The following is a 55,990-nucleotide window of genomic DNA, read 5'->3' as shown; positions in this document are numbered from 1 at the left end:
GATCCGGAGGGCAACGAGTTCTGCATCTCCTGAGCCGCCGCGGCATGCCCGGCCGGTTGCGCGCCGTTAGACTCGGTTGGTGACATCCGATCTTCCCGTCCAGGTCTCCGACATCTTCGACCCGCAGCAGTGGCGCACCGTCTCGGGGTTCGACGACCTGACCGACCTGACCTACCACCGCCAGGTCCAGCGGGCCGTCGACGGCAGCGTGCTCAGGGACCTGCCCGCGGTGCGCATCGCCTTCAACCGACCCGAGGTCCGCAACGCCTTCCGCCCGGGGACCGTCGACGAGTTGTACCGCGCCCTCGACCACGCCCGCATGAGCCCTGACGTCGCCACGGTGCTGCTCACCGGCAACGGACCCTCGCCCAAGGACGGCGGCCACTCGTTCTGTTCCGGCGGCGACCAGCGCATCCGCGGCCGGGACGGGTACCGGTACGCGGAGGGCGAAACGAAGGAAAGCATCGACCCGGCCCGTGCCGGCCGGCTCCACATCCTCGAGGTCCAGCGGCTCATCCGCACCATGCCCAAGGTGGTGATCGCCGTCGTCAACGGGTGGGCGGCCGGCGGCGGCCACAGTCTGCACGTGGTGGCCGACCTGACCCTTGCCTCCCGCGAGCACGCCCGCTTCAAGCAGACCGACGCCACCGTGGGCAGCTTCGACGCCGGCTACGGTTCGGCCCTGCTTGCACGCCAGATCGGGCAGAAGAAGGCCCGCGAGATTTTCTTCCTGGCCCGGGAGTACTCGGCCGAGGACATGGTGGCCATGGGTGCGGTCAACGAGGCCGTCGACCACGCCGACCTGGAGCGCACGGCATTGGAGTACGCCGCCGACATCGCCCGGCAGAGCCCCCAGGCCATCCGGATGCTGAAGTTCGCCTTCAACCTCGCCGATGACGGCCTGGCCGGCCAGCAGGTCTTCGCCGGCGAGGCCACCCGGCTGGCCTACATGACCGACGAGGCGGTGGAGGGCAAGGAGGCTTTCCTCGCCAAACGCGACCCGGACTGGTCCGCCTTCCCCTACTACTTCTAGGACGCGCATGGAACTCCTGCCGATCTACACCCCTCCCGCGTTCGACCCGAAGGCACTGCTGAAGCCCCTGGCGGCCTCCCTTGCCGGCGAAGGACCGGCCGTGGCACCGCATGCCGCCCTCGGCCAGCAGTTCACCGGCGAGCTGCCCAATGACGAGATCGCCGCCGTGCTCAGCACCTCCGGCTCCACCGGAGCGCCGAAGAAGACGATGCTCAGCGTCGATGCGCTCGCCGCGTCCTCAATGGCGACGGCAATCGCGCTGGGCGCCGAGGGCCAGTGGCTGCTGACCCTGCCCGTACATCATGTCGCAGGCTTCCAGGTGCTCGTCCGGTCCCTGTACGCCGGGACGGAGCCCTGGGCCATGGACCCCGCCACTGCCTTCACTGCGGACGCGTTCACCTCCGCCGCGGGCGAGCTGACCGACCGCGTGCGGTTCACCTCCCTCGTGCCGACCCAGCTTCACCGGCTCCTTCAGGACCCCGCACCGCAGACTCTGGAGGCGCTCAAGCGGTTCAACGCGATCCTGCTGGGCGGCGCCCCGATCGGATCGGGCCTGCGCAGCGAAGCCCGCCGGCACGGCCTGAACATCGTGGAGACATACGGGATGAGCGAGACCTCGGGCGGATGCGTCTACGACGGGCAGCCCCTTGACGGCGTGGAGGTCCGCGAGGACGCCGGCCGGCTGTGGATCAGCGGCCCGGTGCTGGCGGAGGGCTACCTGGGCGACCCGGAGCTGACCGGCGAGCGGTTTGTCTTCAACTCGGGCCGGCGCTGGTTCCGGACGGACGACGCCGGAGCGCTCACGGCCGACGGCACCGTCGAGGTGCACGGGCGCCTCGACGACGTCATCGTGACCGGCGGCCTCAAGGTCTCCGCCGCCGTCGTCGCTGAGGTCATCGAAGGAATTACCGGGGTGAACCAGGCCCTCGTCCTGGGCATCACGAGTTCCGAGTGGGGCACCTCGGTGGCCGCCGCGGTGGTTGGCACCGTAGAGGCCGAGGTGGTGCGCCGGCACGTCGCCGAGGAACTCGGAGCCCACGCCGCACCCAAGACCGTCCTGACCCTCGAGGCGATGCCGCTGCTGCCGGGGGGCAAGCCGGACCGGCAGTCCGTCCGCGCGCTCCTCGAACAGCGGAACTCCTAGCGCCGGACACCGCGCAACCGTTTCGGGCCACCGGCCCGCCAGCACAACCAGTGAAGGAACACACCGTGGCGACTGCCGCTCAGTGGCTTGAAGGAGCCCGCCCCCGCACCCTGCCCATGGCCCTGGCGCCGGTGATTGCCGGCAGTGCCGCCGCGTTCGGGCTCGGCGGATTCCGGCCGCTCAACGCGGTGCTCGCCGCGGCAGTGGCGGTGCTGCTGCAGGTGGGCGTCAACTACGCCAACGACTACTCCGACGGCATCCGCGGCACCGACGACGCCCGGGTGGGTCCGCTGCGGCTCACCGGCTCCGGCGCCGCCCGGGCCCGTGACGTGAAGTACGCGGCGTTCGCCTGCTTCGCCCTCGCCATGGTGGCGGGCGCGGCCCTGATCATCCTGTCGCAGGCCTGGTTCCTCCTGCTGGTGGGCGTCGGCTGCATCGCGGCGGCCTGGGGCTACACGGGAGGCAAGAACCCCTACGGGTACCTGGGCCTCGGGGACGTGTTCGTCTTCGTCTTCTTCGGCCTCGTCGCAACCCTCGGCACCACCTACACGCAGGCAGGCCAGCTGAGCGGCCCGGCCTGGGTGGGGGCCATCAGCACCGGCCTGATCGCCATGGCACTGCTGATGGCGAACAATGTCCGCGATATTCCGACCGACCGCGAGGCCGGCAAGCTCACCCTGGCCGTGCGCCTGGGCGACACCCCGGCCCGGGTGAGCTACGTGATGATGCTGGCCGCGGCCGTCCTGCTGCCGCTGTTCCTCATCGACAACCACCCGTGGGTGCTCCTGGTGCTCCTGCTGGTCCCGGCAGGCCTGATGCCCAGCTGGCTGATGCTCAAGGGCAAGAAGCGGCGCAGCCTCATCCCGGTGCTCAAGCAGACGAGCCTGATCAACCTCGGCTTCAGCCTGCTGTTCGGCCTGGGCATCGTGCTCACCGAGGTCCTCGCCTAGGAGCGGGGAAACCTTCGGTCAGAGGTCGCGCGGCCTGCGGTCGGCGTTCACCGGGGCGTTGGGGTCGATGTGGTCCTCCGCGGCGGCGTCGTCCTTTTCCATGAAGTTGCTCGCCCGCGGGGCGCCGTCCTTGAAGCGGCGCTGCAGTGAGGCGCCCGCGGCGTCGCGCAGCGGGCGGAAGAACAGGTAGGTCACACACCAGGCGAGGATGGCGGCAACGACGGCGGAGAGAACCGCACCGAGCCCGAGAACCACGCAGATCACAAAGAAGACGACGACGAGCAGCAGGCGCAGGGCAGTGAATTTGAGGAAGGGCACCCTCCAAGTTTACTCGCCTACAATTGGGGTATGCCCCGCCTGTTGCTGTTCCTGGTGCTCCTTGGAGTCGCCGTCATCGTCTACGCGCTGATCGAATGCGCCATGACCCGATCCAGCGAGGTACGCAGTATCTCGAAACCCGCCTGGCTGATCACGATCCTGGTGGTGCCCCTCATCGGAGCCGGCCTGTGGTTCCTGTTCGGCAGGCCGCGGCCGACGCGCGGCACCCGCCCTCCCCGCCCGGCCCCGCGGCAGCCGACCGCACCCGATGACGATCCCCAGTTCCTGCAGAACCTTGAGACCCGGCGCCGGCAGCAGGCCCGCGAGCAGGAACTGAAGCGCAAGGAAGAGGAGCTCAAGGCCCGCGAAGCCCAATCAAAGGGCGGCGGGAAGATCGGCGGAACCACGACTCCCGCAGCGGGAACCCCCGCGGGCGGTGCCCCCGCCGGCGGCACCCCCTCGAACGGTACGGGTGATCCGGCTCCGGCCACCGATCCCGACGACGACGCCGATGAGACGGGCAGCACGGGCGCGCACCGGCCCAACAACCCGTAGCCCGCCTACTTCCTGGCCCGCGTCCTCCGGCCGCAGCCCCACACCGAAAAAGCCGCAGACAAAAAGCCGCACCCGCCCCTCGTGGTCAAACGAGCGGGCAGGTGCGGCTTTCTGTTGCGGTACCGTCTTGGCCTTCGGCGGCTTAGACGCCAGAGTAGCTGTGAAGCCCCGAGAAGTAGATGTTCACGATGGTGAAGTTGAAAACGATGCAGAGGTATCCGACGATCGAGAGCCAGGCCGCGCGGGTGCCCGTCCATCCCTTGGTGGCGCGGGCGTGCAGGTAGCCGGCGTACACGGTCCAGATCACGAAGGTCCAGACCTCCTTGGTGTCCCAGCCCCAGTACCGGCCCCAGGCCTCCTCGGCCCAGATGGCCCCGGCGATAAGGGTGAAGGTCCAGCCGACAAAGGCAATGGCGTTGAGGCGGTAGGAGAGGTTCTCCAGGCTGAGTGCCGGGGGGACCAACCGCATGAAGCCGGCCTTATCGGGCCCGCCGGCCGCGATGCGCGCCTCGCGGGAGGACTGGACCAGCTGCAGCACCGACATGGCGAAGGTGAGGGTGAACAGGGCCGAGGAGGCCACGGCGATGGAGACGTGCACGATGAGCCAGTAGCTCTGCAGCGCGGGAATGAGGTTGGCCACGGGGGTCGCGAACCCCACGGTTGCGGCGCAGAGCATGATGACCACGAGGCCCACCACGAAGGATCCGACGAACCGCAGGTCCTTGCGGGTCAGGGTGATCAGGAAGATCAGGGAGACGACGAGCGCACCGGTGGTGCAGAACTCGTACATGTTGCCCCACGGCACCCGGTCCGCGGCGATGCCGCGGGTGAGTACCGCGGCGGCATGGATGACGGTGGCGACCACGGTCAGCGCCACCGCGATCCGGGCCGAGGACCGGCGGGGGCCGGCGCTGTACTGCATGGAGGTGTCGGCCATGGCCGGGCCGGCGGATGCGGGCGCCGAGGCGCCGCCTCCGCGGGCGCCGGCGAGGACCGTTGCCCGCGCCGGGGCCTGGGCCTGGCCGGCGGCCAGGCGGGCCTCGACGGCACCGATGGTGCGGCTCGACTTCACCAGGTCGAGCACGAAGAAGATCAGCGCCACCACATAGGCGATGGAGGCCAGGAGCATGAAGAGCTCGCTGGTGGCGCCCAGTTCGGTATTAACGCTTTTCATTCGTTGTCCTTACCGTTGTCGCCGTCGGTCCCGGCGCCCGTTCCGGCGGCGGGAGCCCCGGCGGGCTGCAATTGATTTTCCCCTGCTTTGTCCTGGTGCGCCAGCCAGTGGCCGGCCAGCAGCTTCTCCACCGCGGCACCCTCCGCGGGGAGCCTCGGGTCCTCGCCGCGGGCCAGCAGCCCGTACTCAATGAGGACCCGCCCGTCCGGGTGCTCTCCGGTGCGCACCCAGACGCGCCGCCGGCCGATGAACAGTGAGGCGCTCAGGCCCGCGAGGGCGAGGACCGAAAAGACCAGCGCCCCGAGCTGGGCCGGGTCGTGGTGGATGTCCACGGCGATGTAGCGCTTCAGCCCGTCGAAGGTGATGGACCCCTTCCCCTCGGGCAGGTCGTAGGTCTCACCGAGGCCCAGGACGATGCCGCCGTTGTCGCTGTTGCGGCTGTTCAGCTCCGTCAGGTTCTCGGTGTCCAGGACGTAGACGTTCTTCGGTTCCCCGCCGTCGAGGCCGAGGTCCCCGGCGTAGGAGTTGAGGTTGAGCTGCGGGTTGAACGGGTCGGGGTCGCGGGAGAAGGAGACGCCCTGTTCGTCGACGAAGGCGGTCGGGAGGAAGAACCCGACGAATCCGAGCTGTTCCGGCCGGGCATCCGGAGCCTTGATCACTGCCAGGGAGGTGTAGAGCCCGTCGGAGGGGATGGTGACCACCGGTCCCTGCACGGCGATGTTCCCCTCGCCGTCGCGGACGGTGATCACGGGGGCGTAGCCGTTGCCGACCAGGTACACGCTCGTGCCGCCGATGTCGATGGGGGCATTGACCTTGAGGATCTGCTTTTTGGGCTCGGCGTCGGGTCCGTCCTGGGTGGTCAGGCTCGCGGTGAAGTCAAGGGGCTGGCCGTAGTGGCTCTCCTGCGCCCGGTCGAACTGCACGTCGAAGGCGTCGAGGCGGATCGAGTAGGGCTCGAGCTGGTCATCGGAGAAGTTCGTGCCGGGGGTGAACGCGTCGTAGCCGACCAGGGTGTTCACGAAGGTGTCCCCCTCGACGATCACCTTCTGGCCGTTGTAGCCGAACAGGCCTCCCACGGCGACGCTCACCAGCACGCCGATCAGGGAGCTGTGGAAGACGAGGTTGCCGAGTTCCTTGCTGAAGCCGCGCTCGGCCGCCACCGACGGCCGGTCGCCGTCCACGTCGCGCACGTCGACGCGGTAGCCGCGCTTTTTCAGGAGCGCGGCGGCGTCGGTCGCCGCGGAGGCAGGGGTGATGGCGGCACCGGACGTCCGCGCGGCGGGGATCTCCAGGGTGCCGTAGACCGGCATGCGCGAGAGCCGCCGCGGGGTGGCCGGCGGCTTGGCCCGGACGGCCCTGGCGTGGGCGATGGCGCGCGGAGTCACGCAGCCGATGAGGGAGATGAACAGCAGCAGGTAGATGGAGGAGAACCACACCGAGGAGTACACGTCGAACAGCTGGAACCAGTCGAGGATGGGTCCGCTGTCCGGGTGGTCCTGGAGGTAGGTGGTGACGACGGCCGGATTCGCCGACCGCTGGGGGAAGAGCGATCCGGGAACTGCGGCCACGGCCAGGAGCAGCAGCAGGAACAACGCGATGCGCATGCTGGTCAGCTGCTTCCACGCCCACCGCAGGGTTCCGGTGAATCCGAGCGCGGGCAGGGCGGCGTCGGGCTTGATGCCCTCGGTGCGTGCCGTGTCCTTGTTCAACGTGACCTGCTTCTCGTGGGGTTCGCTTTTCTGCATGCTGCTGTAGGCGGCTTAGATGGGAAGGACCACATTGCTGACCAGCAGATCCTGGATGCTGGTGATCCAGCTGTTCCAGATACCGGTGACCATCAACCCTCCCACAAGGATGAGCAGGCCGCCGCCGGAGCGCTGCAGGATCAGCCGGTTGCGCCGGAAGAACCGCAGTGCGCCCATCCCCCGCCGGATGCCCAGGGCAATGAAGAGGAAGGGCAGGCCCAGCCCCAGGCAGTACACGAAGGTGAGAACGGCGCCCCGGAGCGCGCTCGCGTCGTCGCCGGAGATCGCCAGGAGCTGGACGGCGCCGAGGGTCGGACCGATGCATGGGGCCCACCCCAGCCCGAAGGTCATCCCCAGCAGGGGCGCACCCCACAGGCCGGCAGGGACGCGGGCGTGGAGCCGGCTTTCCCGCTGGAACAGGGCGAAGCCGCCGAGGAAGACGATCCCCAGCAGGATCACCACAATGCCCAGCAGCTGGATCAGCCAGTCCTGCGAGACCTTCAGCCAGGCTCCCAGCTGGCCGAACAGCGTGCCGTAGGCCATGAAGACCGCGGAGAAGCCGAGGACGAACAGGGCAATGCCGGCGAACATGCGGCCGCGTTTCTGCTGCTCGAGGTCCACGCCGGTCAGCCCGGTCACGTAGCCCAGGTAACCCGGTACGAGGGGCAGCACGCAGGGCGAGGCGAAGGAGACGAGCCCGGCCAGCAGGGCGACCGGGAGGGCGAGGAGCATCGACCCGCTCAGCACGGCATCGGCAAAGGCGTTTCCGGAGGCCAGGGCGGGCCCCACAGTCGCGGCCAGTGCCGGGGTCATGGTGCCTTACTCCCCGAGCGCATCGCGGACGAGGGCCTTGAGCGTGCTCTTTTCGGCCAGTCCGAGGATCCGCGCGGACACCCGGCCCTCCTTGTCCAGAACCAGCGTGGTGGGCACCGCCTGCGGGGGGACGTAGCTCGTCATCGCCAGCAGGACGCCGCCGTCCTTGTCGTTGAAACTCGGGTAGGGAATCTCGAAGTTCCGCTCGAAGGCCTCCGCGGTCGCCCGCTCGTCGCGGATGTTGACGCCGTAGAACTGCGCCCCCTGCGGCCCGAATTCATCCGAGAGCGCGACGAGGTCCGGGGCCTCCTTGCGGCACGGGGCGCACGCGGCGTACCAGAAGTTCAGCACGGTCACCTTCCCCGCCCAGTCGGAGCTTGCCACCTGGGTGCCGTCGAAAAGCTTCCCGGAGAGGTCGACGGGTTTCCCCCGGTCGGAGGCTGCGTACTCGGTGACCGAGCCATCCCCGGCAATGTAGTTCTTGTTGTCCCCGGCGGCGGCCTGCTGGGCCAGCGGATCGTCCGCCGCGCAGCCGGCGAGGCCGAGCGCCATGGAGACGCCAAGGACCGCGGCGGCGCGGAACGCGGACCACGGGCGGCGGGCCAAGGCGGGGTTTGGAGGTTTCACGGCTTCTTCCAGATATTTCTACAGCGTGTAGTAATTCTACTACGCTCCCGGAATGTTCGCCGCTCCGGGCAGCAGGTCGGCGCACGGCTCCTCGTAACGGACGCGGGTGATGTCGCTGCCGGAGAAATCGAGCGAGGTGACCGAGGTCAGGGTGCATTCGCGCTGCCTGGGGTCATGCCAGAGGCGGCGGTGCTCGGCCGCCAGCCGTGTCACCCAGATGGGCAGCTGGTGGCTGACGAGGACCGCCTCGACCGGGCCGTCCACGCCGGCTCCCAGTTCCAGGGCTCGGGTACGGGCGAACTGGACGGCGGCCATGACGCGCTCGACCTGGCGGGAGTACGGCTCCCCCCAGGAGGGGCGGAAGGGGTTGGTCAGCAGGGGCCAGTACCGGGGATTCCGCAGCCTGCTCTTCACCCTCGACATTCCCTCGAACCGGTTTTCGGCCTCAAGGATGCGCTCCTCGGTATGCACGGGCAGGCCCAGGGCCGTCCCGAGCGGCTGCGCCGTCTCCTGGGCCCGGACCAGCGGGGAGGCCGCGAGGTAGACGATGTTCGCACCATCGCTGCGCCGCTTTTCGAAGTGGGCGGCCATCTGGTCGGCCATCCGGCGTCCCAGTTCGGACAGGTGAAACTCGGGGAGGCGTCCGTAGAGGACGCCCTCAGGGTTGTGGACCTCACCGTGGCGCACCAGGTGGACGGTTGCAAGGGGCATCTGCCTAGTTTCTCAGAGTTCGGCCACCGGACTAAATCCGGACATCCCGTCCCGGCACGGCAGACGCCGAAGCCTCGGAGGGCGCCCCGGGACCGGACCGGGACCCCCCGAGGAATAAAACATGCAAAAACATGTTTACATAGTCATAAGCTTTCCGCTTCCATCAAGGAGAAACATTCATGAGCATCCCCACAGGCCTCACCACCGGCACCTGGTCCTTCGACCCGGCTCACAGCGAGATCGGCTTCACCGTTCGCCACGCCGGCATCAGCAAGGTCCGCGGCAGCTTCGCAGACGTCGACGCCACCATGGTCGTCGGTTCTTCGCTCGAGGATTCAAAGGTCACCGCCACCATCAAGACCGTGTCCTTCCAGTCCGGTGACGAAAACCGCGACGCCCACGTGCGCAGCGCCGACTTCTTCGACGCCGAGGTTTTCCCGGAGATGACCTTCACTTCCACCTCCGTCGAGACCAAGGGTGAAACCTACAAGATCGCCGGGGATCTCACGATCCGCGGCATCACCCAGCCTGTGGTCCTTGACGCCGAGTTCAACGGCGTCGCTGTCGATCCCTTCGGCGCCACCCGCGCAGGCATTTCCGGCCAGACCACGATCTCCCGCAAGGACTTCGGCCTGACCTGGAACGCCGCCCTCGAAGCCGGCGGCGTACTTGTCGGTGACAAGGTCACCATCTCGGTTGACGCCGCCTTCGTGGCACCTTCGGCCAACTGATTCACTCCGACCGGGGCCATCCACCCGGCTGACACTGCGCCGCCGGCGGGCCTTCGGGAACGCCGGCGGCGCACTGCGTTCGGCTCCGTTCGCGCCGCGGCCGGAACGGCGGTGCCGAAGCGCCGGGCGCGCCCGGATCAAACCCTCGATTCTGCCGGTCAGCGCGGTAGTGTGAACGCAAGATCCGGCGCGCCGCGAAACGGCAGGTGCCGGCTTGTCCTACCCTGCACGCCTGACGAACGGATGCGGCAATGAGCACACCTGACGAGAACCCGGACGCGCCACGGTACGGCCAGAACGAGGGCCAACCGCGGTACGGGCAGAACCCGACGCCGTCCCCCGGGCAGAACCCCCCTCCTGCCTACGGGCAGAACTCCCCGCCCGCTTACGGGCAGAATGCTCCGCAGTCCTACGGTCAGAATTCTCCGGCCTCCCCCGGACAGCAGGGCTATGGGCAGCAGCCGTACGGCTACCAGTCGGCCCAGCCCTCCGGCTACGCGTACCCGGGCTCCGCCTCGATGCCCGCCACCGCCAAGGGCCCCGCACCCCAGCGGGTCGTCCTGGCCTTCTGGCTCATCATCGCGGCGGCCGCCCTCGGGCTCATCAGCACGATCGTCAGCTCGCTCGATCCCCTGGCCACCCTGACCCCGGAACAGCTTGAGCAGTTCGAAGGCTCAGGGGTCTCCCCCGAGTCCGTCAGCGGGATCGCCACCACTGTCGGAATCGTCGTCGGGCTCCTGTTCGCCGCCCTCTATGTTCTGCTCGCGTTCATGATCCGCAAGGGAAAGAACTGGGCTCGCATCACGCTGACCGTCCTGGCCGCCCTGTCCGTCCTCGGGTTCCTCTTCGGCCTCGCAGGCGGCACCCCGGTCGGCATCCTGTCGACCCTCGTGCTGATCCTCGTCGTCGCCGGCGTCGTCCTGTGCTACCTGAAGCCCGCGGCCGAGTACTTCAAGCGCGCCGCTCCGCGCTACTGAAAGCCGCCGCTTACTGCGCCGAGCGGGCGTCGGTGATCGACTCGATCACCGCGTCCTGCGCCCGCTGGGCGTGGTAGGCAAGAATCTGCAGCTCCGTTGACATGTCGACCTTCCGCAGCTGGACGTGCGGAGGCACCTGGAGCACCACGGGGGCAAAGCTGAGGATGCTGGTGATCCCGCTCGCCACCAGGCGGTCGCAAAGCTGTTGCGCGACCGGCGCCGGCACGGCGAGGACCGCCATGTTCGCCCGGGTCCGTTCCAGGACCGCCTCAAGGTCGTCGATGGCGCTCACCCGCAGCCAGCCGACCTCCGATCCGACAACTATCTTGTCGGCGTCGAACAACGCGACGATCTCAAACCCGCGCGAGGCAAATCCGGAATAGCCCGCCAGCGCCCGGCCCAGGTTGCCGACGCCGATGATGGCCACCCGCCAGTCGAGGGTGAGACCCAGTGCGGTGGAAATCTGGCGGTTCAGGTACTGCACGTCGTAGCCGACACCCCGGGTGCCGTAGGAACCGAGGTAGGAAAGATCCTTGCGCAAAATCGCCGAATTGACTCCGGCGGCGTCCGCGAGGACCTCGGAGGAGACCCGTTCGATCCCGTCGGCCAGGAGCGAGTTCAGTGCCCTCAGGTAGATGGTGAGGCGGGTCAGGGACGCCGGCGGAATGCGGCGCCCGCCATCGGCGCTCACCGAATGAAGCTCTGGCGTCTCTGGCGTCGTCACTGTAATCTGCTCCGTTGCATCAGGTGGCCCACCGAAGCGGCGCCCGTTCCGGCCGGCGCCCCCAAAGCCCCGACTCGAAATCTCTTCAACTCTATGCCGCAGCGGCCGGGCCCACCAAGTGCGGGCTTCGCCGGGTGGAAGGGGCCTCAGAGCGGGAGCGGGTGCTCGAGCACTCCCGCGGGCGTCCCCCGGCCGGAGAGGATCCGGCAGCAGTCAATGGCATCGATTTCCAGGGGTGCGCTCCCGTCGTCGGCCCGGACGAAGGTACCGCCGGCCGGACCGGTCAGTCGAAGGTGGAACGGGTCGGCGTGGAGGGTTGCCCATTCCGCAATGATGTCTTCGACGATGCGCCCGTCGTGTTCCCGCGTCGGGTTGAGCGGCCGGTCGGTCGCCCGGGCAATGTCGATGCGGTGCATCCAGACGTCGCGGGTGAACCCGATGTCGAAGAGGTAGCTCAGCGGCTGCCAGCCGAAGTCGACGCCGGCCATGCTGCCCAGGGGCAGCAGCCGAAGCCTTCCAATGGCGCCGGGCAGCCGCCTCCGGGACCTGAGCGCGGCGTCGGCCGCACTGGCCCACCGCGCTGGGATGTCGGGGGCGTGAAGGTCCCGCCGAGCCTGAAGCTGGGCCTCATTCAGTCCGTCCACCCAGTGCTGGCCGCCGATCTGCGCGGTGAGCCTGCGGCCCCGCACCGCCTGGCGCAGGAACTCGCGGGGTGAGGCCTGTGCCTCGGCGGTGGCTATGACATGCACGGCCACATCCCGCACCGTCCAGCGGGCGCAGTCGGTCCCCCGATTCCAGTCCCCGGCGCTGAGCTGCTGGAGGAGGGAATGGAACCGCTGATTTTCCTCAGCTGCCAGCCGCATAGCCTCGTGGTGCCCAATGCGGGCGATTTCGGCCACCGGGGTGGGAGGGCGATCCTCGGTCATGGCGCATCCCTGCCTTCGCTTCCGTCGGGTCCGGTGGGCTCCGGGGCTCGGTTGCGCCGAAGCCTGAACGCTGCAGCTTAAGCGTAGGACTGCCGGTCCCGGTGCAACAGGCTTCCCTGCCACACGCCAGGGGTTTCCTCCACCCCGGAAGGGCGGCGGAGCCCCTCCGCCGCCCTGGGTCTCCGGGGCGGCCAACCGGGCTGGATGCTCGCCGACCGGATCGGTTCAGGGCCGCAGCAGGCGCCGCAGGCGCTCTTCGTCGATCCTCCAGAAGTCACGCTGGATGCCATCGATCATCAGGACGGGCAGTTCCTCGGCGAACCTCTCAAGCAGTTCGGGCGCGTCCGTGACGGAACGTTCCCGCCAGCGCAGGCCGAGTGAGGCGGTGACCCGTTCCACCACAGCGCGCGCATCCTCGCACAGGTGGCACTGCGGTTTCGTCACGAGCACGACATCGGGCGGCGGGCCTTGGGGCTGGGTGTTCATCCCTTCAACCTACCCGCCGCGGCCCACGGACGCCGGGCACCGCATGTGGCTAGACTTTCACCATGCGCGGCACCACCGGGAAGGACCTTCCCTTCCCCCTGGATACGCCCGGCACCCCCGGGTCGGCGGCCTTTTTCGATGTGGACAACACGCTCATGCGCGGCGCCAGCCTGTTCCATGTGGCGCGGAAGATGTATCAGCGCCGTGCGTTCACCCTCCGCTTCGCCGCGGGCCTGGCGTGGAAGCAGATCCGGTTCGTGCTGCGCGGCGAGACCATGACCGACGTCAACTCGGTGCGCGACGCCGCGCTCGCCTTCGCCATCGGGATCGCCCATGCGGACATCCTTGCCCTCGGCGAGGAGGTCTACGACGAGATGATCGCCTCCAAGATCTGGCCCGGGGCCCGGGCCCTGACGGACCAGCACCTGGCCGCCGGGCGGAAGGTGTGGCTGGTGACCGGCACGCCGGTCGAGGTGGCCAGCGTCATCGCCAATCGGCTCGGGCTCACCGGCGCCCTCGGCACGGTCGGGGAGGTGGCCGACGGCCTGTACACGGGACGCCTGGTCGGGGAGTTCCTCCACGGCGCGGCCAAGGCCGCCGCGGTGAAGGAGCTGGCGGCACGGGACAACCTGGACCTTGACCGCTGCTGGGCCTACAGCGACTCCTTCAACGACGTCCCGCTGCTGAGCAGCGTGGGCCACCCGGTCGCGATCAACCCCGACTCCCGGCTGCGCCGGCACGCGCGGGCGAACAACTGGCCGGTGTTCGACTTCCGCAGCGGCCGCCGCGCCGCGACCATGGGCCTCAAGGCGGCGACTGGAGTGGGAGCCGTCTATGGAATGTGGCGGGGGTTCGTGAAACTGCGGGACCGCTGACACCGCCGCTCGCCGGGCTGCGCCGTGAGCCACGCCGCCGTTAACCACGTCCGGCCCACCGCTCCAACCTGGGGTTGGGGCTGCGGACCGGGAAAACTGGAAGGGGAGCCGCCGGACGGCGGCCCTCCAGCTGTGGAGCAGAAGGGCAGTGCCCTACTTCTTGTTGCGGCGCTGGTGGCGGGTCTTGCGAAGCAGTTTGCGGTGCTTCTTCTTGGCCATACGCTTGCGGCGCTTCTTGATTACTGAACCCACAGAGTCCTCACAAACTTAATAGGAATCCAGGCGGCTGTCTCCGCTGCGAAAACAGCGCAGGACCGCCCGGAGCTGACATGGGCTCGCCCGAACCGGCGGGCCCGGTAAAACCGGTAGTTGCGCGGCAGCTAACGACCGCGCAAAACGTTCCTTAACAGGGTACAGGCAATTGGTGCCGCCCCCGACCGGCGGTTAGGCGGTGGCCGGCTGCCCGTCGACCTGCGCGTGGCGGAGGTAATCGGCGACGGCCGATTCGGGAACCCGGTAGGAGCGCCCAAACTGGACGGCCGGCAGTTCCCCTGAATGAACGAGTCGGTAGACGGTCATTTTTGACACCCGCATGACGTCGGCGACTTCCGCCACCGTCAAGAACTGCACATCCGAGAAGTTCCCGTCTGCCATCTCACCACTATTCCTTTACTTGAAGGCTTCCCACCCTGAGACCGGCATTCGAACTGATGCCGGATGCGCGCGATCGATACGCCGCCTCGAAGCATGAGGATTTCTGCCTAGGACGGTACTCTAGTGGCAGCTGTGACAAAAGTGAAAGCCCCTGTGGTAGAGAGGCTCCTTAACCCCACGGGCGAAGGCCAGCCGGGTGCAGAAAGGCGGTCCATCGGCGGGCGCATCGGGCGCACGCTACCGCTCGTGGTCCTTCCGGCGCCGCAGCTGGGAGATCAGATCGGCCGCCCGTTCGGCCGCGCGGCCCATGGTCCTGCCGATCTGCTGCTGCCGGGTCGCCTCCGCCGCGGCCCGCGGTGATCCGGCAGGCGCGAGCGCCGCCGCCGCAAGGACACCCGTGGCCGGGACCTCGGCACCGGCCTGCACCTCCTCTGCGGGGACAGGAGCCGCCGGTTCGGTGGGGGCGGTACCGGGGACGGCGGAGGGAACCGGCGCCTCGGGGGCGGCCTCCGCCGGGCCCGCCGTGAAACCGGCGATCCAGTCCTGCACCGTAAGCAGGGGTGAGGATTCGAGCGAATAGAAGCGTTTCTGGCCCTGCGCCCGCATGGTGACCAGGCCGGCTTCGCGCAGTACCTTGAGGTGCTTTGACACTGTCGGCTGGCTCACGCCGAGCTCTCCAACCAGCTGCCCCACCGATTTCCCCTCGGCGCGCAGCAGCTCGAGGATGTCCCGCCGCGTGCGCTCGGCGATGACTGCAAACACGTCGTCGATACCCATTACTTCACCCTAGCGATATATGCCGCCGACGGCATCCCGACCCGCTGCAGTGCCTCAGTCGAACCACGGGTCGAGCCCGTGCAGCGGGAACACGGCCCTGCGGGTGGCCATGACCGTGCGGTCGAGGTCGTCGCCGGGATCGTAGCCCACTTCCCAGGACCGCCACCAGGTGTCGGCGCCGTCTCCCATCAGGGCCGGCGGGGTGGATCCGTAGCGTTCGCGCACATAGTCCCGCCACGCCGGTGGCACCGGGGTGGACGGCCCGACCGCGGCTCCCGCCGCCACTGCAATAAGCAGGCTCCAGGAGCGGGGCACCACGTTCGCGAGGTTGTATCCGCCGCCGCCGGTGGAGATCCACCGCCCGCCGCACAGGCGCTCCGCAAGGTCCCGGGCACCAAGCATCATCGCGTGCTGGGCGTCGACGCTGAGCCTCAAATTCGTTAGCGGATCGGCAAGGTGGGAATCGCATCCGTGCTGGCTGACGATAACCTCGGGCGCGAACACCTCGGCCAACTGGGGCACGACGGCGTGGAACGCCCGCAGGACGGCCGCGTCGCCGGCGGAGGTCGGAAGGGCAACGTTGACCGCGGTGCCCTCGGCGCCGGGGCCGCCGGTCTCATTCGCGAAGCCGGTTCCGGGAAACAGGCTCATCCCCGTCTCGTGCAGGGAGATGGTCATGACCCGCGGCTCGTTCCAGAAGATGCTCTGGGTGCCGTCCCCGTGATGGGCGTCAACATCGAGGTAGAGCACCCGCGCGACCCCTGAGTCGAGGAGCCGCTGGATGCACGCGGCGGCGTCGTTGTAGATACAGAAGCCGCTGGCCGCCGAGCGCGCCGCGTGGTGCATGCCGCCGCCGAAGTTCACGGCGTGGAGCGCGGTGCCGGCGACGACGGCGTCGGCCGCGGCCAGCGAGCCGCCGACCAGCCGGGCACTGGCCTCGTGCATCCCGGCGAAGCCCGGGGTGTCGGCGGTACCCAGGCCGAACTCGGGGCGCGCGGTGTCCGGGTCGGCGCTCACCGCGCGCACCCCGGCGATGTACGCGGGGCTGTGCACCGTCGCCAGTTCGGCGTCGGCGGCCACGAACGGGGGCACCACCGACACGGTGGGGAGGTCGAGCAGTCCGACCTCACGCGCCAGCCGGGCCGTCAGCGCGAGCCGGGCCGGATTCATCGGGTGATGCGGGCCGAAGTTGTAGGCGAGCATCTCATCGTCCCAGACGACGTGTGTCCGGGGCGCGGGCGCGGAGGAATTAGACATCGCCCTCAGGCTACGCGATGCCCCGAACTTCGGCCACGAAGCGGGGGTGAAAGTGATTTACTACTTCAAGGACAACATTCGGGCCGCTGCGGCGGCATCAACAGCAACGGGGCATGCGGCGTCAATGATTACTCAGCAGCCTCCGTGGCTGAGGGAAGATCGGAGCGGGCTCGCGCGCATCCTGGCGCGCCTGCGGGACTTCCTTGACGGGTTCGCCAACAGCTCGCCAGCCCGCCTGGCCCTGACCATCTTCGTCGCCGTCATCCTCCTGTTCACGGGGCTCCTGAGCATGCCGGTGGCCTCCTCGGACAGGACCGCCACCCCGCTTCATGACGCGCTGTTCACGGCGGTCTCCGCGGTGTGCGTGACCGGGCTGACGGTCGTCTCGACGGCCACCCACTGGTCCTTTCTGGGGCAGCTGATCATCCTGCTCGGCATCTTCATCGGCGGTCTGGGCACCCTTACCCTGGCCTCCCTGCTGGCCCTGGTGGTGAGTAAACGCCTGGGCGTGCGCGGGAAGCTCATCGCCCAGGAGGCGCTCAACAACGCCGGCCGGCTCGGGGAGATCGGCACTCTGCTGCGCATCGTCATCACCACCTCCGTGGTGATCGAACTCGTGCTCGCCCTGGCCATGATCCCCCGGTTCATCATCCTCGGGGAACCACTGGGCCAGGCCGTGTGGCACGGTATTTTCTACTCCATCTCGGCCTTCAACAACGCCGGGTTCACCCCGCACTCCGACGGGCTGGTGCCCTACCAGACCGACCTGTGGATTCTGGTCCCGCTGATGGTGGGGGTGTTCCTCGGCAGCCTCGGCTTCCCCGTCATGATGGTTCTGCTCCAGACCCGCTGGCGGTACCGGAAGTGGAACCTCCACACCAAGCTGACCATCGTGGTGTCGCTGATCCTGCTGGGAGTGGGCACGCTGGCCTGGGGCGCCCTCGAGTGGTCCAACGCCGACACGATCGGCGGCCTCAGCGCCAGCGACAAGCTCATCCATGCGGCGTTCGCCTCAGTCATGACCCGTTCGGGCGGATTCAACCTCGTCGACCAGGCGGAAATGGACTCCACCACGATGCTCCTGACCGACGCGCTCATGTTCGCCGGCGGCGGATCCGCCTCCACCGGCGGCGGGATCCGCGTGACGACCATCGCCGTCCTGTTCCTGGCCATCGTCGCCGAGGCACGGGGCGACAGCGATGTGCGGGCCTGGGGGCGGACCATCCCGCAGGGCACCCTCCGGGTGGCGATTTCGGTGGTCTTCATGGGCGCTACGGTGGTGCTGCTCGGCACCGGGGTCATCCTCGCCATCTCGGGCGAAGGCTTGAACCGGGTCCTGTTCGAGGTCATCTCGGCCTTCGCCACCTGCGGGCTGAGCACCAACCTCAGCGCGGAGCTCCCGCCCGCGGGCAAGTACGTGCTCGCGGCTTTGATGTTCGCGGGCCGGATGGGCACAATTACCCTTGCCTCCGCCCTGGCCCTGCGCCAGCGCAGCACTTTGTACCACTACCCCGAAGAAAGGCCGATCATTGGCTGACAGACCAGCACACAACGCCCCGGTCCTGGTGATCGGTCTTGGCCGGTTTGGCGCCGCAACGGCCGAGCAGCTTGTCAAGCAGGGGCGCGAAGTCCTGGCCATCGAGCGGGACGGGCAGCTGGTGCAGAAGTTCGCCGGAACCCTCACCCACGTCGTCGAGGCGGACGCCACCAACCTCGATGCGCTGCGCCAGCTGGGAGCGCAGGAGTTCACCGCCGCCGTCGTCGGCGTGGGCACCTCCATCGAGTCCAGCGTGCTGATCACCGCCAACCTCGTGGACCTGGGCATCGACCACCTGTGGGTGAAGGCGATCACCCCGTCGCACGGGAAGATCCTCAAGCGCATCGGCGCCAACCACGTCATTTACCCCGAGGCCGACGCCGGGCAGCGCGCTGCCCACCTGGTGGGCGGCCGGATGCTCGACTTCATCGAGTTCGACGACGGCTTCGCGATCGTGAAGATGTACCCGCCCAAGGAGACCCAGGGGTTCACCCTCGCCGAGTCCTCGGTGCGCTCCAAGTACGGGGTCACCATCGTCGGGGTGAAGTCCCCGGGCGAGGACTTCACGTACGCGCAGGCCAACACCAAGGTCTCGGGGCGGGACATGCTGATCGTCTCGGGCCACGTGGACCTGCTCGAACGCTTCGCCGCCCGCCCCTAGGCGCTGCAGCCCCGTAGCATCCGCCCGCGGGGGCGCGCCTCAACTGCCGCCGAGTTCCCGGGTGATTTCGGCGGCGCGCTCGGTGGCGGCACGGGCGCCGCGCGCCACGATCTCGGCCAGGCCCTCCCGGTCGAAGGTCTCGACGGCGCTCTGCGTGGTTCCGTTCGGGCTGGTCACGGCGCGGCGCAGGGCTGCGGCGTCGGCGCCGTCCTCGGCGAGCATGAAGCCCGCCCCGGCGACGGTTTGATTGGCGATCAGCCGTGCCAGGTCCGGTTCGAGGCCCAGCCGCTCCCCCGCCGCGGCCATCGCCTCGGCCAGGTAGAAGGCATACGCCGGCCCGGAGCCGCTGACCGCCGAGAGCGCGTCCACCTGCTCCTCCGGGATCTCCACCACGGTTCCGGCCGCGGAAAGGAGGTCCCTGGCCGTCCGCAGGTACTCCGGGCCCGCGGACGCGCCGGCGGAGATGGACAGGACGCCCCGGCCCAGCCGGGAGGGCGTGTTGGGCATGGTGCGGATGACAGGCTGCCCGGCCGGCAGCACCGATTCGATCATTGCCGTGGTCACGGCCGCGGCCACGCTGAGGACCAGGGTGTCCGGCCGCAGGGACGGGCCGATCTCCCGGGCCAGGGGCAGCACGCCGGCGGGCTTGACCCCGACGACGACGACGTCCGCCGCGGCGGACGCCTCCTGGTTGGCCTCGGGGTTGTCCTCCGCGGCAAGGACCTCAATGCCGTACCGGTCCCGGAGCTCCTGGGCCCGGTCGGGACGCCGCACGGTCGCCGTGACGCTTGAGGGGTCGCGGCCCGCGGAGAGCAGCCCGCCGAGGATCGCCTCGTTCATCGATCCGGTGCCAAGGAAGGAAAGGTGAAGGGAAGTTTCGCTCATGGATCAATCCTGCCACGGGCGACTCACAGCGTTCTCCCAGCATTTTCGCCGGGGAGTCACATGATGCGCCGGTAACGTTCTATTCACCTCATGAAGGTGCGAGTGATGAGGGCCGGATTCTCCTGATCCGGTCCGGCGCCGCTGGCAGGCCACGTGTTCCCCCAGTACCTGGCCACGCCGGCGGCGTCACTGCGTTAACGGCCGGATCGCCCGCTTGTTCTCCCCGCGGCCGGAGGTTTTTGCACGGCGGCCGCCGTGCCTCCCGGCGGCCCGGGTGCTTCCGCGGTCAGTGGCCCAGGTTCTCCCGCGCGAAGGAGAGCGTCTCGGCGAGCCACTCCTCGCGCTCGCCCGCCCCGCGGGCCCTGCGCGTACTGACCTCGACCGCCACGACGCCGTCCCAGTCCGAGTCCCTCAGGTGCTGCAGCGCCTCGGCGCAGCGCTGCTCCCCCTGGCCGGGGACGAGGTGTTCGTCCTTGCCGTTGGCCGTGCCGTCGGTGAGGTGGACATGGGAGAGCCGCTCCCCCAGGCCCCGGATCTCCTCGAAGGAATCCATTCCCGCGATCGCCGCGTGGGAGAAGTCCCAGGTGACCGCGTCGTAGGGCTCCGGGATCGGGTTCCAGTGCGGGAGGTACGCCTTCGCCTCCCTCCCCCGGACCTTCCACGGGTACATGTTCTCCACGGCGATCTTGATTCCGTATTCGTCCGTCACCCGGCGGATCCCCTCCGCGAAGTTTTCGGCATAGCCGCTCTGCCAGCGGAACGGCGGATGCACGACAACGGTCTTCGCGCCCACCTCGGCGGCCATCGCCGCTGACATCTCGATCTTCGTCCATGCCCGTCCCCACACCTGCTGGGTCAGCAGGAGTGTCGGGGCGTGGATGGCGAGGATCGGCTGGTCGTAGCGGGCGCTCAGGCCGCGCAGCAGGTCCGGGTTCTGGCTGGTGGAGTTGTTGGTCACCATGACCTCCACGCCGTCGTACCCGAGATCCTGCGCCATGGCGAAGGCGTCGTGCACCGACAGCGGGTACACCGAGGCGCTGGAGAGCGCTACGGGGATCGGGGACGGGGATGCCTCGGGGAGCGTCATCTAGACCGCCCCGCCCGACGGGTGCGCCGCGCCAGTGTCCAGCCCGCCTGTCCGCATTCTTCCGCCATCCGTCGAGCCACTCATCCTGTTCATCGGGGCACCCCGCGGCACACCCGTGCCGCGACAGGCTACTTCCCCGCCGCTACCTTGCGCTTGGCCGGGGCGCGCCGGGTCGTCTTCTTGGGAGCCGGCCCCTTGGCCCGCTTCTCCGCCAGCATGTCGATCGCCTGTTCCCGGCTGAGCTCCTCGAGAGCCATCGAGCCCGGGACGGTGATGTTCGTGATGCCGTCGGTGATGTACGGACCGAAGCGGCCGTCCTTCACCACGATCGCCTTGCCGCTCTCCGGGTCGTCGCCGAACTCGGCCAGCGGCGGGGTCGCGGTGCGTCCGCCGCGCTGCTTGGGCTGGGCGTAGATCTCAAGGGCCTGCTCGAGGGTGATCGTGAAGATCTCCTCTTCGGACCCGATGGAGCGCGAGTCGCTGCCCTTCTTCAGGTACGGCCCGAAGCGTCCGTTCTGGACGGTGATCTCCTTGCCTTCGGCGTCCTCGCCCAGGACCCGGGGCAGGTTCATCAGCTTGAGCGCCTCGTCGAGCGTCACGGTTTCCACCGACATCGACTTGAACAGCGACCCGGTGCGCGGCTTGACCTTGGCGGGCTTCTTGGGCGGCTTGGGCTTGCCGTTCTTGTAGTACTCCACCGGCTGGGCCGCGAGCTCGGCCTCGGTCGGCTCGGGGATCAGTTCGATGACGTAGGGACCGTAGCGTCCGTCCCGGGCCACGATGGTCCGGCCCGTTTCGGGGTCAACGCCGAGCACCCGCTCCTCGGAGACCGGGGACTCCATCAGCTCAATCGCCTTTTCGGCGGTCAGCTCGTCGGGGGCGAGGTCCTCGGGCACATTGGCGCGCTGCGGCTCGGCGCCCTCGGGTGCGTCGGCCGGCAGCGGCTTCTCAAGGTAGGGCCCGAACTTGCCCACGCGCAGGGTGATGCCGTCGGCGATCTCCACGGAATTGATGCGGCGGGCGTCGATTTCGCCGAGGTCGTTCACGATGGTGTGGAGCCCGGTGTCCTTGCGGTCGCCGTAGTAGAACCGGTCGAGCCATTCGACCCGGCCGGCCTCGCCGCGGGCGATCCGGTCCAGGTCCTCCTCGAGTTCGGCGGTGAAGTCGTAGTCGACGTAGTCGTTGAAGTGCTCCTCGAGCAGGCGCACCACCGAGAACGCGATCCAGCTGGGCACCAGGGCCTGGCCGCGGACGCGGACGTAACCGCGGTCGACGATCGTTGACATGGTGGCGGCGTAGGTCGAGGGACGGCCGATGCCGCGCTCTTCGAGGACCTTCACCAGGGACGCCTCGGTGTAGCGCGGCGGCGGCGAGGTCTCGTGGCCGAGCGCCTCGATGGCCTCGGCGCCCAGCGCGTCGCCCTTGGCCACGTTCGGCAGGCGGGTGCCCTGGCCGGCGTCGTCGTCGCCGTCCTGGTTGCGGTCCGCGTCGCGGCCCTCCTCGTAGGCGGCCATAAAGCCGCGGAAGGTGATGACGGTGCCCGAGGCCGAGAACTCGGCGTCGCGCCCGTCGGCGCTGACGGCGCCGAGCCGCAGCGAGGCGGTTGAGCCCTTGGCGTCGGCCATCTGGGAGGCGACGGTGCGCTTCCAGATCAGTTCGTACAGCCGGAACTCGTCGCCGCGCAGGGACTTGGCGACCTGGGCGGGGGTGCGGAAGGAATCCCCGGCAGGACGGATGGCCTCGTGGGCCTCCTGCGCGTTCTTGGACTTGCCCTTGTAGATCCGCCGGGCCTCGGGCACGTATTCCGCGCCGTACAGCTCAGAGGCCTGGCGGCGGGCGGCGTTGACGGCCTGGTCCGACAGCGCCGGGGAGTCCGTACGCATATAGGTGATGTAGCCGTTTTCGTAGAGCCGCTGGGCCACCTGCATGGTGGTTTTGGAGGAGAAGCGCAGCTTGCGGGCGGCCTCCTGCTGCAGGGTCGACGTCGTGAACGGCGCGGCCGGGCGGCGGGTGTAGGGCTTGGTCTCCACCGAGCGCACGGTGAACGCGGCGGCCTCGAGGCCCGCGGCCAGGGACCGGGCGGCCTGCTCGTCGAGGCGCACCACCCCGGAGGCCTTGAGCTCGCCGCGGTCGGTGAAGTCCTTGCCGGAGGCGATGCGGCTGCCGTCGACGGAGACAAGCTTCGCGGGGAACGCCCCGCCCTTGGCGGCCTCGGCGGGGGTGAAGGACCCGGTGAGGTCCCAGTAGGAGGCGGCACGGAAGGCCATGCGTTCGCGTTCGCGCTCCACGACGAGCCGGGTGGCGACGGACTGCACACGCCCGGCGGACAGGCCGCGGGCGACCTTGCGCCAGAGCACCGGGGAGATCTCGTAGCCGTAGAGGCGGTCGAGGATCCTTCGGGTCTCCTGTGCGTCGACCATCGGAATATCGAGGTCGCGCATTTCGAGCAGGGCGCGCTGGACCGCTTCCTTCGTGATTTCGGGGAAGGTGAGCCGGTGGACGGGAACCTTGGGTTTGAGCACCTCGAGCAGGTGCCAGGCGATGGCCTCGCCTTCGCGGTCACCGTCGGTTGCGAGATACAGTTCGTCGGCGTCCTTGAGGGCGGCCTTGAGTTCGGCCACCTTCTTCTTCTTGTCCGAGGAAACGACGTAGTACGGCTCGAAGTCCTTCTCGATATCCACGGCAAACTTGCCCACCGAGCTCTTCTTCATCTCGGCCGGCAGGTCGGAGGGCTGGGGCAGGTCACGGATATGGCCCATCGAGGCGGCGACCTCGAAGCCCTCCCCGAGGTAGCCGGCGATGGTCTTGATCTTGCCGGGTGACTCGACGATGACGAGCTTTTTTCCGTGCTTTTTGTCCGATGCCTTAGTGGGCACTTCTCTCCTCGATACGGGGGTGCTGAGCCAGTCCGTCAATGGCGCGCGGCGGGGGTTCCGCTGCTGGCTCTACCCCTCCCAGTATGCGGTATGCATTCCTGCATTAGGGTAGCGGCAGAATTCAGGGGGCCGGAATCAGGAATCCTTCGAGCACGAGCCGGCCCGCCATGGCGAGCAGGTCCGGCACGAAATCCGGACCGTCCTCACCGAGCAGGACGGCGAGCGCTCCGGCGATCTGGCCGGCGGTCAGGTCGCCGTCGCAGGCGGAGGCGAACCCGGCGAGTTCGGTGCTCAGCAGGGTGGTGCGCCGCAGGCCGGCGCCCTGCCGGAGCAGGATCACCCCGGGGTGCTCGGCCCCGGGCCGCTGGTGGCGCTCCTCGGTGACGTCCCCGGCCACCAGCAGGTACTCCCAGTTCAGGTCCCGGCCCCGCGCTTGCCGGTCCGGCCCGTCGTGGTTCGGCGCGGTCCCGGCGCCGCCGGGGGCGGCCGCCGCCAGCCAGTCGCCGCGCTCGATGGCGGCACCCAGGTGGGGGCCCAGGGGTTGTTCCACCTCGTGGGTGATCTCCTCGCACCGCACCCAGGCGGGGGCGCCACCCGGGGTGCGGCGCAGCCAGATGTAACCGAAGCCGACCGAGTCCACGGCGCGGGAGGCGAAGTCGCCGAGGTAGTCCGCGTACCGCTTGACGTAGGCCGCGCGGTCCCGGTTCTCGGCGGCGTCGCGCAGCCAGGTCTCGGCGTACTGCAGCGGGGACTGGACCTCGCGCTGGATGATCCAGGCGTCGGTGCCCTCCGGCAGCCACTCCCGGAGCCGCTCATCCCACTCCCGGCCGGCAGGGATCTCCCAGTTGCCCAGCAGCTGTGCCGTGCCGCCCTCGGCGAGGACCCCGGGCAGGTTGGCCAGGAGCCCCGAGACGATGTCGTCCCCGGGCAGGCCGCCGTCGCGGTAAGTGAACTGGTCCTCGGGGGACTCCTCGGTGGACCGCGGGGTGATGACGAACGGCGGGTTCGACACCACGAGGTCGAACCGCTGCCCGGCCACCGGTTCCAGCAGGCTGCCCAGGCGCAGCGACACCCGCGCATCGAGGGCGCCCGGATCGATCCCCAGCGGCCCGGCGTTGAGCAGCAGGTTGAACCGGGTGAACGCCAGGGCCCGCGGCGAGATATCTGTGGCGGTGACATGGTCGGCGTGGGAGAGCAGATGGAAGGTCTGGATGCCGCACCCGGTGCCCAGGTCCAGGGCCGTGCGGACGCGGGGCCGCACGGTGATCTGCGCCAGGGTCAGGGACGCCCCGCCGATGCCGAGCACGTGGTCGTGGCGCAGGACGCCGGGGCGCTGGAGGGCGCCCAGGTCGCTGGCCACCCACAGGTCGCCGTCGGCGTCCGAGGAGTAGGGGCGGAGTTCGACCGCGGCGCGCCGGAGCGTGTCCGGTGCCGGGGCGTCCACCGGGTCGATCAGCCGCAGGGCCTGAAGCCCGTCCGTGCCGGTGATCGGGAAGGCGAGGTTCAACTGGTCCTGGGTGAGGGTGCCGCCGACGAGCCACAGCAGGATAGGCACCACCAGCGGCGAGGGGGCCGGGGCGCGCAGTTCCTCCTCGCAGGCCAGGAGCACCGGCACCAGCTGGTCGCGGTTCAGGGCCGCGTAGGCCTCCTCGCCGACGAAGTCCGCCACCCCGCCGACCGTGTAGTCCAGGGCGGAAAGGTCGGCGGCCAGCGACTCGAGCAGGTCCGGGTGCAGCACCGGGGGCGCATCCGCCACGTCCTCGTCGAAGCCGCCCACTTATGCCGCCCCGGCCGCGGTCGCCTCCGCCTCGTCCGTCTCGCAGCCCTGCGGGCAGCGGAGCGTCTCGGGGCGGGCGGCGCAGTCCGCGCAGTACAGGGTGAGGTTGCGGCAGGCGGAGTTGGAGCAGTTCTCGAACTTGTTCGTCGGGGCCGCGCAGCGCGCGCACTTGCCGACGGTTACAGCGTCGCTGCTGAATTCCAGGTGCATGCGTTTGTCGAACACGTAGAGCGATCCCTCCCACAGGCCCCTGTCGCCGTAGGTCTCTCCGTAGCGCACGATGCCGCCCTGGAGCTGGTAGACCTCGCTGAAGCCGCGGTTGACCATCAGGCTGGAGAGCACCTCGCAGCGGATCCCGCCGGTGCAGTAGGTGACGATCGGCTTGTCCTTCAGGTCGTCGTACTTGCCCGAGTCGAGCTCCGCGACGAAGTCATGGGTGGTCGACACGTCGGGGACAATGGCGCCCTTGAACCGGCCGATCTGCGCCTCGAGGGCGTTGCGGCCGTCGAAGAAGACGACGTCCTGGCCCTGGCTGCGCTTGGCGTCGATGAGGTCGTGGAGTTCCTCCGGGCGCAGGTGGGTGCCGCCGCCGATCACGCCGTCCGGGCCGACCTTCAGTTCGCCGGGCGCGCCGAAGGAGACAATCTCGTCGCGCACCTTCACGCTCAGCCGGGGGAAGTCCTCGGCCCCGCCCTCGGACCACTTAATATCCATCGTCTTGAACGCCGGGTACTCGCGGGTGGCCTTCACATACCGTTTGACGGCGTTCAGGCTCCCGCCGACCGTGCCGTTGATGCCGTCCTTGGAGATCAGGATGCGCCCGCGCAGCCCCAGGCTCTCGCAGAGGGTCCGCTGCCACAGCCGGACCGCTTCCGGATCCGGCAGGGGCGTGAAGGCGTAGTACAGGACGATCCGGTTCAAAGGCACGGGTTAAAGCGTACGTTGTGTCTCAAAATCGTCACTGTCCGCCGGGACTGTGTTTTTTGGCCCCTCCGCCATCTATCGTCAGTGCATGGGAACACAAGGAAGCAACGATCTCCTCTCCACCTGGATCACGGGGTGGGCCACCTGCCGGGGCTACGACCGGCAGGATGACGGGCGCACCACCTCTGTGGTGCTCACGGACCAGGGCGGGCGGGACGAGCATTTTCTCTACGAGCCGTCGGAGGAGCTCCTGCTTCAGGTGGCAGCGGAGACCAAGGCCGACCCCAACCGGGTGCTGACCGTCGCCACCAACCGCATGGAGGACCTGCTCGCCGTCACCCGGCCGCTCGCGCTGCAGGTGGTGGACAGGCAGTCCCTCATGAGCGCCGATATGGCCGACCAGGACGTCGAGGACCCCACGACCCCCGACGGTTTCGTGCTGAAGCGCCACGACGAGCCGGGCTGCCGCCGCGTCGAGGTCACCTTCGAAGGCCAACCCGCTGCCCGCGGCGCCGTCTCCGTCGTCGGCGACTTCGCGGTGTACGACGGGATTGAGACGGAAGAGGAATTCCGCCGCCGCGGCCTGGCAAGCTTCGTCATGCGCGCCCTGACCGCGGCAGTGCTCGAGGAAGACGTGCGCATCGGCCTGCTCATGGCCACCACGGACGGGCGCGAACTGTATTCGTTCCTCGGCTGGCAACAGCTCGCCGACGTGTTCATCCTGAGGGGATAACCGCCGTCCGTGTGCCGCCCGGCGCGGGCGGGTGGAAGAATTGTGGGGTGGCACTGCACGATTCCCTCATCCCGCTGCTCGGCGGAGGAGCACATCCGGAGCAGCTGCTGCATGTCCGGGAGATTCCCGCGCGCCGGGCCGAGCACGAGCCGTGGCCGGCCTGGGCCCACCCCGACGTGGTGGACGCCTATGCCTCCCTCGGGGTCCACGAGCCGTGGCGCCACCAAGTCCGCGGGGCCGACCTTGCGCACTCCGGGGCGCACACCATCATCTCCACGGGCACCGCCTCCGGAAAGTCGCTCGCCTACCAGCTTCCGGTGCTGGACGAGATCCACCGCAGCGAACTTGCCGACCAGTCGACCCTCGCGCCGGCCGGATCGGTCGCCCTGTATCTGGCGCCAACCAAGGCGCTCGCGGCCGACCAGCTCTCCGCCATCGAGGCCCTGAAGCTGCCCACCGTCCGCGCCGCAACGTACGACGGTGACACCGACCCGGGTGCCCGCCGCTGGATCCGCGACCATGCCAACCTCGTGCTGGCCAACCCCGACATGCTCCACTACGGCGTCCTGCCCAACCATCCAGCCTGGGCACGGTTCTTCCGCCGGCTTCGGTACGTCATCATCGACGAGGCCCACAGCTACCGCGGGGTCTTCGGCTCGCACGTGGCGAACCTGCTGCGCCGCCTGCGGCGGATCTGCGCCAGCTACGGGTCCTCCCCCGTATTCATCGGCGCCTCGGCGACCTCGGCGGAACCCGCGGCGTCATTCAGCAGGCTCATCGGCGCGCCGGCGCAGGCGGTCACCGAGGACTCCTCCCCGCACGGCTCCACCACCGTCGCCTTCTGGGAGCCGCAGCTCACCGACCTCCGCGGCGAGAACGGCGCCCGCTCCCGCCGCACGGTCATTGCGGAAACCTCGGACCTGCTGGCGAACCTCGTCTCGGCCCAGGTGCGCACCATCGCGTTCATCAAGTCCCGCCGGGGCGCCGAGAGCATTGCGGCGACCTCGCGGCGGCTGCTCGAGGAGGTCCACCCGAGCCTGCCGGGCCGGGTCGCTGCCTACCGGTCCGGGTACCTCCCCGAGGAGCGCCGGGCGCTTGAGGCCTCACTGCGCAGCGGCGAGCTTCTGGGTGTGGCCAGCACATCGGCCCTGGAGCTGGGCATCGACATTTCCGGGCTGGACGCGGTGCTCGTGGCCGGCTGGCCCGGTACGAGGGCGTCGCTGATGCAGCAGATCGGCCGCGCCGGCCGCTCCGGGCAGGACGCCCTGGCTGCGTTCGTGGCCAGTGACGACCCGCTCGACACCTATCTGGTGCACCACCCCGAGGCGGTGTTCGACGTCGCCGTCGAGGCCACGGTGTTCGACCCGTCCAATCCCTATGTGCTGGGTCCTCACCTGTGCGCGGCGGCTGCCGAACTGCCGCTGACCGATACCGACCTCGGGCTGTTCGGCCCCTCCTCCCCCGGCCTGCTCGGCCAACTGACGGACCAGGGGTACCTGCGCCGCCGGCCCGCCGGCTGGTTCTGGACGCACCCGCAGAGCGCCGCGGCGATGGTCAACCTCCGCGCCGACGGCGGCGGGCCGATCAGCATTGTCGAGGCCGGGACGGGGTCCCTGCTCGGCACCATGGATTCCCCGCAGAGCCACTACCAGGCCCATCCGGGCGCGGTGTACGTGCACCAGGGCCGCACCTACGTCGTGGAGAGCCTCAACGAACAGGACCACTGCGCGGTGGTGTCCCGGGCCAGCCCCGACTACTACACCCAGGCCAGGGACGTCACCCAGATCGAGGTGATCGACCGCGGCGAGGCCGAGCAGTGGGGCGAGGTGCTGGTCAACTTCGGCGACGTCAAGGTGACAACCCAGGTGGTGTCCTTCCAGCGCAAAGCGTTCGCCTCCAACGAGATTCTCGGCGAAGAACCGCTGGAACTCGGCGCCCGCGACCTCTTCACCAAGAGCGTGTGGTTCGAGATCGACAACGAGCTGCTGCAGAAGGGCGGCATTTCCGCCGAGGAGCTTCCGGGGGCCCTGCACGCCGCCGAACATGCAGCCATCGGACTGCTGCCCCTGGTTGCCTCAAGCGACCGCTGGGACATCGGCGGGGTGTCAACGGCCCTCCACGCCGACACCGGGCTTCCGACAATCTTCGTCTACGACGGCCACCCGGGCGGGGCGGGGTTCTCCGAGCGGGGATTCCAGGCCGCGCGGGTATGGCTGGCTGCCACCCGCGACGCCATTGCCGCCTGTGAATGCTCCGACGGCTGCCCCTCCTGCGTGCAGTCCCCCAAGTGCGGCAACCGCAACAATCCGCTGAGCAAGGCCGGGGCGGTTCGGCTGCTGTCCCTGATCCTGTCAGGGTCAGAGGGGGCACCGGTGGAGGCAGGGGCGGCGGCCCGTCCGGGGGCCGACTAGCGCCGCGGGTGAACCCGCGGCGGTGGGCGGGCCCGCTGCTGGGGCGGGCCGGCCCTCGCGGCCCCGGTGGCCTCGGGCAGGACTCCCGGGACCGGCACCGAGGTCCGTACAGTGACAATCACCCCTCCCGGCCCCGAACGGAAACAGCCGACCAGTTCCGCCCGGTGCCGGCGGGCGGTGACGCGGGCGACGTCGCAGGGATCTCCGTTCCTCAGGCCCCGCGCGGCGTCCGCGCCCGCCAGCGCGGCGAGGTCTGCGGCGGCCGCCGCCCGCGCCCCGCCGACCGCACCCTGCACCAGCAGAACGAGCGCCGCGAGCAGCAGGATGAGGGCCGCGGCAAGGCCAGCCATGAGCACCGTGCCGCTCCCACGCTCCACCTGAGGGTGATTAGCGGGCATGTTCGGACCAGCCGGAGGCCGTGGCCGAGAGCCGGACCTTCAAAAGGTCGAGGAACGGCCCCTGGACCCGGGTGGTTACGGTGACCGAGGTCCAGTCCCCGTCGCCGGCCACCTCCAGCCCCGCGCCGGGCCCGGCCAGGCGCCTCACCGTCGCCTCGACCGATTCTCCGGCCTCCCCGCGCGCGATCTCCCGCGCCCCGGCCCGGGCCGCCTCCTCCAGGCGAAGCTGGGTGACACCGACGGTTGCTGCTCCGAGGATCACGCCGAGCAGAAGGACGAGCGCCGGCAGGGCCACCGCCAGCTCGGCGGTGACCGACCCGCGTTCGGGCCCTCGCCCCCTCTGCAGGTGCCGGCTCATGCCCTCACCCGAAGCTGAGGGCGTTGGTGATCAGGGACATCAGCATCCCGCGGATCTCACTGCTGGAGAGCACAGCCACCAGCAGCGCGGCGAACCCTACGGCCGCCAGTGTCACGATCGCGTACTCGGCCGTCGCCAGCCCCGCTTCGCGCATGCCGACGGAGACCCGGCCCGGCAGTGGACGTCCGGTGTGTCCGCTGCCGGACGTTCCGGCCGTTCTCAGGGAGGGCGGTGCGGCCGGGGCGTGAGCGCCCACCGCGGCCAACCCCGGCAGGGAGGGCCCCGGCACGATGGACGTGGACGCGGCCGGGTCCGTACCGCATGCGGCGTCGCCGGAAGAGGCCTGCGGGGTGCGGGAGGCTGTGGAACAGCGGCAGAGCCGGCCGGACATCGGGACGGCCCGTCCCGGCAGCCGGACCGCGGGGGACAGAATGGTCTTCGCCATGGGTGCTCCTCAGGGTTTCGTCCCGCCGATACCCGACGGGACCTTGTGGTGGCCGCCGCGGCTGCGGCGTCCTTCGACTCTGCCTCCCGCTGCGGCCCCGCGGGCGCGGGTCCGGCCCTAAGTGGATAACCCGGGCGGCCGGGTCTACCCGGTGGGAAGGAGCGCCAGGACGACCGGGACGACGCCCAGGCAGGCGAAGGCCGGCAGCGCGCACACACCGAGGGGCACGACGAGGCGAACGCCCAGAGCGGCCGCCCGCCGCTCCAGGGCGCGGTTCTGCCGGCGCCGCAGCTGGGCGGCCCGGGCGTGGACGATCGCAGCGGACGGCGCGCCGGTCACGGCTGCAAACCCCAGGGCCGAGCGCAGTTCATCAACGGCCGTCCGGCCGGCCCGTCCGCGGGGAGCGGGCCCGGAGTCCCAGGCGCTGTTCCATTCCGCGCCCACTTCAAGGGCTCCCCGAACGCCCCGGAGCTTCAGTGCGACGGGTTCTGCGCAGGAGTCGGCCAACACCCCCAGCGCGTGCGTCACCGGCGCACCTGCGGTGAGCATCGCGCCGATCAGGTCGAGCATCAGGGGGACATCGATGATGCCGTCGCGCGGCCCGGGTTCCGGGGCCCTGCCGCGTACCTCCGGCACTCCGCGGGAGGCGCCCAGCACCATAGAGGCTGCGAGCAGAAGCAACCCCACGCTGGCTCCGGTGGACATCACGGACCCCGTACCGCGGCGGCCACCAGACGCTTGGACCACAGCCGCCCCGCGAGCATCAGCCCGAGACCGAGCAGGAGCGTTAGCAGCCCGAGCGGGGACCCCAGAAACACCCCCACGGGATTGACCCCCATGAGGTAGCCGAGCAGCACTCCGACGACCGGAAGCCAGCCGAGCAGCGTCACGGTGGCCCGCGGCCCCGCCAGCGCAGTCTCCCGGGCGGCCTGCGCATCCACCGCCGCATCAAGCTGCACGGCGTACCGCGTCAGGACCTCCGCCAGCGGCGCCCCGCTGCGCTCGGCGACCGAAAAGCACGAGGCCAGGTCCACCCACAGGGTCGGCGCCGGATCACCCGGCCCCGCTCGCGCCCCTGCCCCCTCCGCCCTGCCCGGGTCGCGCAGCACCGCGGTGACGCTCAGACCCAGGGATGCGCTGCGCCCGGCCGCCCCGAGGACCGGGAGTGCCTGCGCCGCGAAGACCGAACCAGTTCCGGCTGCCTCGGCGTAGAGAAGCTCAAGATCCTTCCACAACACCAGCGGTGATCGTCCGGCCCGGAGCAGGCCCGTGATCTGGTGCACCAGGAGGGCCGGCTCGTGCGCCTCCACGGCGGGCTGCCGCCGGAAGCGCCGCGCAAAGCCGGTCTGGCCGGCCCGGGCTACTCGGGCGCCGGACGGCGGTGCCGGCCCGGCGGGGATGCTGCTGGGCAGCGGAGGATCGGCCCGGAGGACCAGGACCGCGAAGGCGAGCAGCAGCCCCACCAGCAGGCCGGTCACCGCGGGCCCTCCCCTGCGAGGCGGGCCGTGAGCGCCGTCCAGGCCTCGCCGCGGGTGCACGCCGAGCCGCTGGAGGTCAATGCGGGCCGCACGACGAGCCGCCCGCCGGACAGCCCGATCAGGGCGATCCGCTCCACCCGCCGCCCCTCGGCGCCGCGGACCAGGTGGATGACAACATCAAGGGCGCTTGAGGCCTGCACCGCGAGCGCCTGGGGGGTCATACCCGCCAGGGCTCCCAGCGCCGTCAGCCGGGCAGGGACGCTGGCGGCGGAGTTCGCGTGCACCGTACCTCCGGCGCCGTCGTGCCCGGTGTTCATGGCCGCGAGCAGTTCGCGCACCTCCGCGCCCCGGCACTCCCCGACGATCAGGCGGTCCGGGCGCATCCTCAGGGCCTGCCGCACCAGTTCCGCCAGGTCGACCGCGCCGGCGCCCTCGACGTTCCCGTGGCGGGATTGAAGTCCGACGGTGTGGGGGTGGAGCGGGTTGAGCTCGGCGGCGTCCTCCACCAGAACGAGGCGTTCGGCCGGGCTGCTCAGGCCCAGCAGCGTCGAAAGCAGTGTGGTCTTCCCCGTCCCGGTTGCCCCGCTGATGAGGAAGTTCAGCCGCCTGCGCACGACCTGCGCCAGGATGGCGGCCAGGTCCGCCGGAACGGCACCCGAGGCGCAGAGCTCGGTCAGCGTGAAGACCCGCTCCCGGCGGATGCGGATGGACAGCAGGGTTCCCGCCGTCGAAACCGGCGGGAGTACCGCGTGGATCCGGAAGCCCCTGAGCCGCACGTCGACGCACGGATTCGCGTCGTCGAGCCTGCGCCCTCCGGCCGCCACCAGCCGGGAGGCGAGGGCACGGACGTCGTCGTCGCCGGCGAAGGCCAGCGGCACGCGGCGCAGCCCGCCGGCACCATCCACCCAGACGTCCCCGGGCCCGTTCACCAGGATGTCGGTGACGGAGTCGTCCTGGGCGAGCCGGTGCAGCGGCCCGAGGCCCTGGAGTTCGGCCCGGATACCGTCGACGGCGGTGAGGGTCCCTTCCGAGCCCAGGAGCCTGCCCGTGGACCGGACGGCCTCCGCGAGCCCGGCACCGGTCACCGGCGCCGAACCGGCGACCACACTGCGGCGGACGAGGTCGACCATATCCGGGTCGGTTCCACCGGCCCGGATTCCGGCCGGCACCGGCTCGCCCCGGCGGGGTCGGGCGCCGGGAAGCCCCCCGGTCATGCCGCGTCCCGGCCGTCGAGGGCGGTCTCGAGGATGCCCCGGCAAACCCTGCGGATGGAGCGCTGGCGGCCACGGTCGAGGAGCCGGCCCTGCGCCTCGGCCGCGGGCACGCCTGACAGATGCGGCAGGAAGGCAGGCTCGGGCACCTCCAGCACCTCCGCCACCCGGTGCGGCAGGAGTCCTCCCCGGACGGGTCCGCGCAGCACCAGGTGCACCGGCGTGGGCGAGAACCGGGGGAGCAGGGCGGCCGCCGCTGCCACCGGACGCAGCCGGGCCGGCACCAGCAGCACCACGCTGCCGCAGCAGGCCAGGAGCGCATCGTCAAGGCCCCCTGCGGTCCCGAGATCGACGACGGTCAGCTGGAACGCCTGCCGCGCGGCGTCCAGAACCGGACCGGCAGCGGAGGAAGCCCCGACGGGCGCCGACCGAAAGGGACCATGGGAAAGCAAAGAGAAACCGGCGGGCCGCGGCAGTGCGGCCGCGAACTGCGCGGGGTTCAGCGCCCCGCGCACACGGTCCAGATCCCGCCACCGCAGCCCGGCGGCGGCGTCACCCAAAGCCAGTTCGATGCCCCCGCCCAGCGGGTCCCCGTCGACCAGGAGGGTCGCGGCACCGGTCGAGGCGGCGCCGTCGGCGAGCCAGCAGCTGAGCGTGCTCGCCCCGGCTCCTCCTGCCGCCCCGAGGACCCCGAGCACCGGGCCCGCGGCGGCCGACCGCGCCCGGCCCAGGTGTTCGGCGAGCCACCCGGCGGCCTGCGGCAGGATCGCCACCCTGCCGGCACCCCGCGCGGCCGCCGCGGACCAGACGGCGTCCTCCTCCTCGCGCAGGCCGACCAGGATCACCGGACACCCGTGCGGGAGGCCGCCCCCGCCGGCATCCGGGGCAAGCAGAAGCACCGAGGGAGAATGCCGAAGCGCCTCCGGCACTGAGGACGCCACGATCAGTGCCACCCCGGCCGCCGCCGCAACCCTCGCAGCCTCATCCCGGAGGGCCTGCGCCGCGCCCACAAGCACCACCCGCTGGTCCTCCGAGCCTGCGGGAGTCCAGGAACGCCGTTCCGTCATCCTTCAAGGGTGTGCGGCCGCGGTTCTCTCCGGCGGCGACGGCCGCGTATGTGGACAACGCTGCCGATCCGCGGGCCGTCCCGGCGGCCCTGCTGCCCATGGTCCCGCCCGGGGACGGGCAGAATGAAGACATGTATGTCGTCGTGGCGCACCCGCCCAGCACCGACCGGGACACCGCCGCCGTCTTCCAACCCCTCGACACCGCCGGCGCGCCGTCGGGACCTGCGGTGAATGCCGCCGCCGAAGACCTGCACCGCACCTTCGCCCGGTTCGAGGCCGGCTCGCCCCGCTGGGTCTGGGAGAGCACGCGCGCCTGGTATCCGGGGCTGCTCGCGGCGGGCATCAGCGTGGAACGCTGCCACGACCTTGCGCTCACCCGCGCCGTCCTGGCCTTCTCCCCCTACTGCTCCTCCTCGGCCTACGCGGAGGAGCTGCGCTCGCGCCTGGTGGACGGAGAAGAACCGTCCCTGCCCCGGCAGATCCTGCCTCCCCCGCCTGCACCCAACCAGAGCAGCCTGTTCGATGACGTGCCCACGGCATCCGGACCCGAGGCCGGGGCCGTCGCCGCGGAGTTCCGCTCCCAGCTGCAGGCCGTGACCGGCTCCACCCACCCCCGCCGGCTTTCCCTGCTCCTGGCGGCCGAGTCGGCCGGCGCGCTGCTGGCCGCCGAAATGGAATCGACGGGCCTTCCCTGGCGGCGTGACATCCACGAGGAACTGCTCGAGCGGCTGCTGGGCGCCCGCCCGCCCGAAGGCCAGCGCCCACCGGCCCTCGAACGTCTGGCCACCGAACTCCGGGAGGCCCTCGGCAGCCCGACGCTGAACCCGGATTCGCCCCAGGAGCTCATCCGGGCACTGCACCGGGCGGGCATCGAGGTGGCTACCACCCGCTCCTGGGAGCTTGAGCAGCAGAAGCACCGGGCGATCGGGCCCCTGCTCGCCTACAAGAAGCTCTCCCGGCTGCTTACGGCGAACGGCTGGACCTGGCTCGACACCTGGGTGGACAACGGCCGCTTCCGCCCCGAGTACGTCGTCGGCGGGGTGGTCTCCGGGCGGTGGGCTTCCCGAGGCGGCGGGGCGCTCCAGATTCCGAGGATGGTGCGCGACGCCGTCCGCCCCGACCCGGGCCACGTGCTGATCGTCGCCGACGCGGCCCAACTCGAACCGCGGGTCCTGGCCGCGCTGGCTCAGGACTCGGCCCTGGCCACCGCCGCCCGCGGCAAGGACCTGTACCAGGGCATTGCCGAACAGGGCTTCGGCGGGGACCGCGCCAAGGCCAAGCTGGCGATGCTCGGTGCGATGTACGGAGCCACGACCGGCGAGTCCGGGCGCCTGATGCCCCAGCTCGCCCGCACCTACCCCCGGGCGATCGGCGTCGTCGAAGCGGCCGCGCGGGTCGGCGAATCCGGTGGCACGGTCGGAAGTTTCCTCGGGAGGGGCTGCCCGCCGGCCTCCGAACGGTGGCGGGCCGCGCAGCGGACCACGAGCGCCGAAGAGCAGCGCCGCGCCGACGCCGCGGCCCGGTCGCGGGGCCGCTTCACCCGGAACTTCGTGGTGCAGTCGACCGCAGCGGAATGGGCGCTGTGCTGGCTGGCGGAGGTCCGCCGGAGGCTCCGCGTGCTGGGCGGCCCGGCGGCCGTGACGGGAATCGTCTTCTTCCTGCACGACGAGGTCATGCTCCATGTGCCCGAGGAGCGCGCCGGCGAGGTCAGCCGGTTGATCGAGGAGTCGGCCGCAGCGGCCACGGAGTTGATGTTCGGCAGGATACCGATCGAATTCGCGGTCAACGTCCTCGTCGTCCACTCCTACGCCGACGCCAAGTAGCCTCCGCACGCCGTCCACCGTCAGCCGTGCACCGCACGCCGTCCACCGTCCACCCCCCGAACCGGGCTCCGTCTCGCCGAAACTGCACATCACCACGCTCTGCGCGCAGCGAAGGGTGGTGATGTGCACACTCGGCGGGGGCGGAAGCGGAGAGCGGGGCTGCGGAACGGCCGCCAGGCGGGCCACGGAATCAGGGCGGCGGGATGACCAGCGACTCGTCCCACGGCTCGGTCCAGCCCAGGGCATCGAACAGGGAACTGAGAAGCATCCCGGTGAATCCCCACACGGTGGCCTCGGGCAGGACGAAGCCGGGGCTGAGGCCGGTGGAACCGCCGCGCTGGAACGCGACCGTCCTGCGGTTGGCCGGATTCAGCAGGTCCCGGACGGGCGCGCGGAAGACCTGGGCCGACTCGCCCTCGTCCACGACGCCGACCGGGGTGGGCAGCAGCCACCAGCCAAGCACGGGCGTGACCAGGAAGTTGCTGTAGGGCAGTCCGACCTCGGGCAGTGCGCAGAGCACCTCGACTCCCGAGGGCTCCAGCCCGGTCTCCTCCTGTGCCTCCCGCAGGGCGGCCGCCCGCTCGTCGGCATCACCGGGGTCGATGGCACCACCGGGGAAGGCGACCTGCCCGGGATGGTTGTTGAGGGAATCCGCGCGCTGGACCAGCAGCAGGTCGAGGTCGGCCGGCGCGGTGGCCGGATGGCCGGGCGCCAGATGGTCATCGGCCGTCCCAAAGAGAATCAGCACCGCCGCCCGCCGTGCCTTCTTCGGGTTGAGGATCCGCAGGCGCCAGGCGGTCGGCAGGTCAAGCGAGTCGGCGTCCTTCATGGACTCCGCATAGTCGCGCAGGGACTGGTAGGCGCTCACGTTCCCAGGGTGTATCCGGCCGCACGGAGTTCGGTCCGGGTCTGCCCGCTGCGCATCAGCCCGAGCAGCTCCTCACGCCCCGGTGCCAGTTCGTACTTCAGCAGCTTCGCCGCCTTCACCGGGTCCACCTCCCCCTCGCCGTAGGAGGGGCAGAGCGCCGCGACGGGACAGGCACCGCAGGCGGGTTTCTTGGCGTGGCAGATCCGGCGTCCGTGGAAGACGAGGCGGTGGGAAAGGTCCGTCCAGTCCCGCGGCTCGAACAGCGCACCGACCTCCGTCTCGACCTTGACCGGATCCTCGGATTCGGTCCAGCGGAAGCGCCGCGCCAGCCTGCCGAAGTGGGTGTCGACGGTGATCCCGGGAATCCCGAAGGCGTTGCCCAGCACCACATTGGCCGTCTTCCGGCCCACTCCGGGGAGCGTGACAAGATCCTCGAGCCGGCCCGGAACCACCCCGTCGTACTCGTCGACAAGGCGGTTCGCCAGGGCCAGCAGGCTGTTCGCCTTGGCCCGGAAGAACCCGGTCGGCCGGATCAGCTCCTGCAGTTCCTGGGGATCGGCCTCGGCGAGCGCCCGGGCGTCCGGGTACCGCTCGAAGAGGACGGGCGTGGTGAGGTTGACCCTCACATCGGTTGTCTGGGCCGAGAGCACCGTGGCCACGAGGAGCTCGAAGGCGTTCCGGAAGTCGAGCTCCGCATGGGCGTACGGGTACACCTCCCCGAGGACACGGTTGATCCGGCGGGCACGGCGCTTCAGGGCCGTGGCCGAGACGGCCTCATTGGTCTGCCCCTTCATGGTTCGGCCTCCCGTGCCTGGCGTGCTGTCGGAGGGCAGCGGGATTACTCCCGCGGTGCCCGTTCGATGTTGGTGAGGTTGCGCATGACGCCGATCTGCCCGGTCCTCTTGTCCTGCACGAGGAACTCGGTGCCGCGGTCCTCGATGCCCACTTCCCAGTCGCCGGGCTGCACGATGAAGAGCTGGCGGCCGGACTGTTCGTCGACGACGGGCCGGGGCGTGCCGACGGCGAACCAGAACGCCTCGACCACCTGCTCCTCCTCGGCGCTCCGGGTTGCCGAGATGGTTTCCTGCTGGCGGGGGCCGGCCTCGGTCACCGGGTGGACGCGGGTCTGCGCGTCCGACGACGCACCGGCACCTGCGGTGGCGGGATCCGGGGTTCCCGAGTCCGGAGTCTGAGGCCGCCGGGTACCGGCTGCCGGATCTCCGGCCTCGGCCGGGCTCCACCCCGAGGGCTGGCCCGCTGCCCCGGCGGAGGGCGAACCGGCAGCGGCGGCCGCCGCACCCCCGGCGCCGGCCGCGGCCTGGAGCCCGCCCTGCGCCTCCGGCGCGGTCGGCGAACCCGCCGCGCCGGAGGCAGGAACCTGCCGAGCCGTACCCGAAACGGGAACCTCGACCGAATGCTGGTTGACCTTCTCCTCCTTGGCCGGCTTCGGCGCCTTGGGTGCCTTGGGTGCCTTGGGCGCCTTTGGCTGCGTGGGCAGGACGGCGCGGGCCACGGGATGCGCCGGCACCTCGGAGCGTTCCTTGAAATCCTTGGAGAAGAACGGCAGGTGCGGGGCCAGGACCGTTGCCACCAGCATGCCCACGGCGCCGATCAGCGACACCAGCGGGCCGATGTGGAAGGCGGTCATGGTCTGGAGGAAGAAGAACGCCGCGGCCAGGGCCGCCGCAATCGAGGCGAACTGGTCGACCGAGAACGAACCGACCCGCAGGCCCGAGGCCCCCTGCCGTCGCCCGATGACCAGGGCCGCGGCGGCCACGGGGAGCAGGATGCCGATGCCCACGAAGAACAGCGGAAGGGTGTTCCAGAAGTTGGCGTAGCGCACCTCTCCGCGGAAGAAGGGAAGCAGCGTCCCCAGGAAGATCACCGCGGCGGAGGCAAGCAGGACCACCTCCCGGAGCGTGAACGACCCGGCCACCGCCCTGCTGGAGCTGTACGGGCCCTCGGCACCCGGACCGGGACGCACGGCCGTGGTGGCCGCGCCCGCAGGCCGGTCCACCGCACCGGCGGAGCTGCCGGACCCGGAGGCGCTTCCGGCGGCAGGATTTCCAGCGGCGGAGTGCGCCCCGGCAGCATCCGCCGCAGCGGAAGTCCTGGTGGATGTCCCGGCCGACGTCCCGGTGGTCTTCCCCGCGGCTGGCTTCACGACGGCGGTGTCAGCGGCGGCGGCACCGCCGCCGGCACCAGCTGAGGATCGGGCGGTCGCGGCGTCCGGCTGCGCACCCACGCCCGCCGTCCGGTTCGTAGGGTCTTCGGTCATTGTTGCTCTCCCATTCGTGGCGGCGGCCCGCGGCCGCACGGAAGCACCCGGTGTGGCACCGGCTGCCCATGTCCTTCCTCCACAGTAGCCACCCCCGATCCCCTTTCACTAGCACGCGGGACACCGGGGCCGGGGCGGTGGAACCGCTCAACGCACAAAGTCGGCCTTTCACATCTGGAGTGTGATCGCTGACACAAGACCGGCGAACTGGCCGATAATGTTCGGGAAGTGCATCTGCGCAGCGGAACCGCTGCGCCGTCCTGGATTCCGGCCAGGAATGGATCGAGCCGCAGAGGGGTAAGAAATGTCCGACAGCGCCCAGAGGCAAGGCGACGCGTTTGAAAACCTGCTCCACGAGGAACGCCGCTTCCCTCCCAGCGAGGAATTTGCCGCACAGGCTCTCGCCCAGCCCTCCCTCTATGAGGAGGCACGCAGCAGGGGGACGGAGTTCTGGGCGGACCAGGCCCGGGCCTGCCTCTCCTGGGAGACCGACTTCACCCAGACCCTCGACTGGTCCGAGGCCCCCTTCGCCAAGTGGTTCGTCGGAGGGAAGCTCAACGCCGCGTACAACGCCCTCGACCGGCACGTCGAGGAAGGGCGCGGGGACCGTGTGGCCATCCATTTCGAAGGCGAGCCCGGGGACACCCGCAGCTACACCTACGCGGAGCTCACCGAATCGGTGAAGAAGGCAGCCAATGCCTTCGAGTCCCTTGGCGTGCAGAAAGGCGACCGCGTCGCGGTGTACCTGCCGATGATCCCCGAGGCGGTCATCACCATGCTCGCGTGCGCCCGCATCGGAGCGGTCCACTCGGTGGTGTTCGGCGGTTTCTCCGCCGATGCGCTGCGCAGCCGGATCGACGACGCCGAGGCCAAGCTCGTCGTCACCGCCGACGGCACCTACCGGCGCGGCAAGCCCAGCGCCCTCAAGCCCGCCGTCGACGCCGCGCTTGAAAAGGAGGGATCCACCATCACCAACGTGGTGGTGGTCCGGCGCAACAACGAACCGGTCGAATGGACCGAGGGCCGGGACGTCTGGTGGGACGACGTCGTCGACACCGCCTCCAGCGAGCACACCGCCGTGGCGCACGACTCCGAACACCCGCTGTTCATCCTCTACACCTCCGGAACCACCGGCAAGCCCAAGGGCATCCTCCACACCACCGGCGGGTTCCTCACGCAGACGGCCTTCACCCACAAGTACACCTTCGACCTGCGTCCCGAGACCGATGTCTTCTGGTGCACCGCCGACATCGGCTGGGTGACCGGGCACAGCTACGTCACCTACGCCCCGCTGATCAACGGCGCCACGCAGCTGATGTACGAGGGGACGCCGGACACCCCGCACCAGGGCCGGTGGTGGGAGCTGATCGAGAAATACAAGGTCTCCATCCTCTACACCGCCCCCACCGCCATCCGCACCTTCATGAAGTGGGGCCGGGACATCCCGAAGAAGTACGACCTCTCCTCGGTCCGGGTCCTGGGTTCGGTCGGTGAACCCATCAACCCCGAGGCCTGGATGTGGTACCGGGAGATCATCGGCGGGGGGAAGGCGCCGATCGTCGACACCTGGTGGCAGACCGAGACCGGCGCCCACATGATCTCGCCGATGCCCGGGGTGACCAGCACCAAGCCGGGCTCGGCGCAGGTCGCCGTCCCGGGCATCGCCGTCGACGTCGTGGACGAGATGGGCCAGTCGGTGCCCAACGGCTCCGGCGGCTACCTGGTGGTCCGCGAGCCGTGGCCGTCGATGCTGCGCGGCATCTGGGGCGACCCGGAGCGGTTCAAGCAGACCTACTGGTCGCGCTTCGACGATATGTACTTCGCCGGCGATGGAGCCAAGAAGGACGAGGACGGGGACATCTGGCTGCTCGGCCGCGTCGATGACGTCATGAACGTCTCCGGGCACCGGCTGTCGACCACCGAGATTGAGTCGGCCCTGGTCAGCCACCCGTCGGTGGCCGAGGCGGCCGTCGTGGGCGCCAAGGACGAGACCACCGGCGAGGCGGTGGTGGCCTTCGTGATCCTGCGCGGCTCGGCCAAGGATGACGACGACATCGTCACCACGCTGCGCAACCACGTGGGCAAGGAGATCGGCCCGATCGCCAAGCCGCGCAACATCCTCGTGGTCCCGGAGCTGCCCAAGACCCGCAGCGGCAAGATCATGCGGCGCCTGCTCAAGGACGTCGCGGAGGGCCGCGAGGTCGGGGACGCGACGACGCTGGCCGACAATACGGTGATGCAGCAGATCGCCGCCTCGCTGCGGAAGTAGCCCGTCCCAGGACCGCCCGCCGGGCCCGTCCTGCCGCTCCGGCGGCGGGCCCGGCGGGCGGTAGGTGTGAGATTGGACTCAAACGTTGGCACCCGTGCCGGAGCCGGGTGGACAATCGTCAGCGTGTCAAGTTCACTCGCCGCCGCGCCCGCCCCCGCCACCCGTCCCCGGATGGCCCGCCGGGCCGCCGGCGCCTCCTTCGTCGGAACCGCCCTGGAGTCCTACGACTTCTATGTGTTCGGCACCGCGGCCGCGCTGGTCTTCAATGAGGTGTTCTTCACCAAACAGGACCCCCTGGCGGGAACTCTGTCGGCGTTCCTGATCTTTGCCATGGGCTTCGTCGCCCGCCCGCTGGGTGCCATCCTCTTCGGGCACCTCGGCGACCGCATCGGCCGCAAGAAGACCCTGATCTGGACCATCACCCTGATGGGCCTGGCCACCGGAACGGTCGGCCTGCTGCCGGACTACAACACCATCGGGGTGTGGGCGCCGATCATCCTCACGGTGCTCCGCCTGCTCCAGGGGCTCTCCCTGGGCGGTGAATGGGGCGGGTCGATCCTCATCGCCACCGAGCATGCCGAACCGCGCCGGCGCGCGCTCTACGCGTCGATCCCTCAGCTGGGCTCGCCGGTGGGGACCATGCTGATCTCCCTGATCTTCCTGATCCTGACCGTCACGGTGCCCGACGTGATGACCACCTGGGGCTGGCGGATCCCGTTCCTGCTGGCGTTCCCCTTCCTCGCCGTGGCGATCTACCTGCGCCTTGCCATCGACGAGACTCCGGTCTTCAAGGACGCCGCCACCAGCAACAAGCTCGCCCGCATCCCCTTCCTCGAGGTCATCCGCTCACAGCCCGCGGCGATCGTGGTGGCCGCGGCCTCCGCGGTCCTCGGCATCGGCTCCTACTTCCTGATGGTGTCCTACACCCAGGCCTACGGCACCGAACGGCTGGGCCTGAGCGAGGCGACGGTCCTCAACGCCGCCCTGATCGGATCGCTGCTCCAGCTCGTCACCATCCCCGCCTTCGGCTACCTCGCCATGCGGCTCGGATCGGCCAGGGTCGTCGCCGGCGGAGCCCTGGGGACCGCGCTCATCGCGTTCCCGCTCTACTGGGTCATCAGCGTCTCCACCGCGCCGACCTACATCGCCGCGATCCTCATCGGAGGCATCCTGCCCACTGCCACCTGGGCGGCACTCGGCGGGCTCATGGCTGACATCTTCGATCCCCGGACCGCCTTCACCGCCCTGTCCTTCGCCTACAGCCTCGCGGCGATCATCGCCGGTTTCGTCCCCTCCATCACCCAGGCCTTCGGGCAGGCCACCGACGGCGCCTGGTGGCACCCGGGCATCGTGCTGGTGGTGCTCAGCCTCGTCACGTTCGTCGGGGCGCTCCTCGCCGTCCGGCTCCGCGCACGCCAGCAGGCAGCGGCCTCCGCGCTGTAGGCGGCGGGCTGGGGCATAGTTAAGCCATGACCGCGGCCCCCTCACTCAGCATCCTCCTGCTCAACGGCCCCAACCTGAACCTCCTGGGCACCCGGGAGCCGGGAATCTACGGCACCTCGACCCTCGCCGACGTCGAGGAGACGGCCCGCACCGCCGCGGCCGCGCGGGGGTGCACGCTGCGGGCCTTCCAGTCCAACTCCGAAGGCGCGCTGATCGACGCCATCCACGGTGCGGCGGGCACCGCCGGCGGGATCGTCATCAACGCCGGCGCCTATACCCACACCTCGATCGCCATCGCCGACGCGCTGGCCGCCGTGGGCCTGCCCGTGGTGGAGGTCCACCTGAGCAATGTGCACCGGCGCGAGGCCTTCCGGCACACCTCCTACATCTCCGCCGTCGCCGGCGCCGTGATCGTGGGGGCGGGGATCGAGGGATACCGGTTCGCGGTGGAGCACCTCGCGGCGCGGCTGGGCGCCCCGGCCGGGACGAGTCCAAAAAGTTAGCATCGGTCCGGAACGTCGCCTTACGCGAAAAGCGCACCGGTAGGGCACCATAGTTTCATGACGGATATCACTCCCGCCGGTACGGCGGCCAGCGACGCGCCCCTGCTCGAAGTCCGGGATCTCGCGATCAGCTTCCGCACCACCCACGGAGAGGTGCGCGCCGTCGAAAACGCGAGCTTCACGCTTCGCCGCGGCGCCACCCTGGCGATCGTCGGCGAATCCGGCTCGGGAAAGTCCACAACGGCCATGGCCTGCATCGGCCTGCTGCCGGGCAACGGCAAGGTCACTTCCGGGAGCATCCACTTCGAAGGCCAGAACCTCGTCGGCCTGGCCGAGACCAAGATGCGCTCCATCCGCGGCCGGGCGATCGGCCTGGTGCCGCAGGATCCGATGTCGAACCTCAACCCCGTCACCAAGATCGGCACCCAGGTCGCCGAGACACTGCTGGTCCACGGCATGGCCACCAAGGCCAACGTCAAGCAGAAGGTCATCGAGGTCCTCTCCGCCGCCGGCCTGCCCGACGCCGGCGAACGCGCCAAGCAGTACCCGCACGAATTTTCCGGCGGCATGCGCCAGCGCGCCCTGATCGCGATCGGCCTCGCCTGCCAGCCGCGGCTGCTGATCGCGGACGAGCCGACCAGCGCCCTCGATGTCACCGTCCAGCGCACCATCCTCGACCAGATCGACACCATGACCGACCAGCTCGGCACCTCGGTGCTGCTGATCACCCACGACCTCGGCCTGGCCGCCGAGCGCGCCTCGGACCTCGTGGTGATGCACCGCGGCCGGGTCGTCGAGACCGGCCCCGCCCAGCAGCTGCTCAACGACCCCCAGCACCCCTACACCCAGTCGCTGGTGCGCGCCGCCCCGTCCGTCGCCGCCGTCCGCCTGCGCCCGGGTGCCTACAACGACGACCCCGCCAAGCGGGCGAAGCTCGCCGAGGCCGTCTTCGCCGAGCACGAGAGCGGCAAGGCGGCGCCCCCGGCGAACATCGTGGAGATTCGGGACCTCACCAAGGTCTACAAGCGCCGCGGCAGTTCCGAGGACTTCTACGCGGCCAAGAACGTCACCCTCGACGTGCCGCGGGGCCAGACGGTCGCCATCGTCGGGGAGTCCGGTTCCGGCAAGACCACGACAGCCCGGATGCTCCTGAAGCTCATCGAGCCCACCTCCGGCACCATGACCTTCGACGGCATGGATGTCGCCACCCTCGACAAGGCCCAGCTCAACGACTTCCGTCAGCGGGTCCAGCCGATCTTCCAGGACCCCTATTCCTCCCTGAACCCGATGTTCACCATCGAGCGCATCGTCGAGGAGCCCCTCAACGCGTACAAGCGCGGCTCCAAGAAGGAGCGGGCCGCCCGGGTGCGGGAACTCATGGATCAGGTGGCCCTGCCCCAGAACGCCCTGCGCCGCTACCCCTCGGAGCTGTCCGGCGGGCAGCGCCAGCGCGTGGCCATCGCCCGGGCGCTGGCCCTGAAGCCCGAGCTGCTGGTCTGCGACGAGCCCGTGTCGGCACTCGACGTGCTCGTCCAGGCGCAGATCCTCAAACTCCTCGGCGACCTGCAGGCCGAACTGGGCCTGAGCTACCTGTTCATCTCCCACGACCTCGCCGTGGTGCGCCTGATCTCCGACTATGTGTGTGTCATGAAGGACGGCGAACTCGTTGAGGCAGCGACCTCCGAAGAGGTCTTCCAGAACGCCCGTCACCCCTACACCCGCCGGCTGCTCGCCTCCATTCCGGGCAACGAGCTGCAGATCGAGGGCGGCATCGCCTCCTAAGGCCGGGACGGCAGCGCCGCGGCCTCGCGTGCGGCACGGAGGCCGGGATGTCCACCCCGAAAGGTGTGCCCGCGGATAAGAAGTTGAAGCGGTCCGGCGGTGCCGGCGTGGGTATTCTGGGGACATGAGCGCCGTAACCGGATTCACTGCCACCCTGGACGGCCGCTTTGCCCGGGAGCTGGCGGAGCTGGCCATCCCCTGGCGGGCCGAGGAGGCACCGGAGCCGCGGCTGCTGGTGCTCAACGAACCGCTCGCCCTCACCCTGGGCCTCGACCCGGAGGCGCTGCGGACACCCGAGGGGATCTCGTTCCTCACCGGCACCTCGCTGCCCGCCGGAGCCACCCCCGTCGCCCAGGCCTATGCCGGCCACCAGTTCGGCGGCTACAGCCCCCGCCTCGGGGACGGGCGGGCACTGCTGCTGGGCGAGATCACCGGCACCGACGGCCGCCTGCACGATCTCCACCTCAAGGGGTCCGGGCGCACGCCGTTCGCCCGCGGCGGGGACGGCCTGGCGGCGGTTGGCCCCATGCTGCGCGAATACATTGTCAGCGAGGCCATGGACGCCCTGGGCATCCCAACGACCCGCTCACTGGCCGTGGTGGCCACCGGCCGGCCCGTGCGCCGCGAAACGGTGCTGCCCGGGGCGGTGCTCGCCCGGGTCGCGGCCAGTCACCTGAGGGTGGGCAGTTTCCAGTACGCCGCGGCCGGCGGCGATCTCGCCCTGCTGCGCCGCCTCGCCGACCACGCCGTCGCCCGGCACCACCCGCAGGCCGCCCAGGCAGAATCACCCTACCTCGCCCTGTTCGAGTCGGTGGTCTCCGCCCAGGCCTCCCTGGTGGCCCGGTGGATGCTCGCCGGCTTCATCCACGGGGTGATGAACACCGACAATATGACCATCTCGGGCGAGACCATCGACTACGGGCCCTGCGCCTTCCTCGACGCCTTCGACCCGGCCACGGTGTACAGCTCGATCGACTCCGGCGGGCGCTACGCCTACGGCAACCAGCCGCTGGTCGCCGAGTGGAACCTCGCCCGGTTGGCGGAGGCCCTGCTGCCCCTGATCGACGAGGACCAGGAGCGGGCCGTCGAGGCCGCGGTCGCCTCCCTCGAGGCCTTCCGCAGCCAGTACAGCGCCGCGTGGCTGGCCGGGATGAAGGCCAAGCTGGGCGTACCCGGCTCGGTGCCCGACGGCGAGGCCGCCCAGCTCGCGGACGACCTCCTGGCCCTCCTGCAGGCCGGCCGGCCCGACTACACCTCGTTCTTCCGGGACCTGGGCTCCGCCGCACGGGGGCAGGCCGGGCCGGCCCGGAGCCGGACCGCGGATCCGGCGGCGTTCGACGCCTGGGCGCAGCGCTGGCTCGCCCTCGGTCCGGACGCGGCGGCGATGGACCGGGCCAACCCGGCCTACATTCCCCGCAACCACCTGGTCGAGGAGGCTTTGGCGGCGGCCACGAACGACGACCTTGGCCCGCTGGCGGGCCTCCTCGAAGCCGTGACGGCCCCCTACGACGAGCGGCCCGGCCTGGAACGCTATGCCGTCGGCGCCCCGGAGGACTTCGGCCCGTACCGGACCTTCTGCGGCACTTAACGCCGACGCCCCGCCGCTGGTCAGTGGCGGGGCGGATTCGACAAGGTGGATTCGGCGGGGCGGCGGGAGCGGGCTCCCGCGGGACTACTTCTGCCGCGTCTTCGGATCCAGCGCCTCCCGGAGGGACTCCCCCAGCAGGGTGAAGCCGAGAGCGGTGATGGCGATGCAGGCGCCGGGCAGGAACGCCAGCTGCGGCGCGATGCTCAGCTCCGCCTGGGCGTAGGTGAGCATCCGACCCCACTCGGCGGCCTGAGGCAGTCCGCCGCCGAGGCCGAGGAAGGACAGCGCGGCGGCGTCAATGACCGCGGTGGCCAGAGTGAGCGTTGCCTGCACGATTACCGGACCCATGCTGTTGGGCAGCAGGTGGCTCATGGTGATCGTGCCCCGGCTCAGCCCGAGGGTCTGCGCGGCCAGGATGTAGTCGGATCCGCGCTGGGAGAGCATCGAGGAACGGAGCAGCCGCGCGAAGATCGGGATCTGCGAGACGCCGATGGCGATCATGATCGCGTACGGGCTCTGCCCGAGGATGGCCGCGATGCTCACCGCGAGCAGCAGGTTCGGCACCGACAGCAGGATGTCGACGAAGCGCATGATGACGTTGTCCACCCAGCCGCCGAAGCCACCGGCGAGGACGCCGAGGAGCATTCCGCCGGCGAGGCCCAGGGCGGTGGACACCACGCCGATCAGCAGGGACGCCTGGGCGCCCCAGATCAGCTTGCTCAGCAGGTCCCCGCCGAAGCGGTCGAGCCCGAGCGGGTAGCCGCCGATCTCCCCGGGCCCGGGGATGGTGGTGGGGGTGATTTCGGTGCGGCCGGGCAGCTCGTTGCCGCCGTAGGGGGCCAGGATCGGCGCGAGGAGCGCGACGAGCAGGAACAGGCCGATGATGACGGCGCCGGCGATGGCCTGCGGGTTGCGCCGCAGGCGGAGGAACGCGTCCTTCCAGAGGCCGGTTCCACCTCCGGTCTCGATCGCCGGGTCTGTCGGGGCTGCTGATCCGCCGACGGCGGGGGGCAAGATTGCACTCACTGCACACGCACTCTCGGGTCGATGATGCTGTAGGAAATGTCAACGAGGAGGTTGATGATCGCGTAGAGGATGGCGATGAAGATGATGAACCCCTGGAGGACCGGGTAATCAAGGCCGAAGATGGCGTCGCGCAGGAACCGCCCGATGCCGTTGAACGCGAAGACCGTCTCGGTGAGCACGGCGCCGGAGATGAGCAGGCCGAGCTGCAGGCCGATGGTCGTCACCACCGGAAGCATGGCGTTGCGCAGGATGAACCGGCCGCGGATGGTGCGCTCCATGAGGCCCTTGGCCCGGGCGGTGCGCACGTAGTCGGCGTTCTGGGTCTCAAGCACCGAGGCCCGGGTGATGCGCACGATGATGGCCAGCGGGATGGTGCCCAGGGCCAGCCCGGGCAGGATCAGGTGAAGGAAGGCGTCCCAGGCGGCGTCCCACTCCCCCGTGAGGAGCCCGTCCAGGACGTAGAAGTCGGTGAAGTGGGTCGCGTTGATGCGCGGGTTCTGCCGGCCGTCGGGCGGCAGGATGGACCACTGGATCGCGAACAGGTACTTGAAGATGAACGCGAGGAAGAACACCGGGACGGTGATGCCGATCAGGCTCAGCACCACGGAGCTGTGGTCCACGAAGCGCCCGTAGTGGCGGGCCGCCGCATAGCCCAGCGGTACGCCGATGCCGATGGCGAAGATCAGGGCGACGATGGTGAGTTCGACAGTCGCCGGGAAGCGGGTCGCGAACTCCTCGAGGACGGGACGCCCGGTGTTGATCGAGACGCCGAAGTCGCCCTGCAGCAGCTTGCCGATATAGGTGAAGTACTGGGTGAGGAGCGGGCGGTCGAAACCGTAGAGCTCATTGACCCGGGCGACGGCCTCGGGGGTCGCCTTCTCGCCCAGCAGCGCGGTCGCCGGACCGCCCGGGAGGCTGCGCACCCAGAGGAAGAGCAGAACGGACAGCCCAAACAACGTGGGGATGAGCAGGGCAATTCGCTTGCCTATGACGCGTAACACAGTGTCCTCTCGGGGGGAAACCAGGATGTGCTCTCCAACACAGTGGAGCCGGACCTAATCGTACGGGTCCGGCTCCACTGGACGTGCTGGTATTACTTGCTGAGCTCGATCTCGCTGAAGACCTCATCGTTGACCGGGCTGGCCGGGTAGGAGGTAACGCGCTCGTTGAACGCCAGCGAAGGTGCCGGGTGGGCCAGCGGGATGGCCGGGATGAACTCGGCGATCTGCTGGTTGATCTCCTCGTACGCCTTCGTCTGCTCATCGCGGTCGGTCATGCCCCGCGCCTCATCGAGTGCGGCGAACAGCTCCGGGTTGTCGAAGCCGAACTCCGGCTTCTGCTGGCCGAAGAAGACGCCGATGAAGTTGTCGGTGTCGTTGTAGTCGCCGGTCCAGCCGAGCAGGTGCAGGCCGTGGTCCTCGGTGCCCTGGACCTGGTCGAGGTAGTCAGGGGACCAGGCGGCAGGCGCCGGGGTGACGGTGATTCCGACGTCGGCCAGCTGCGCCTGGAGGTTGGTGAAGACCTGCTCCGGGGTGGGCATGTACGGACGCGAGACGTTCGTCGGGTAGTTGAACTGGACCTCGAAGCCGTCGGGGTAGCCGGCCTCGGCGAGGAGTTCCTTCGCCTTCTCCGGATCGAAGTCGTACGTGGTGACGTCCTCGTTGTAGCCGTCGACGACGTCGGGGATGAACTGGGTCGCGACCTCGGTGCCCTCGGGAAGGGTCTGGGCGACCAGAGCCTCCTTGTCGATGGCGTGCGCAATGGCTTCGCGGACCAGCGGGTCCGCGAGCTGCTCGACCTTGTGGTTGAAGCCCAGGTACAGGATGGTGAACGGGTCGCGGGCCACCACGTTGTATCCGCCGTCCTTCAGGGACTGGACGTCGGCGGGGGCGACAAGGTCGTACCCGTCGATGGTTCCGGCCTCGAGGGCCTGGCGGCGGGCCTGCGGGTCATCGATGATGCGGAAGATCGTTTCGGTGATCTGGCCCTTCTCGCCCCAGTAGTCCTCGAAGCTCGACAGCTCAAGCTGCTGTCCGACGTCCCAGGACTCGAACTTGAAGGGACCGGTGCCCACCGGGTTGCCGAGGGCGTACTCGCTGAGCTTTGGTGATTCCTCGGAACCGCCGATCTCGTCGGCCTTGAACTTCTCAAGCGCGGTGGGGCTCTGCATGGCGAAGGCCGGCAGGGAGAGCGCCGGGACGAATCCGGCGAACGGCTTGGCCAGGTTGACGGTGACCTCGTTGTCGCCGTTGGCCTCGCAGGATTCGTAGACCGCTTCGTCAGGCTGGTCCTTGAACCCGCGGAAGAGCGAGTTGTAGTAGTACGAGACGGTCTCGGCCTGCTGGAGGCCGGTCCAGTTGTACCAGCGGTCGAAGTTGAAGCAGACGGCCTCGGCGTTGAAGTCGGTCCCGTCGTGGAACTTCACGCCCTCCTTCAGCTTGAAGGTCGTCGCCAGTCCGTCTTCGGAGGTTTCCCACGACTCGGCGAGCAGCGGCGCCGGGTCCGCGGTGCCCTTCTCCACGCCGACGAGGCCCTCGAAGATCTGGCGGCTGACGCGGAATGACTCGCCGTCGCTGGCGAAGGCCGGGTCGAGGGACTTCGGGTCGGAGGACGCAGCGAAGACGAAGGTCGAGTTGACGGCCTCGCCCGAACCCTCGGCGCCGGCCCCCTCCTCGCGCTGGCTCTGGACGCAGCCGGTCATGAGCAGCGCGCCGATGGATATTCCCGCAGTCAACGCAGCACGTTTCCTGGTGAGATGGAACCTGCGCACAGAAGTGTCGCGTGTAGACATTTTGAGCTCCTGTTGAACGAGTGTTTCTGGCCGGACAACCCTGTATCCGCCGGACCGGAACGCGCCTGTGCGCACTGGCCGTGTGACGAGCCTAACTTCTAAAGCGGCCGGTTTTCGTATTTCCCGCATCCATCCGGTCACGATTTGGTCTCGCGGGACCTCCGCAGGGCGCGCCGCGGAACCCGCCGGTGGGCCCGCGCAGTTGCCGCCGGATCCGGCGGAGGGCAGGGCTAACGCGGGGTGCACTGCCCGGAGCGGACGGAGGCGGCGTAGCCCGGCGCGCGTTCGGCGATGGGCCGCAGCTCGGCCAGCGACAGGGCGTACCCGACGGGCGCCTCGGCCGTCGACTTGGCGAAAACCACCCCGGCGACCCGCCCCTGCAGGTCAAGCAGCGGCCCGCCCGAATTACCCTGCTGCACGTTGGCGGCCAGGCTGTAGACCTGGAGCAGCTGCGGACTGGCACCATAGATGTTCTGGACCATCACCGCGGACAGGTTCTGCACGCTTGCAGGCTGGATCCGGTAGGGCCCGCCGGCCGGGTAGCCGGCGAAGGCCGCCGTCGTCCCGCGCGGCAGTTCCTCCCCCAGCGGCAGCGCATTCCGGTCCAGGCCGTCCACGGCGAGGACGGCGATGTCGCGGACAGCATCGAAGTGGACGACCCGCCCCGGCAGCGCCCCTCCGCCCAGGACCTCGACGACCGGTTCACCCACCCCCGCCACGACGTGCGCATTGGTGATGACCCGGCCGGGCGCCACAACGAACCCGGTGCCTGTCTGGTTCTGTCCACATTTGAAGGCCGTGCCGGCGATCCGCACCACCGACGCCGCAGCCGCGGCGAGTTCGGGGGTATCGACGGATTCGTCGGGGACCTCCCCGGTCAACGGCGGCGCGACCGTGTCCAAAATGGTGGGGATGCCGTCGTCCACGGCGATGGTGCGCAGCTGCGCCAGCCAGGTGCGCACCGGCGCCGGAGTTGCGCTGTCGATGCCGCGGATGACCTGCGAGGCAGCGAGGTGCTGGGACAGGAAGGGGACGCCGAGGGTGCCCACGCTGAATGCGAGCATCGACATCACCAGCGCCGCCACCACGGTGTTGACCGCGCCGCCGAGCAGGCGGTCAACGGTCCGCAGTGGCCGGGCCTTCAGCCAGCGCCGGATCGAGGACCCCAGACCGGCCCCGAGGGCCTGGCCCACGACGACGAGGATCAGGGCCGTGGCGATGACGGCGGGAAGGCGCCAGCCGTTGTCGGGGACCGCCGCGCTGACCAGCGGGATGGCGAAGAAGGCGGCCACGGCCCCGGCGATAAACCCGACGATGCCCCCAAGGGTCACGAAGAGCCCGTTGCGGAGCCCCACGGCGAGGTATCCGAGCAGCACAAGGCCCAGTACGACGTCGAGGATCGTGAAGTCGGGCATGTCCGTTCTCCCAGTGTGCTTCGTCCGGAAGCCGCGCACCTCCATCACTGAGTTCCAATTCTATCGGCCGGAAGCGGTCCAGCGGCAGCGCGCCGGTTGCGCGGATCGCTTAAACCGCGGCGGAATGGGGTGCATCGGCTGTCCGATCATGCCCGGGTACGGCAAGATGGGACGGTAGAGGCCATGCGGGACAGCCGCACCACCCCCAAGTCAACAGGAGAATTCATGGATATCGAGGTACTGCGCCGGGCGCCGCTCTTCGCTTCGCTGGGAGACGACGTCTTCGCCGCCCTCACTGATGAGTTGACCGAGGTTGACCTCTCGCGTGGATCGTCGGTATTCCGTGAGGGAGACCAGGGCGACCAGCTGTACTTCATCGTCTCCGGCAAAATCAAGCTGGGCCGCACCGCCCAGGACGGCAGGGAGAACCTTCTGGCGATCCTCGGCCCGGGCGAACTCTTCGGCGAGATGGCCCTGTTCGACCCCAGCCCGCGCACGGCCACGGCGACGGCGGTGTCCGAGACCCGGCTGGCGGGGCTAAAGAATGAGAACCTGCGGGTGCTGCTCGAGACCCGCCCCGAGGTATCGGCCCAGCTGCTTCAGGCGCTCGCCCGCCGGCTGCGCCGCACCAACGAGTCCCTCGCCGACCTCGTGTTCTCCGATGTCCCCGGCCGCGTCGCGAAGGCGCTGCTGGATCTGGCCGACCGTTTCGGCAGGCCTGCCACCGACGGCGTCCTGGTGGCCCACGAACTCACCCAGGAGGAACTGGCCCAGCTGGTCGGCGCTTCACGTGAAACGGTCAACAAGGCCCTCGCCGAGTTCGTTCAGCGCGGCTGGCTCCGCCTTGAGGCCCGCGCCGTGGTCATCCTCGACATCCAGCGGCTGCGCCAGCGCAGCCGCTGACCCGGCCGGACTCCGGGGGTAGTCCGGCCGCACTTCTATCGGCCGCGCTGCGCCGAGCCGCCCTCGGTCAGCACCGGGCAGGCGACCTCGAGCATGAGGTCGCCGTCGTGCTCGGCCAGGTGCGGATAGTAGAGCTTGATCTTCCGCTTGTGCGAAAGATAGGCGATACAGCCGCGCGAGGAGCCGAGCTTCTCGAGAATCAGCTCCACCGCGGGCACCGTGATCTCGCTCAGCGTGCGCCCCACGGTGTTGGGCTGGCCTACCTCGTCACCGAGTTCGGTGCTGTTCCGGCGTGCGATCTCCTGCGCCGCGCACTTCCAGCCGCCCCAGATGCCCTTACTCTCAAGGAGCGTGGGCGACTGGTTCACCGGCTGGGCCACGGCGAAGTAGTGGGTGTCGAAGCGGCGGTGCGCGAAGTCGGGGGTCAGCCAGTGCGCCAGCGGCTTGATCAGGTCGGACCGGACGGCCAGCCCGCGCCGGCTGAGGACGTCGGCAAAGGAAGAGTCCTGGTGGGCGACGGTCTCCCGCGCCTTCATCCACTCCCGGCCGCGGGTGCTCTCCACCATGCTGGTGGCGTCGGGCCCGGCCAGCAGCACGCCGGTTTCCTCGAAGAGTTCGCGCACGGCGGCCAGCACGTGGCGCCGGGCCAGGTTGGAGTCGTCGGTCCCCAGCGCCTTCGCCCAGGCGGAGGGGCTGGGTCCGCACCAGTCGACCGGGTCGTCGTCGAACTCCTCGATCAGGCCGCCCGGGAACCCGACGATTCCCAGCGGCGATTCGCTGCGGCGGCAGGTGAGGTAGGTCTCCGCGCCCGTCGGGCTGTCGCGGACCAGGACGACCGAGGAGGCCGGGCGGGCCTTCAGGGGGGTGCGGGCACCATATTCCACCCAGCCCCGGGCGGCGCTGCGCTCCTCGGAATGGAGGGGGAACCTGCGGTTGCTTAGTCGATCCACGGGACTAGACGAACTCGACGATCATTTCGACCTCGACCGGTGCATCAAGGGGCAGCACGGCGACGCCGACGGCGGAACGGGCATGGACTCCGGCGTCTCCGAAAACCTCGCCCAGCAGGTTCGAGGCCCCGTTGATGACGACCGGCTGGCCGGTGAAGGACGGGTCGGAGGCGACGAAGCCGACGACCTTGACGATCCTTGTCACCCGGTCCAGGTCGCCGATCCGCTCCTTGACCGCAGCCAGGGCGTTCACGGCGCAGGTGGCCGCGAGGGATTGGGCGGTATCGGCGTCAACGGCGGCCCCGACCTTGCCGGTGGCCGGGAGCTTGCCGTCAATGAAGGGAAGCTGTCCGGAGGTGTAGACGAAGGTGCCCGAGATGACCGCAGGCACGTAACTGGCGACCGGCGCGGCGACGGCCGGCAGGGTGATGCCCAGCCCGGCGAGCCGCGCCTCGACCGCGGAGGGGGCGGTTTCCGTGCCGCTCACGACTGGCCCTTTTCGCGCTTGAGGTAGGCCACAAGGCCGTTCCCGTCGGGCCCGGGGACCACCTGGACGAGCTCCCAGCCGTCCTCACCCCACTGATCAAGGATCTGCTTGGTGGCGTGGATGATCAGCGGAATCGTGGAGTACTCCCATTTGGTCATGCGTCAAAGCCTAGCGCGTGCTTGTAAACTGCAGTACATGGCTCCTCGGACCTCCCCTCTCTTTGACACGGCAACCACCCTTGGGAAAATCGTTGCATTCCTCGGAATCAGCGGGCTCAGCGGTGTGCTCGCCGCCGGGTTGCTCGTGCCCGTCGCCGCCGCGGCGGGCGCCGGCGCGTCGGCCTCCATCCAGTTCTTCGAGGAGCTCCCGGCGGAGCTTGAGCGCGACGCGCTCGCCCAGCCGACCAAGATCCTCGCGACCGACGGCTCGCTGATCGCCACCCTGTACGAGGAGAACCGGCAGCCGGTCACTCTCGACCAGGTCTCCCCCAATATGACCAATGCCCTCCTGGCCATCGAGGACAACCGCTTCTACGAGCACGGCGGCGTCGACCTGCAGGGCATCCTCGGCGCGGTCGCCAACAACATCAGCAGCGACACCACCCGCGGCGCCTCGACGCTCACCCAGCAGTTCGTCACCAACGTGCTGATCGACACTGCCCGCCAGAACGGCGGGGAAGCGGTCTTCAGCGGCAGCAAGACCATCGGGGACAAACTGCGCGAGGCGAAGCTCGCCATCGCCGTCGAGAAGGAACTCACCAAGGACGAGATCCTTGAGGGGTACCTCAACATCGTGCCGTTCACCGGTACCACCTACGGCGTGCAGGCGGCCTCGAAGTACTTCTTCAACGTCGACGCCAAGGACCTCAACATCCAGCAGGCGGCCCTGCTGGCCGGCGTCGTCAACGGCACCACCTACTACAGCCCCGAGCTGAACCCGGAGCGGTCGCTGGAGCGGCGCAACATCGTGCTCGGCGCCATGCTCAAGACCGGCAAGATCACGCAGGAGGAGCACGACGCCGCCGTCGCGACGGACCTCGGCCTGAAGATCACCCCGACGCTCAACGGCTGCGCCGGTGCCGCCCAGGCACCCTATTTCTGCGACTACGTCACCCACCTGATCCTCAACGACCCGGCCTACGGCGAAACCCCGGAAGACCGGGAAAAGGTCCTTTACCGCTCGGGGCTGACCATCAAGACCACGCTTGATCCCCGAGTGCAGAAGGCCGCGCAGACCGCCGTCAACGAGACAGCGAACCCCGACACGACCGACGGCGCCGTGGGGCACTCCCTGGTGAGCGTCGATCCGAAGACCGGCAACATCGTCTCGATGGCGCAGAACACCCGGTACCGGCCGGGCGAGGCGGCCGGCGACTCGGTCCTGAACTTCAACGTCGACCTGTACGCCGACGGAAATCCCGAAAAAAGCCTTGGCGGCATCGGCGGGTTCCAGCCGGGCTCGACCTACAAGCCATTCACCGTCGCCGCGTGGGTCGACGCCGGGAAATCCCTGAACACGGTCCTTGACGGCAGCAAGAAG

Annotated in this window: 55 protein-coding genes (2 of these 55 running past the window's edge); 20 read left to right on the top strand and 35 right to left on the bottom strand. The window is 69.7% G+C overall.

Annotated features, from left to right (window positions below):
• From E2F48_RS09580 to E2F48_RS09565, 4 genes are all read left to right on the top strand, one after another.
• Nucleotides 1-33 carry the 3' portion of a VOC family protein gene (locus E2F48_RS09580; protein WP_133403759.1) on the top strand. The gene continues 405 nt to the left of window position 1, outside the view, so only the last 33 of its 438 coding nucleotides appear in the window; the start codon falls outside the window, past its left edge; its stop codon occupies nucleotides 31-33.
• 46 nt (nucleotides 34-79) lie between these two features.
• The gene (locus tag E2F48_RS09575) at nucleotides 80-1,033 is read left to right on the top strand and encodes a 1,4-dihydroxy-2-naphthoyl-CoA synthase (protein WP_133403758.1); all 954 of its coding nucleotides are present in this window, start codon (nucleotides 80-82) and stop codon (nucleotides 1,031-1,033) included.
• Nucleotides 1,034-1,040: 7 nt separating this feature from the next.
• On the top strand, nucleotides 1,041-2,177 hold the full coding sequence (locus E2F48_RS09570; RefSeq protein WP_133403757.1) for an AMP-binding protein: 1,137 nt from the start codon (nucleotides 1,041-1,043) through the stop codon (nucleotides 2,175-2,177).
• A gap of 65 nt (nucleotides 2,178-2,242) precedes the next feature.
• On the top strand, nucleotides 2,243-3,127 hold the full coding sequence (locus E2F48_RS09565; RefSeq protein ID WP_133403756.1) for a 1,4-dihydroxy-2-naphthoate polyprenyltransferase: 885 nt from the start codon (nucleotides 2,243-2,245) through the stop codon (nucleotides 3,125-3,127).
• An 18-nt stretch (nucleotides 3,128-3,145) separates the two neighbouring features.
• Here the strand turns inward: E2F48_RS09565 and E2F48_RS09560 are convergent, their stop codons facing one another.
• Nucleotides 3,146-3,445 carry a DUF4229 domain-containing protein gene (locus E2F48_RS09560; RefSeq protein ID WP_133403755.1) on the bottom strand — a complete coding sequence of 100 codons (300 nt, stop codon included), beginning with the start codon at nucleotides 3,443-3,445 and terminating at the stop codon, nucleotides 3,146-3,148.
• Between the two features lie 30 nt (nucleotides 3,446-3,475).
• On the opposite strand from E2F48_RS09560, the gene E2F48_RS09555 reads away from it, so the two are divergent.
• On the top strand, nucleotides 3,476-4,000 hold the full coding sequence (locus E2F48_RS09555; protein WP_133403754.1) for a PLD nuclease N-terminal domain-containing protein: 525 nt from the start codon (nucleotides 3,476-3,478) through the stop codon (nucleotides 3,998-4,000).
• Nucleotides 4,001-4,142: 142 nt separating this feature from the next.
• Here E2F48_RS09555 and ccsB read toward each other — a convergent pair whose 3' ends face one another.
• The 5 genes from ccsB to E2F48_RS09530 form a co-directional block, all read right to left on the bottom strand.
• Nucleotides 4,143-5,174, bottom strand: a complete 1,032-nt coding sequence (gene ccsB, locus E2F48_RS09550; protein ID WP_133403753.1) for a c-type cytochrome biogenesis protein CcsB — start codon at nucleotides 5,172-5,174, stop codon at nucleotides 4,143-4,145.
• Entirely contained in the window at nucleotides 5,171-6,919 is a 1,749-nt protein-coding gene (gene resB / locus E2F48_RS09545) for a cytochrome c biogenesis protein ResB (RefSeq protein WP_133403752.1), read from the bottom strand. The genes ccsB and resB overlap by 4 nt, the downstream gene beginning before the upstream one ends.
• Before the next feature lie 15 nt (nucleotides 6,920-6,934).
• Nucleotides 6,935-7,732 carry a cytochrome c biogenesis CcdA family protein gene (locus E2F48_RS09540; protein WP_246018754.1) on the bottom strand — a complete coding sequence of 266 codons (798 nt, stop codon included), beginning with the start codon at nucleotides 7,730-7,732 and terminating at the stop codon, nucleotides 6,935-6,937.
• Between the two features lie 6 nt (nucleotides 7,733-7,738).
• Complete coding sequence (locus E2F48_RS09535) at nucleotides 7,739-8,284, bottom strand: TlpA family protein disulfide reductase (RefSeq protein WP_133404135.1); 546 nt, start codon at nucleotides 8,282-8,284, stop codon at nucleotides 7,739-7,741.
• 114 nt (nucleotides 8,285-8,398) lie between these two features.
• The gene (locus tag E2F48_RS09530) at nucleotides 8,399-9,070 is read right to left on the bottom strand and encodes a histidine phosphatase family protein (RefSeq protein WP_133403751.1); all 672 of its coding nucleotides are present in this window, start codon (nucleotides 9,068-9,070) and stop codon (nucleotides 8,399-8,401) included.
• Nucleotides 9,071-9,249: 179 nt separating this feature from the next.
• On the opposite strand from E2F48_RS09530, the gene E2F48_RS09525 reads away from it, so the two are divergent.
• Nucleotides 9,250-9,801, top strand: coding sequence for a YceI family protein (locus E2F48_RS09525; protein WP_133403750.1), 552 nt, complete (start codon nucleotides 9,250-9,252; stop codon nucleotides 9,799-9,801).
• A 251-nt stretch (nucleotides 9,802-10,052) separates the two neighbouring features.
• Nucleotides 10,053-10,778 carry a polyadenylate binding domain-containing protein gene (locus tag E2F48_RS09520; protein WP_133403749.1) on the top strand — a complete coding sequence of 242 codons (726 nt, stop codon included), beginning with the start codon at nucleotides 10,053-10,055 and terminating at the stop codon, nucleotides 10,776-10,778.
• A 10-nt stretch (nucleotides 10,779-10,788) separates the two neighbouring features.
• On the opposite strand, the gene E2F48_RS09515 is transcribed toward E2F48_RS09520, so the two are convergent.
• From E2F48_RS09515 to E2F48_RS09505, 3 genes are all read right to left on the bottom strand, one after another.
• The gene (locus E2F48_RS09515; protein ID WP_246018753.1) at nucleotides 10,789-11,469 is read right to left on the bottom strand and encodes a redox-sensing transcriptional repressor Rex; all 681 of its coding nucleotides are present in this window, start codon (nucleotides 11,467-11,469) and stop codon (nucleotides 10,789-10,791) included.
• Between the two features lie 179 nt (nucleotides 11,470-11,648).
• Nucleotides 11,649-12,428 (bottom strand): maleylpyruvate isomerase family mycothiol-dependent enzyme, encoded by a 780-nt coding sequence (locus E2F48_RS09510; RefSeq protein WP_133403747.1) that lies wholly within the window; start codon nucleotides 12,426-12,428, stop codon nucleotides 11,649-11,651.
• Between the two features lie 225 nt (nucleotides 12,429-12,653).
• On the bottom strand, nucleotides 12,654-12,914 hold the full coding sequence (locus E2F48_RS09505; protein ID WP_133403746.1) for a glutaredoxin family protein: 261 nt from the start codon (nucleotides 12,912-12,914) through the stop codon (nucleotides 12,654-12,656).
• 62 nt (nucleotides 12,915-12,976) lie between these two features.
• Between E2F48_RS09505 and E2F48_RS09500 the strand changes: the two genes are divergently transcribed.
• Entirely contained in the window at nucleotides 12,977-13,789 is an 813-nt protein-coding gene (locus E2F48_RS09500; protein WP_133403745.1) for an HAD family hydrolase, read from the top strand.
• A gap of 153 nt (nucleotides 13,790-13,942) precedes the next feature.
• Here the strand turns inward: E2F48_RS09500 and E2F48_RS09495 are convergent, their stop codons facing one another.
• The 4 genes from E2F48_RS09495 to E2F48_RS09480 form a co-directional block, all read right to left on the bottom strand.
• Nucleotides 13,943-14,041 carry a 30S ribosomal protein bS22 gene (locus E2F48_RS09495; protein WP_003792170.1) on the bottom strand — a complete coding sequence of 33 codons (99 nt, stop codon included), beginning with the start codon at nucleotides 14,039-14,041 and terminating at the stop codon, nucleotides 13,943-13,945.
• A 192-nt stretch (nucleotides 14,042-14,233) separates the two neighbouring features.
• Complete coding sequence (locus E2F48_RS09490; RefSeq protein WP_133403744.1) at nucleotides 14,234-14,443, bottom strand: helix-turn-helix domain-containing protein; 210 nt, start codon at nucleotides 14,441-14,443, stop codon at nucleotides 14,234-14,236.
• A gap of 237 nt (nucleotides 14,444-14,680) precedes the next feature.
• Nucleotides 14,681-15,220: an ArsR/SmtB family transcription factor gene (locus E2F48_RS09485; protein ID WP_133403743.1), complete on the bottom strand. Its 540-nt coding sequence runs from the start codon at nucleotides 15,218-15,220 to the stop codon at nucleotides 14,681-14,683.
• 54 nt (nucleotides 15,221-15,274) lie between these two features.
• A complete protein-coding gene (locus E2F48_RS09480; protein ID WP_246018751.1) occupies nucleotides 15,275-16,477 on the bottom strand; it encodes an acetoin utilization protein AcuC in 1,203 nt (400 codons plus the stop codon).
• A gap of 124 nt (nucleotides 16,478-16,601) precedes the next feature.
• Here E2F48_RS09480 and E2F48_RS09475 point away from each other — a divergent pair, with 124 nt between their 5' ends.
• Nucleotides 16,602-18,014 (top strand): TrkH family potassium uptake protein, encoded by a 1,413-nt coding sequence (locus E2F48_RS09475; protein WP_133404133.1) that lies wholly within the window; start codon nucleotides 16,602-16,604, stop codon nucleotides 18,012-18,014.
• Complete coding sequence (locus E2F48_RS09470) at nucleotides 18,007-18,675, top strand: potassium channel family protein (RefSeq protein WP_133403742.1); 669 nt, start codon at nucleotides 18,007-18,009, stop codon at nucleotides 18,673-18,675. The genes E2F48_RS09475 and E2F48_RS09470 overlap by 8 nt, the downstream gene beginning before the upstream one ends.
• A 39-nt stretch (nucleotides 18,676-18,714) precedes the next feature.
• Here E2F48_RS09470 and proC read toward each other — a convergent pair whose 3' ends face one another.
• From proC to trhO, 5 genes are all read right to left on the bottom strand, one after another.
• Nucleotides 18,715-19,560: a pyrroline-5-carboxylate reductase gene (proC, locus tag E2F48_RS09465; protein ID WP_133403741.1), complete on the bottom strand. Its 846-nt coding sequence runs from the start codon at nucleotides 19,558-19,560 to the stop codon at nucleotides 18,715-18,717.
• A 286-nt stretch (nucleotides 19,561-19,846) separates the two neighbouring features.
• Nucleotides 19,847-20,647, bottom strand: coding sequence for a sugar phosphate isomerase/epimerase family protein (locus E2F48_RS09460; protein WP_133403740.1), 801 nt, complete (start codon nucleotides 20,645-20,647; stop codon nucleotides 19,847-19,849).
• Nucleotides 20,648-20,775: 128 nt separating this feature from the next.
• Nucleotides 20,776-23,523 (bottom strand): type I DNA topoisomerase, encoded by a 2,748-nt coding sequence (topA, locus tag E2F48_RS09455; RefSeq protein ID WP_133403739.1) that lies wholly within the window; start codon nucleotides 23,521-23,523, stop codon nucleotides 20,776-20,778.
• Between the two features lie 121 nt (nucleotides 23,524-23,644).
• Nucleotides 23,645-25,300, bottom strand: a complete 1,656-nt coding sequence (locus E2F48_RS09450) for a DUF7059 domain-containing protein (protein ID WP_246018749.1) — start codon at nucleotides 25,298-25,300, stop codon at nucleotides 23,645-23,647.
• Entirely contained in the window at nucleotides 25,301-26,227 is a 927-nt protein-coding gene (gene trhO / locus E2F48_RS09445; RefSeq protein WP_133403738.1) for an oxygen-dependent tRNA uridine(34) hydroxylase TrhO, read from the bottom strand.
• Nucleotides 26,228-26,312: 85 nt separating this feature from the next.
• Here trhO and E2F48_RS09440 point away from each other — a divergent pair, with 85 nt between their 5' ends.
• Both E2F48_RS09440 and E2F48_RS09435 read left to right on the top strand, forming a co-directional pair.
• Entirely contained in the window at nucleotides 26,313-26,957 is a 645-nt protein-coding gene (locus E2F48_RS09440) for a GNAT family N-acetyltransferase (RefSeq protein ID WP_133403737.1), read from the top strand.
• A 47-nt stretch (nucleotides 26,958-27,004) separates the two neighbouring features.
• Nucleotides 27,005-29,368 (top strand): DEAD/DEAH box helicase, encoded by a 2,364-nt coding sequence (locus tag E2F48_RS09435; RefSeq protein ID WP_133403736.1) that lies wholly within the window; start codon nucleotides 27,005-27,007, stop codon nucleotides 29,366-29,368.
• Here the strand turns inward: E2F48_RS09435 and E2F48_RS09430 are convergent.
• The 7 genes from E2F48_RS09430 to ssd form a co-directional block, all read right to left on the bottom strand.
• A complete protein-coding gene (locus tag E2F48_RS09430) occupies nucleotides 29,365-29,745 on the bottom strand; it encodes an Rv3654c family TadE-like protein (protein WP_246018742.1) in 381 nt (126 codons plus the stop codon). The genes E2F48_RS09435 and E2F48_RS09430 overlap by 4 nt on opposite strands.
• A 10-nt stretch (nucleotides 29,746-29,755) precedes the next feature.
• Entirely contained in the window at nucleotides 29,756-30,124 is a 369-nt protein-coding gene (locus E2F48_RS09425; protein ID WP_133403734.1) for a TadE family type IV pilus minor pilin, read from the bottom strand.
• 4 nt (nucleotides 30,125-30,128) lie between these two features.
• On the bottom strand, nucleotides 30,129-30,569 hold the full coding sequence (locus tag E2F48_RS17630) for a DUF4244 domain-containing protein (protein ID WP_246018740.1): 441 nt from the start codon (nucleotides 30,567-30,569) through the stop codon (nucleotides 30,129-30,131).
• Between the two features lie 144 nt (nucleotides 30,570-30,713).
• On the bottom strand, nucleotides 30,714-31,274 hold the full coding sequence (locus E2F48_RS09415) for a type II secretion system F family protein (protein WP_133403733.1): 561 nt from the start codon (nucleotides 31,272-31,274) through the stop codon (nucleotides 30,714-30,716).
• The gene (locus E2F48_RS09410; RefSeq protein ID WP_133403732.1) at nucleotides 31,274-32,047 is read right to left on the bottom strand and encodes a hypothetical protein; all 774 of its coding nucleotides are present in this window, start codon (nucleotides 32,045-32,047) and stop codon (nucleotides 31,274-31,276) included. Before E2F48_RS09410 ends, E2F48_RS09415 begins: the two co-directional genes overlap by 1 nt.
• Entirely contained in the window at nucleotides 32,044-33,177 is a 1,134-nt protein-coding gene (locus E2F48_RS09405; RefSeq protein WP_133404130.1) for a TadA family conjugal transfer-associated ATPase, read from the bottom strand. Before E2F48_RS09405 ends, E2F48_RS09410 begins: the two co-directional genes overlap by 4 nt.
• An 80-nt stretch (nucleotides 33,178-33,257) precedes the next feature.
• Nucleotides 33,258-34,325, bottom strand: a complete 1,068-nt coding sequence (ssd, locus tag E2F48_RS09400) for a septum site-determining protein Ssd (RefSeq protein WP_133403731.1) — start codon at nucleotides 34,323-34,325, stop codon at nucleotides 33,258-33,260.
• A gap of 131 nt (nucleotides 34,326-34,456) precedes the next feature.
• On the opposite strand from ssd, the gene E2F48_RS09395 reads away from it, so the two are divergent.
• The gene (locus E2F48_RS09395; RefSeq protein ID WP_133404129.1) at nucleotides 34,457-36,148 is read left to right on the top strand and encodes a bifunctional 3'-5' exonuclease/DNA polymerase; all 1,692 of its coding nucleotides are present in this window, start codon (nucleotides 34,457-34,459) and stop codon (nucleotides 36,146-36,148) included.
• A 190-nt stretch (nucleotides 36,149-36,338) separates the two neighbouring features.
• Here the strand turns inward: E2F48_RS09395 and E2F48_RS09390 are convergent, their stop codons facing one another.
• The 3 genes from E2F48_RS09390 to E2F48_RS09380 are packed head-to-tail and all read right to left on the bottom strand — an operon-like array spanning nucleotide 36,339 to nucleotide 39,294.
• On the bottom strand, nucleotides 36,339-37,016 hold the full coding sequence (locus E2F48_RS09390; RefSeq protein WP_246018738.1) for an NUDIX hydrolase: 678 nt from the start codon (nucleotides 37,014-37,016) through the stop codon (nucleotides 36,339-36,341).
• Entirely contained in the window at nucleotides 37,013-37,810 is a 798-nt protein-coding gene (gene nth / locus E2F48_RS09385; protein WP_133403730.1) for an endonuclease III, read from the bottom strand. The genes E2F48_RS09390 and nth overlap by 4 nt, the downstream gene beginning before the upstream one ends.
• 44 nt (nucleotides 37,811-37,854) lie before the next feature.
• Complete coding sequence (locus tag E2F48_RS09380; RefSeq protein WP_133403729.1) at nucleotides 37,855-39,294, bottom strand: hypothetical protein; 1,440 nt, start codon at nucleotides 39,292-39,294, stop codon at nucleotides 37,855-37,857.
• A gap of 304 nt (nucleotides 39,295-39,598) precedes the next feature.
• Between E2F48_RS09380 and acs the strand changes: the two genes are divergently transcribed.
• The 5 genes from acs (at nucleotide 39,599) to E2F48_RS09355 (ending at nucleotide 46,879) form a co-directional block, all read left to right on the top strand.
• Nucleotides 39,599-41,563 carry an acetate--CoA ligase gene (gene acs, locus E2F48_RS09375; protein ID WP_133403728.1) on the top strand — a complete coding sequence of 655 codons (1,965 nt, stop codon included), beginning with the start codon at nucleotides 39,599-39,601 and terminating at the stop codon, nucleotides 41,561-41,563.
• 123 nt (nucleotides 41,564-41,686) lie between these two features.
• On the top strand, nucleotides 41,687-43,006 hold the full coding sequence (locus tag E2F48_RS09370) for an MFS transporter (RefSeq protein ID WP_246018736.1): 1,320 nt from the start codon (nucleotides 41,687-41,689) through the stop codon (nucleotides 43,004-43,006).
• 26 nt (nucleotides 43,007-43,032) lie between these two features.
• A complete protein-coding gene (gene aroQ, locus E2F48_RS09365; protein ID WP_133403727.1) occupies nucleotides 43,033-43,509 on the top strand; it encodes a type II 3-dehydroquinate dehydratase in 477 nt (158 codons plus the stop codon).
• 57 nt (nucleotides 43,510-43,566) lie between these two features.
• Complete coding sequence (locus E2F48_RS09360) at nucleotides 43,567-45,291, top strand: dipeptide ABC transporter ATP-binding protein (RefSeq protein WP_133403726.1); 1,725 nt, start codon at nucleotides 43,567-43,569, stop codon at nucleotides 45,289-45,291.
• 124 nt (nucleotides 45,292-45,415) lie between these two features.
• Entirely contained in the window at nucleotides 45,416-46,879 is a 1,464-nt protein-coding gene (locus E2F48_RS09355) for a protein adenylyltransferase SelO (protein ID WP_133403725.1), read from the top strand.
• Nucleotides 46,880-46,963: 84 nt separating this feature from the next.
• On the opposite strand, the gene E2F48_RS09350 is transcribed toward E2F48_RS09355, so the two are convergent.
• The 4 genes from E2F48_RS09350 to E2F48_RS09335 form a co-directional block, all read right to left on the bottom strand.
• Nucleotides 46,964-47,893, bottom strand: coding sequence for an ABC transporter permease (locus tag E2F48_RS09350; RefSeq protein ID WP_425455774.1), 930 nt, complete (start codon nucleotides 47,891-47,893; stop codon nucleotides 46,964-46,966).
• Nucleotides 47,894-47,901: 8 nt separating this feature from the next.
• Nucleotides 47,902-48,906, bottom strand: a complete 1,005-nt coding sequence (locus E2F48_RS09345) for an ABC transporter permease (protein WP_133403724.1) — start codon at nucleotides 48,904-48,906, stop codon at nucleotides 47,902-47,904.
• Nucleotides 48,907-48,998: 92 nt separating this feature from the next.
• Nucleotides 48,999-50,696 (bottom strand): ABC transporter substrate-binding protein, encoded by a 1,698-nt coding sequence (locus E2F48_RS09340; RefSeq protein ID WP_133403723.1) that lies wholly within the window; start codon nucleotides 50,694-50,696, stop codon nucleotides 48,999-49,001.
• Between the two features lie 230 nt (nucleotides 50,697-50,926).
• A complete protein-coding gene (locus E2F48_RS09335) occupies nucleotides 50,927-52,111 on the bottom strand; it encodes a MarP family serine protease (protein WP_133403722.1) in 1,185 nt (394 codons plus the stop codon).
• Between the two features lie 225 nt (nucleotides 52,112-52,336).
• Here E2F48_RS09335 and E2F48_RS09330 point away from each other — a divergent pair, with 225 nt between their 5' ends.
• A complete protein-coding gene (locus E2F48_RS09330) occupies nucleotides 52,337-53,014 on the top strand; it encodes a Crp/Fnr family transcriptional regulator (protein ID WP_120167713.1) in 678 nt (225 codons plus the stop codon).
• Between the two features lie 35 nt (nucleotides 53,015-53,049).
• Here the strand turns inward: E2F48_RS09330 and E2F48_RS09325 are convergent, their stop codons facing one another.
• The 3 genes from E2F48_RS09325 to sp36 are packed head-to-tail and all read right to left on the bottom strand — an operon-like array spanning nucleotide 53,050 to nucleotide 54,609.
• Nucleotides 53,050-53,964, bottom strand: a complete 915-nt coding sequence (locus tag E2F48_RS09325; protein WP_133403721.1) for an NUDIX hydrolase — start codon at nucleotides 53,962-53,964, stop codon at nucleotides 53,050-53,052.
• A gap of 4 nt (nucleotides 53,965-53,968) precedes the next feature.
• Entirely contained in the window at nucleotides 53,969-54,451 is a 483-nt protein-coding gene (locus tag E2F48_RS09320; protein ID WP_133403720.1) for a RidA family protein, read from the bottom strand.
• Nucleotides 54,448-54,609, bottom strand: a complete 162-nt coding sequence (gene sp36 / locus E2F48_RS09315; protein WP_120167707.1) for a Sp36 family protein — start codon at nucleotides 54,607-54,609, stop codon at nucleotides 54,448-54,450. The genes E2F48_RS09320 and sp36 overlap by 4 nt, the downstream gene beginning before the upstream one ends.
• 37 nt (nucleotides 54,610-54,646) lie before the next feature.
• On the opposite strand from sp36, the gene E2F48_RS09310 reads away from it, so the two are divergent.
• Nucleotides 54,647-55,990 carry the 5' portion of a transglycosylase domain-containing protein gene (locus E2F48_RS09310; RefSeq protein WP_246018734.1) on the top strand. It continues 954 nt past the right edge of the window, so the window shows 1,344 of its 2,298 coding nt (coding positions 1-1,344); its start codon is at nucleotides 54,647-54,649; its stop codon lies off the right edge, out of view.

The sequence above is a fragment of the Arthrobacter crusticola genome (assembly GCF_004357995.1).
Lineage (GTDB): Bacteria > Actinomycetota > Actinomycetes > Actinomycetales > Micrococcaceae > Arthrobacter_D > Arthrobacter_D crusticola.
This window is presented reverse-complemented; position numbering and strand designations above follow the sequence as displayed.

Excerpts from the sequence above, each read along its gene's own strand:
- E2F48_RS09340 (WP_133403723.1), bottom strand. The coding sequence starts at position 50,696 with ATGTCTACACGCGACACTTCTGTGCGCAGGTTCCATCTCACCAGGAAA.
- aroQ (WP_133403727.1), top strand. The coding sequence starts at position 43,033 with ATGACCGCGGCCCCCTCACTCAGCATCCTCCTGCTCAACGGCCCCAAC.
- E2F48_RS09535 (WP_133404135.1), bottom strand. The coding sequence starts at position 8,284 with ATGGCGCTCGGCCTCGCCGGCTGCGCGGCGGACGATCCGCTGGCCCAG.
- E2F48_RS09490 (WP_133403744.1), bottom strand. The coding sequence starts at position 14,443 with ATGGCAGACGGGAACTTCTCGGATGTGCAGTTCTTGACGGTGGCGGAA.
- E2F48_RS09330 (WP_120167713.1), top strand. The coding sequence starts at position 52,337 with ATGGATATCGAGGTACTGCGCCGGGCGCCGCTCTTCGCTTCGCTGGGA.
- resB (WP_133403752.1), bottom strand. The coding sequence starts at position 6,919 with ATGCAGAAAAGCGAACCCCACGAGAAGCAGGTCACGTTGAACAAGGAC.
- E2F48_RS09485 (WP_133403743.1), bottom strand. The coding sequence starts at position 15,220 with ATGGGTATCGACGACGTGTTTGCAGTCATCGCCGAGCGCACGCGGCGG.
- sp36 (WP_120167707.1), bottom strand. The coding sequence starts at position 54,609 with ATGACCAAATGGGAGTACTCCACGATTCCGCTGATCATCCACGCCACC.
- E2F48_RS09460 (WP_133403740.1), bottom strand. The coding sequence starts at position 20,647 with ATGACGCTCCCCGAGGCATCCCCGTCCCCGATCCCCGTAGCGCTCTCC.
- E2F48_RS09380 (WP_133403729.1), bottom strand. The coding sequence starts at position 39,294 with ATGACCGAAGACCCTACGAACCGGACGGCGGGCGTGGGTGCGCAGCCG.
- E2F48_RS17630 (WP_246018740.1), bottom strand. The coding sequence starts at position 30,569 with ATGGCGAAGACCATTCTGTCCCCCGCGGTCCGGCTGCCGGGACGGGCC.
- proC (WP_133403741.1), bottom strand. The coding sequence starts at position 19,560 with ATGAGCGAAACTTCCCTTCACCTTTCCTTCCTTGGCACCGGATCGATG.
- E2F48_RS09440 (WP_133403737.1), top strand. The coding sequence starts at position 26,313 with ATGGGAACACAAGGAAGCAACGATCTCCTCTCCACCTGGATCACGGGG.
- nth (WP_133403730.1), bottom strand. The coding sequence starts at position 37,810 with ATGAAGGGGCAGACCAATGAGGCCGTCTCGGCCACGGCCCTGAAGCGC.
- E2F48_RS09520 (WP_133403749.1), top strand. The coding sequence starts at position 10,053 with ATGAGCACACCTGACGAGAACCCGGACGCGCCACGGTACGGCCAGAAC.
- E2F48_RS09525 (WP_133403750.1), top strand. The coding sequence starts at position 9,250 with ATGAGCATCCCCACAGGCCTCACCACCGGCACCTGGTCCTTCGACCCG.
- E2F48_RS09395 (WP_133404129.1), top strand. The coding sequence starts at position 34,457 with ATGTATGTCGTCGTGGCGCACCCGCCCAGCACCGACCGGGACACCGCC.
- acs (WP_133403728.1), top strand. The coding sequence starts at position 39,599 with ATGTCCGACAGCGCCCAGAGGCAAGGCGACGCGTTTGAAAACCTGCTC.
- E2F48_RS09540 (WP_246018754.1), bottom strand. The coding sequence starts at position 7,732 with ATGACCCCGGCACTGGCCGCGACTGTGGGGCCCGCCCTGGCCTCCGGA.
- E2F48_RS09555 (WP_133403754.1), top strand. The coding sequence starts at position 3,476 with ATGCCCCGCCTGTTGCTGTTCCTGGTGCTCCTTGGAGTCGCCGTCATC.
- E2F48_RS09415 (WP_133403733.1), bottom strand. The coding sequence starts at position 31,274 with ATGTCCACCGGAGCCAGCGTGGGGTTGCTTCTGCTCGCAGCCTCTATG.
- E2F48_RS09480 (WP_246018751.1), bottom strand. The coding sequence starts at position 16,477 with ATGTCTAATTCCTCCGCGCCCGCGCCCCGGACACACGTCGTCTGGGAC.
- E2F48_RS09405 (WP_133404130.1), bottom strand. The coding sequence starts at position 33,177 with ATGGTCGACCTCGTCCGCCGCAGTGTGGTCGCCGGTTCGGCGCCGGTG.
- E2F48_RS09475 (WP_133404133.1), top strand. The coding sequence starts at position 16,602 with ATGATTACTCAGCAGCCTCCGTGGCTGAGGGAAGATCGGAGCGGGCTC.
- E2F48_RS09570 (WP_133403757.1), top strand. The coding sequence starts at position 1,041 with ATGGAACTCCTGCCGATCTACACCCCTCCCGCGTTCGACCCGAAGGCA.
- E2F48_RS09355 (WP_133403725.1), top strand. The coding sequence starts at position 45,416 with ATGAGCGCCGTAACCGGATTCACTGCCACCCTGGACGGCCGCTTTGCC.
- ccsB (WP_133403753.1), bottom strand. The coding sequence starts at position 5,174 with ATGAAAAGCGTTAATACCGAACTGGGCGCCACCAGCGAGCTCTTCATG.
- E2F48_RS09530 (WP_133403751.1), bottom strand. The coding sequence starts at position 9,070 with ATGCCCCTTGCAACCGTCCACCTGGTGCGCCACGGTGAGGTCCACAAC.
- E2F48_RS09510 (WP_133403747.1), bottom strand. The coding sequence starts at position 12,428 with ATGACCGAGGATCGCCCTCCCACCCCGGTGGCCGAAATCGCCCGCATT.
- E2F48_RS09335 (WP_133403722.1), bottom strand. The coding sequence starts at position 52,111 with ATGCCCGACTTCACGATCCTCGACGTCGTACTGGGCCTTGTGCTGCTC.
- E2F48_RS09505 (WP_133403746.1), bottom strand. The coding sequence starts at position 12,914 with ATGAACACCCAGCCCCAAGGCCCGCCGCCCGATGTCGTGCTCGTGACG.
- ssd (WP_133403731.1), bottom strand. The coding sequence starts at position 34,325 with ATGACGGAACGGCGTTCCTGGACTCCCGCAGGCTCGGAGGACCAGCGG.
- E2F48_RS09425 (WP_133403734.1), bottom strand. The coding sequence starts at position 30,124 with ATGAGCCGGCACCTGCAGAGGGGGCGAGGGCCCGAACGCGGGTCGGTC.
- E2F48_RS09360 (WP_133403726.1), top strand. The coding sequence starts at position 43,567 with ATGACGGATATCACTCCCGCCGGTACGGCGGCCAGCGACGCGCCCCTG.
- E2F48_RS09500 (WP_133403745.1), top strand. The coding sequence starts at position 12,977 with ATGCGCGGCACCACCGGGAAGGACCTTCCCTTCCCCCTGGATACGCCC.